Raw genomic sequence first — 56,193 nt, forward strand, 5'->3', positions numbered from 1 at the left:
CCACATCCGACACTGGGCAGACGGCGGCCCCACCGACCTGAACAACCTCGTCCTACTCTGCGGCTTCCACCACCGACTCATCCACCATTCGGACTGGGAAGTGTTCATCGCCGACGACAACCACCCCTGGTTCATCCCACCGGCATCAGTGGACCCGAACCGAGAACCCCGACCCTCCCACGCCCGAGCCGGCCCCCACATCGCCTGAACCCCGCCCACACCTCAACGACCCCCGAAACGCAATCCAGCCCCGCACCGAGAACACGGTGCGGGGCCGGAAGAGATTGTCGTGCAACTACTTCAGCAAGGGATCTGTCACTGCAATGCCGCCAGGTTCGCAACAGACTTCTTGACATCGGTATCGAGAGCTCGTGCCACCACCGAACCCACCGGACCGAACAACACACCGCCACCGAACTTCGCATCGAGCGTCAACTCCGAACCTCCCTCGGCCTCACGCACATGGACGGTCAACGAAATCTTCACCCCGCCCTTACCGCGGCCGGACATCTCGATCAGCTTCGGCTCGTCGTATTCGGTGAAGGTCCAGTGGATCGTGTTCTTGAACCCTTTGACCTTCACCAGTGACTCCACCTCGGTGCCCTTGCCGACCTTCTTCGGCGGTGGACTGCACCACCCACCGTGGATCGTCATCCACTCGTCGAACCGATCGAGCGCGGAAGCCTTGTCCCACGCACCCTGCGGATTCTCCGGCATCTGTACCGAGACACTGATCGTCGCCATAGGAGAAGAGCCTGTCACAAGTCCGCAGCATGTTCAGACGGCGGCCGTTAACCTGAGACGATGGCCACGCTCGAGATCGAAGGTCGAAAGGTCTCCGTCACCAACCTCGACAAAGTGCTGTACCCCCAGACCGGCACCACCAAGGGCAACATCATCGAGTACTACGTTGCCATCGCACCCGCAATGCTTCCGCACCTCGCGGGCCGAGCCGTGACCCGTAAACGCTGGCCGAACGGCATCGATCAGTCCTCGTTCTTCGAAAAGAATCTCGCCGCTTCTGCACCGGACTGGCTCGACCGCCGGTCGATGCAGCATTCCGACCGCATCGTCACCTACCCCCTGTTCTCCGACGCAGCCGATCTCGCCTGGCTCGGGCAACAGGCCGCCATCGAAGCGCACGTTCCGCAGTGGCGGTTCGACGGCACCGAACCCGGACCGGCGACCCGCATGGTCTTCGACCTCGACCCCGGCGATGACGTCGATCTCGCTCGATGCGCCGAAGTAGCGTGCGAGATAAGAGATCTGATCGGCGATATCGGGATGACCGCGTATCCGGTCACCAGTGGCAGCAAAGGAATCCACCTCTACGTGCCGCTCGAGAAGCCGCTGACGACATCGGGTGCCTCCACCGTCGCCAAACGTGTTGCCACACTGCTCGAAGAACGCTCACCGGACCGGGTCACGGCCACGATGGCGAAGGCGAAGCGAACCGGACGGGTGTTCGTCGACTGGAGCCAGAACAACGGCAAGAAGACGACGGTCGCCCCGTACTCGTTGCGTGGGCGAGCGTTGCCCACCGTCGCGGCCCCGCGTACCTGGGACGAGCTGGAATCGGCGGGCCTGCAGCAGCTTCGATTCGAGGAAGTACTGGAACGATTCCAGGACCTCGGCGATCTGCTGGCACAACTGGACCCCCCAGTCGACTCGGTTCCCCACAACAGCCCTGCCACAGACAAACTCGACAAGTACCGCAGTATGCGCAGTGCCGACAAGACGCCCGAGCCGATACCGACCACCGCCGAGCCGAAGGGCAACGACGACACCTTCGTCATCCAGGAACACCATGCCCGACGCCTGCACTACGACTTCCGGCTCGAACACGGCGGAGTGCTGGTCTCGTGGGCCGTCCCCAAGAACATCCCGGTCGATCCGAAGCAGAATCGGCTGGCCGTACACACCGAGGACCACCCGCTCGAATACGCATCGTTCTCCGGTCGAATACCGAAGGGCGAATACGGCGGCGGCGATGTCACGATCTGGGATCGCGGAACCTACGAGCTGGAGAAGTGGCGTGAGGACGAAGTCATCGTCGTCCTGCACGGCTCGAAGGCGCGCGGCAGGTTCGCCCTGATTCGCACCAAAGGCAACCAGTGGCTGATGCATCTGATGAAGGACGCATCCAGCAGCACGACCGAAAGTCCATCACCCCAGAACATCTCGCCGATGCTCGCCACCGCCGGTGAGATCGACGACCTGCCGGACGGGGAATGGTCATTCGAAGGCAAGTGGGACGGTTTCCGCATCGTCGCGGAACTGATGCACGGCGCGATGACTCTGCGCACACGTAGCGGCAACGACTACACCGAGAAATTCGGTGCACTGCAATCCTTGGCCGACGACCTGGTCGAACACGAGGCCGTCATCGACGGGGAAGTCGTCGTGTTCGACGAACATGGCATCAGCAGTTTCGAGATGCTGCAGAACGCAACCCGGGACGAGATCCGGTTCATTGCCTTCGATCTGCTCTACCTCGATGGCACCTCCCTGATCCGGAAGAAGTATTCGGATCGCCGACGCCTCCTCGAGCTACTCACCACCGGGCTCGACTCGGTTCTGGTGCCACCACAGCTGACGGGGTCCGCCGAGGACGCCATCGCCGAGAGCAGGGAACGTGGCTGGGAGGGAGTCGTTGCCAAACGTACCGATTCGATCTACCAACCGGGCAAACGAGCGCACACCTGGATCAAACACAAGAATTGGCGCACGCAGGACATCGTGATCGGTGGATGGCGTCCGGGCCGGGGCCGTCGATCCGGCGGATTCGGCTCCTTGCTGATGGGGATCCCCGATGGGGACCACCTGCGCTACGTCGGCCGCGTCGGAACCGGGTTCGACGACCGCACCCTCGACACTCTCGCGGCGCTCCTCGCTCCGCTCGAGGCCGCAGACAGTCCGTTCTCCTCGATACTGCCGACCGCCGATCGCACCGGCGCGGTATGGGTGGAACCGAGCCTGGTCGGCGAGGTTCGGTACTACGAAGCAACCGAATCGGGTCACCTCAGGCATCCGAGTTGGCGCGGCCTGCGCCCCGACAAAGCACCGAACGACGTCGTTCTCGAGTAACGCTCGATGTGCGGGGCAACATCTCTCCTCCCCTCGAGAAACCGGCACTCGGACCGTTCTTCTGTTGCCATAGAATCTCCGAGTGCGTACCGTTCGTCCTACCGTTTCCAGGGGGAGCACAACGAGTCGCTGTAACTGCTGTATCGATTTGCCGCCGGCTCCACGGGAGCTTGTCGGATCGTCGGAACGCTTGCCGTTTCGATTCAGGCACGGAGGGGATTATCTAGATGCGGGTTCACAAATTGGCAGGCGCTGCCGCAATCACGGCAGTGGCTGTGTTGTGCTCATCGCTCGTCGGCGCAGGTCAGGCTGCGGCTGAGCCGCTCATGCCGACCCCTATCGCAGACGGATTCGGCGCACCGCCCGCAGATCTCGAGGCCCTGCAACCGGGCGATGTCATCTCCAGCCGACCGATGCCACCGCCGCCCGGATTCTTCGATATCGACGTGTGGCAGCTCAAGTTCCGCTCGACCGATTCGGCCGGCGACCCCATCGCAGCGATCAACACCGTGTTGGTTCCGCACAACAAAGCCCCCAATGGCCCGCTGCTGTCTTACCAACACATCATCAACGCACTCGGTCTCGAATGTGCACCTTCACAAGCACTCTGGTCCAACGACCCCAATCTGGCGATCCGGGAGGCTCCCGCCCTCAACGCAGTGCTGCAGCGCGGCTGGACCGTCGTCATCGCAGATCACCTCGGGCCTCGAAGCGCCTACGGTGCCGCCAAGCTCGGCGGGCAGATCGTGCTCGACAGTATTCGCGCCACGCAACGCTTCGACCCCATCCAGGTTCAGCAGAGCCGGGTCGCGCTGGCGGGTTACTCCGGCGGCGGCATGGCAACAGCGTGGGCCGCGGCGTTGCAGAACGACTACGCACCCGAACTCAACATCGTCGGGAGCGCAGCCGGTGGTGCCCCGATGAACCTCGAGCGCATGGCTCGCGATCTCGGTTTCGCTCCGCACCCGATGTTCGGTCTGGCTTTCGCCGCCGCAATCGGTATCGAGCGTGAGTACCCCACTCGCATCCCGATCAGTTCTCAGCTGAACCCGCTCGGCAAGGAGATCGAGCGCAAGATTCAGAACGGATGCACCAACGACATCATCGCCGCGGGCGCAGGCAAGAGCGCCATGGAGGTCGCAGGCAAGCTGGACCTGATGAACAGCCCGGAGATGATTGCGGCCGTCAACGAGAACAGCGTCGAGATGTACCCCGGCGTGCCGAAGGCTCCGTACTTCGAGTGGCACAGCCCCGCCGACGCATTGATCCCGGTCAGCGCCATCGACAACACCATTGCTCGATACTGCCGCGCAGGAGTTCTGGTCACCGAGGTGAAGGTGCCGAGCAACGATCACCTGACCGCGGCGGTACTCGGACTTCCACAGGCATTGGAGTGGATCGACCAGCGATTCGCGGGAGTACCGGCAACGACCAACTGTTGATCTGATCGCCCGGCCGGCGCAGGCACGTCCACCAACACACTGGAGGATCGGTTAGGCTAACCTCGCTTCCCTGAGCGAGGAGATCCCCATGAAGAACCCTGCCCTGCTGGCCGCCGCCGGTGCCTCCGTGTTGGCGCTGGCGGTTGGCTGTTCCACCGACGACAGATCCGCTGCATCCAGCACTTCCGGTAGCGCGGACGGCTTCCCGGTCGCCATCGAGCATCGGTTCGGCGAGACGGTCATCGATGCCGAGCCGACCCGCATCGTGACGATCGGGTTCAACGAGCAGGACTTCGTACTCGCTCTCGGCGTCCAGCCCGTCGCCACTCGGGGCAACCTCGGGTACGACTACCGGCAGCGGCCCTGGGCCCAAGAAGCGCTCGGCGGCACCGAGATTCCCGAGGTCGGGAGCACCGACCTCAACCTGGAGCAGATCGCAGCGCAGGGACCCGATCTGATCCTCGGCCCGTACTCGTTCATCGATCAGAGCCAGTACGACACTCTCTCGAGCATGGCCCCCACGATCGCCGACATCGGCGGCTACGAGGACGTACCAGCCGCGACCTGGCAGCAGGAATTCGCTACGGTCGGCGAGGCCCTCGGCAAGTCTCAGGAAGCGAAGGATCAGACGGCCGAGCTCGAGCAGAAGTTCGCCGACACCGAAGCCGCGAACCCCCAGTTCACCGGCAAGTCACTGTCTCTCGCGTTCGTCATGAACGACGGCAGCTACCTGCTTCTCGGCAAGGACGACATCCGCGCGCTGTTCTTCACCGACCTCGGCTTCGAGATACCCGACGCGTCCGAGACGATCAGCCCCGAGAACCTCGGCCGACTGGACACCGACGTTCTCGTCATCGCCGGCGAGAGCCGCGAGCAACTCCAGGCCGGCCCGCTGATCGCCGCCCTCGACGCCGTGCAGCAGGATCGAACCGTCTACATCGGCTCGTTCGGCACCGATCTGCCCGCAGCCCTCGGCTACTCGAGCCCACTGTCGCTGAACTACGCGATCGACGGGTTCGCTCCCCTGCTGGCGGCGGCCGCCGACAACGACCCTTCCACGGTGGTACCGACACCCTGACGACGCTGCTTCGATCCGCCAGGTGTCAGCCCTGTCCCACTCGCGCGCCGTCCGACTGGGAGAACTGCGTCCGGTGCAGTTCCTCGTAGCGGCCGCCTACCGCGAGGAGTTCGTCGTGGGTGCCGCGCTCGACGATCCGCCCGTCCTCGACCACCAGGATCACATCGGCTGCCCGGATCGTCGAAAGCCGGTGCGCGATAACCACGGACGTCTTTCCGTCCAAGGCCTCGGCCAACGCGGCCTGCACAGCGGCCTCGGACGTCGAGTCGAGCGAGGCGGTCGCTTCGTCGAGGATGACCACACGGGGCTGCGCGATCAGCAACCGCGCGATCGTCAAGCGTTGACGCTCGCCACCGGAGAGCCGATACCCGCGTTCGCCGACGACGGTATCGAGGCCATCGGGTAGGGAACGGACGAGATCGGCCAGCCGCGCCCTCGACAGCGCGTCCCACAGTTCGTCGTCGGTGGCGTCGGGCCGCGGTAGCTGCAGATTCGATCGAATGCTCTCGTGGAACAGGTGACCGTCCTGAGTAACCATTCCCACTGTGCCACGCACTGATTCGGCCGTGAGATCCTTCACGTCGATGCCGCCGAGCCGAACCGCTCCGCTGTCGACGTCGTACAGCCGCGCCACCAGCTGCGCGATGGTGGACTTACCGGCACCCGAGGATCCGACCAGCGCGACCATGTGGCCCGGTTCGGCACGGAACGACACACCGTGCAGAACCTCTTCGCCCCCTCGCGAATCCAGAGTTGCGACCTCCTCGAGCGAAGCCAGCGAGACCTTGTCCGCCGAGGGATAGGCGAATCGAACATCGTCGAATTCGACGGCCACCGGCCCCGGCGGCACCGTCTGCGCGTCGGGCTTGTCAGCGATCAGTGGAACGAGATCGAGAATCTCGAAGACCCGCTCGAAGCTGACCAGCGCGCTCATGACCTCCACCCGAGCACTGGCCAGCGCGGTCAGGGGAGAGTAGAGCCGGGCCAGCAGAAGCGACAGCGCCACAACCGAACCCGGGTCCAGCCGACCACTGAGTGCGTAGAAGCCGCCGAGGCCGTACACCACGGCGAGAGCAAGGGCGGACACCAGCGTCAGCGCCGTCACGAACACCGTCTGCACCATGGCACTGCGCACTCCGATGTCTCGGACCCGCCTGGCTCGGATCGCGAACTCGACCGATTCCTGCTGTGGATGACCGAACAGCTTCACCAGCGTCGCCCCGGGGGCCGAGAAACGCTCGGTCATCTGCGTGCTCATCGCCGAGTTGTGTGCTGCCGCTTCGCGTTGCAACCGTGCGAGGCGTCGACCCATCCGGCGCGCAGGAAGCACGAACACCGGCAGCAGGATCAGTGCGAGAAGCGTGATCTGCCAGGAGATTCCGATCATCACCACGAGGGTCAACGCCAGTGTCACCAGGTTGCTGACGACGCCGGACAGGGTGGTGCTGAAGGCGCGCTGCGCTCCGATGACGTCGTTGTTGAGCCGACTGACCAGCGCACCGGTGCGGGTCCGGGTGAAGAACGCTATCGGCATGCGTTGCACGTGATCGAACACAGCGGTCCGTAGATCCAGGATCAGGCTTTCGCCGATGTTCGCCGAGAGCCACCGATTGATCAGACCGAGCGCAGCATCCACCAGTGCGATCGCGGCGATGGCCAGCGCGAGCAATACCACCACGCGCAGTTCTCGTCCGTCGACGATCGCGTTGACGACCCGACCGGCAAGCACCGGCGTGGCCACCGCAAGCACGGCCAGGGCAACGCTGAGCACCAGGAATCCGCCGAGGGAACGCCGATGTGGGGCCGCGAACGACAGGATCCTGCGGGCGGTCTCCTTGGAGAACGACGATCGAGTATCTGGACTGTGCATCGAGCGATACATCTGGTTCCAGGCGGTCATTTCCATGCTCATGTCATCATCCTCATGTCAACAACGTAGAACCTCGACATAGCTCGAGGTCAAGCGCGGGCCACTCGTGCCCGCGTCGGCCCCACCGAACGGCAGGTCCGAGCCTCGGTAACGCAAGACCGGACCTGCCGCTCCCATGGTCGTCTCACGCTGCAGCGGCGTCCGCCACCGGTTCCAGCGCGAGCGCGAGGATGTCGGCGACGTCGGTCATCGGACGAACGTCCAACCGCTCGAGCACCTCCGCGGGAACCTCGTCCAGATCCGGTTCGTTGCGGGCCGGAATGAACACTGTTGTCAGCCCGGCGCGCTGCGCAGCCAGCAACTTCTGCTTCACTCCGCCGATCGGCAGCACCCGCCCGTTCAACGTGACCTCACCGGTCATGCCGACATCCGAGCGCACCGGCCGCCCGGTGGCCATCGACACCAGAGCGGTCACCATCGTCACGCCGGCCGACGGCCCGTCCTTCGGCACCGCTCCGGCCGGTACGTGCACGTGAATGCGACGATCCAGCGACTCGGGCGTGACGCCGAATTGCGCTGCATGCGACCGCACATAGGACAGCGCGATCTGTGCCGACTCCTTCATCACGTCACCGAGTTGGCCGGTGAGCTCGAGGCCGGGACCTCCGTCGGTGGAGGCTGCTTCGATGAACAACACATCTCCGCCGAGACCTGTGACCGCCAGACCAGTTGCCACCCCGGGCACTTCGGTACGTTCGTGCGCCTCCGGGGTGAAGCGTGGACGACCCAGGTAGGTCACCAGATCCGGCTCGTCGATCTCGAGTGCCTCCGAGCTGCCGACCAGCGTGGTCGCGACCTTGCGTAGAGCCTTGGCCAGTAGTCGTTCGAGTTGCCGGACCCCCGGCTCGCGGGTGTAGTCGGCCGCGATCTTGCGGAGCGCGGCATCGGATACCGTCACCTCCTCGGATGTGACTGCGGCCCTGTCCATCTGACGGGGCAGCAGATAGTTTCGGGCGATGACGACCTTGTCGTCCTCGGTGTATCCGTCGATGGTCACCAGTTCCATGCGGTCGAGCAGCGGCCCGGGAATCTGGTCGATCACGTTGGCCGTGGCGAGGAACACCACGTCGGACAGATCGAGATCCAGATCGAGGTAGTGATCACGGAACGTGTGGTTCTGTGCAGGATCGAGTACCTCGAGCAGTGCTGCGCTGGGGTCGCCGCGGTAGTCCGAGCCGACTTTGTCGATCTCGTCGAGCAGCACGACGGGATTCATCGATCCCGCCTCACCGATGGCGCGAACGATTCGACCCGGCAGCGCACCGACGTAGGTGCGGCGGTGTCCACGAATCTCGGCCTCGTCGCGGACCCCGCCGAGGGCGACGCGCACGAAGGTGCGACCGAGCGCGCGTGCCACCGATTCCCCGAGCGAGGTCTTGCCTACTCCGGGTGGTCCGGCGAGCACCATGACGGCACCGGATCCGCGTCCGCCGACCGACTGCAGGCCGCGCTCGGAGCGTCGCGCACGAACCGCCAGATATTCGACGATCCGATCCTTTACATCGTCCAGTCCGTGGTGATCCGCGTCGAGAACGGCACGAGCAGAGTCGATGTCGGTGTTGTCGACGGTGGTGTTGTTCCACGGAAGGTCGAGCACGGTGTCCAGCCAGGTGCGAATCCAGCCCGATTCCGGGCTCTGGTCGCTGGCTCGCTCCAACTTGCCGACCTCGCGCATCGCTTGTTCGCGCACCGTGTCGGGCAGGTCCGCGGACTCGACACGGCCGCGGTAGTCGTCGGCACCGTCGGGCTCGTCCTCACCGAGTTCCTTGCGAATGGCCGCCAATTGCTGACGGAGCAGGAACTCCTTCTGGGTCTTCTCCATGCCGTCTCGAACGTCGCCGGAGATCTTGTCGTTGACCTCGATTTCGGCGAGATGGGCCTTGGTCCACTCGATCAGCGAGGACAGTCGTGCTGCCACGTCGGGCGTTTCGAGCAGATCACGCTTCTGCACGTCGGTGAGGTACGACGCGTAGCCGGCGGTGTCGGCGATTGCACCCGGGTCGGTGAGCTTGTTCACCGAGTCGATCACCTGCCATGCGTCGCGCCGTGGCAGCATCGCCACGACGAGCTGTTTGTATTCGGCGGCAAGGGCTTTGAGGTCCTCGTCTGCAGTCTCGTCGGGTACCGGCTCCGCCTCGACCCACAGGGCTGCACCGGGACCGCTGACGCCGTGGCCGATGTGCGCGCGGCGGGTGGCTTTGATGACCGCCGCGGGTCGCCCGTCGGCCAGGCGTCCCATCTGGACGATCGTGGCGAGGACGCCGTACGCGGCGTATCGGTCTTCGAGACGGGGTGCCACGAGCAGCGTGCCGTCGTTGCTCGCCTTCGCCGCATCGACGGCGGCACGTGCAGCCTCGTCGAGTTCGACGGGCACCACCATTCCGGGCAGAACGATGGGATCGGTCAGGAACAGTACGGGGACACGAACGGTTTCGGTCACTTCTCCTCCAAAGGATTGAGCTATAGAGGCTCAACTTCGAAAGCAGTAGTGATGTTCCCGGGACGGTCGCCGTTCTCCGTGGGCAGAATCTCTACGCGAGAGCGGCGTGCGCCTCGCGGGCGCGCTCGACTTCGTCCATGTGCTGTTCTGCCCAGGACTTGATCTGAGCCATCAATTCCCGCAAGGACATCCCGAGAGAGGTCAGTTCGTAGTCGACTCGCACCGGGACATCGGCGGTCACCGTCCTGGTCAACAAACCGTCCCGTTCGAGGCTGCGAAGTGACTGAGTGAGCATCTTCTGGCTCGCACTCGGGATACGGCGAGAGAGTTCGGAGTAGCGCAGGGAGCCCTCACCGAGAGCGACGAGGATCAACGCCACCCACTTGTCGCTGATCCGACCCAGCAGCTTCTGACTCGGACACGCCGCCACGAAGGCGTCGTACTCGATTTTCGCCTCGGCTCGTCGCGCCGCTGCAGTCGCCGTTGCCATACCGAACCTCCACCAGGGTTACGCACTTTCAGGTGCCTACTTCCGATTAGAGAGTGGCATGGACAGGATCGGCATGGCAACCGATCAGCCATCATCGAAAGGACACGAACATCATGCGCGCAGTAGTGAGCGACGGTCGCGGCGAACTGCAGTCGACCGAACAGCCGATGCCCGAACCAGATTTCGGCCAGGTACGCATCGCAGTCGCCGCGGCGGCCGTGAACCCGGTGGACATCGCAACCCGAAACGGAATGCTGCACACCGGCGCGGTCCCCGAAGGAACCATTGTGGGAATCGGGTGGGACGTATCCGGCGTCGTCGACGCCGTGGGTGACGGTGTCGATGCACCTGCGGTAGGGACGCGGGTCCTCGGGCTCCACGCCGATGCGACGTCCCCGCTCGGCACCTACGCCGAGTTCGCCGTACTCCCGGCGGACGTCACAGCAGTGATTCCGGACGGCATCGACACAGTGGAAGCGGCATCGATCCCGCTCAACCTACTCACCGCCGACCAAGCGCTCGACCTCGCCGGACCGGTCGGCACGCTTCTGGTGACCGGTGCTGCCGGCGGGGTCGGCGGATTCGCAGTCGCCCTCGCCGCACATCGCGGGTGGACGGTGACAGCGCTCGCGCGCGACACCGACAAAGAATTCGCGGTGCGCGCCGGCGCGACCTCGGTCGTGGGCAGCATCGCCGACGCGGGCTCCGTGGACGCGGTCCTCGATACCGCTGCCCTCGGCGCAGACGCCCTGGCTGCCGTGCGAGACGGCGGTCGCTACGTCGGAGTGCTTCCGCCTGCGGTACCCGACGGCGAACGCGACATCTCGACGACGGCAGTATCGGTTCGGCACAACGGGGCCAGGTTGACCCAGCTCCTCGAACTGGTGGTCAGCGGCGTGATCGAGGTCCGAGTCGCCGGAACGCTCACCCTCGACCACGCACGCCAGGCGCAGGATGCGGCCTCGACCCCTGGAGTGCGGGGCCGATGGTTGCTCACACCCTGACTGCGCTCTAGCTCAGTGCACTGACCAGCTTTTCCGCCAGCGGACGCGTCGAGGCCGGGTTCTGTCCGGTGTACAGATTCCGGTCGACGACGACGTTCGGTCCCCAGGCGTCCATCGAGTCGAACTTCGCGCCGTTCTCGCGCAGCCGAGTCTCGAGCAACCACGGGGCCTTGTCGGCGAGCCCTGCCTGAGTCTCCTCCTCGTCGGTGAATGCGGTGAGCTCGTACCCGTCGAACGCCCAGGTCCCGTCGGCGCGGACGGCAGGTAGTAGCGCGGCGGGCGCGTGGCACACCGCGGAGACGACCTTGTTCGCGTCGAGGAAGTCCACCACCAGCGCGCCGAAGCTCTCGGACACAGCCAGGTCCTCCATCGGTCCGTGACCGCCGGGAACGAACACGACATCGAAATCCGACGCCTTCTGCTCTTCCAACACCGCGGGCGAAGCCAGGATCGACTCGATCGAGGCGAGGTAGTCCTTCTGATCCGCCACCTTCTGCTCGTCACCGCCGTTGGCGTCGACGGCCAGGCTGCCCTCGTCGACAACCGGTGCCTTACCGCCCGGCGTCGCGACCGTGATGTCCCACCCGGCCTCGGAGAATGTGCGATGGGATTCGACGAGTTCCTCGGCCCAGTACCCGGTGGGGTGCTTGCTTCCGTCGTTCAATGTCCAGTGATCGGCAGCGGTCACTGCGAACAGCAATGTAGTCATGGTCGAACAGCCTCTTCCTGAGATCGGGATCCTCTCAGGCATGCCACGAAGACACCGGATCGAAACCGATTCGACCGTCGATCAGGTCGGCGTCGGACCGAATCCGCGATACGGCGACAGCGGAATCAGCGTGAACTCGGACAATCCGGACGACGCCATCGGCAACGCGTCGACAGTGGCCTGCGCCGTGACGGCGTCTTCTGCTTCGACGAGGAAAGCAGCTCCCGCCACGTCTCCGCGCAGCCAAATCTGGCGCACGATTCCATCCGCGTACAGTGCCCGAACGGCCTCGGTCTCCTTCGGCAGCACCGCCGAGAAGTCCTCGGCCGAGTACTGCTCCACCCTGCGCCGACTCATCACCAGAAACTGCATCATGGCTCCTTTGCTGCGACCCCCACGAGCGCTCCAACCCATCGTAGATATGCGGGTCACGACCCACCCGTCGACCCGATCACCACCACCGCGTCGAACATCTCGGATTCGCGGACCTGGCCGGTGAACCCGGCTTCGAGCACTGCGTCGAGCGTCGAATCCGACAGTGCTGCACTGGTTTCGATGAGCAAGTGGCCACCTGAATGCAGCCATTGCCCCGCTCCGGCCGCCACCCGACGATGGATGCCGGCACCGTCCGCGCCGCCGTCGAGCGCGGTGCGGGGCTCATAGTCCCGCGCCTCCCGCGGCATCAGCTCGATATCGCTCGTCGGAACGTAGGGAGCGTTGACGACCACGGCATCGAACCTGCCGCGCAGCTCCGGCGGCAGCGCGTCGAACAGGTCGCCGCGGTGCACGGTCGCTCCCATGGCGTCGAGGTTGCGCCTGGCACAGTCCACCGACGCGTCGTCGATATCGGCGGCATGCAATTCGGTGACGCCACCGACCGACAGACCTACCGCGCCGGAACCACAACACAGGTCCAGTAGAACCGAAGGATGCAGTGCTGCAGCACATTCGACGAGAAACTCGGTTCTGCGGCGCGGGACGAAGACGCCGGGTTCGACGGTGACGCGTCGACCACAGAACAACACCCAGCCGACGATGTACTCGAGCGGTTCACCGGCAATACGTCGCTCCAGCAGTGGCGTCAGCTCGGCGGGCGACGAGGCGGACTCGATCAGGATGTCGGCTTCCTCCTCGGCGAACACGCACCCAGCACCGCGCAGCGCGGACACCACCTCGCCGTAATCGAATTCCGCCATGGCGGTGCCTCCTGCCTCGATGAAATACTGTAAACCCGTGTGCCGCACATGAGGAGTGTCCGATGGATTGGGAATCCGCCGTCCGTGGGATCTGCCTGGCGCTGCCCGAAACACACGAAGAACAGGCGTGGGTCGGCACGCGTTGGCGGGTGCGTTCTCGCACGTTCGCCCATGTACTCGAGATTCTCGACGGTACTCCCCCTGCATTCGCTCGGGCTGCCGGAACTACCGGACCGGCCCACGTCCTGATCTTCCGCTCCAGCGGAATCGAACTCGACGCTCTGTCTGCGCGTTCCGGCTTCTTCGCGCCGGGTTGGGGCCCGCAGATCATCGGGATGCTGCTCGACGAGTCCGTGGACCACGCAGAACTCGGCGAACTGATCACCGACAGTTACTGCACGCGGGCCCCGAAGAAGCTCATCGCCCTCCTCGACCTACCTCGGTGAATCTCGTTTGACGGTGCCGCACACGGAGGGACAGAGTGGACGCATGCGTCCGTCCGAGAATTTGCTGGCCGACTGCGGCAGCTGCTTCGGACTCTGTTGTGTCGCTCTGCCCTTCGCGAAGTCCTCGGATTTCGCGATCGACAAGGCCGCCGGGCGGCCGTGCCCCCACCTCGAGCAGGACTCTCGCTGCGGTATCCACTCCTCGCTCCGGGAGAGGGGCTTTCCCGGATGCACGGTGTACGACTGTTTCGGTGCGGGCCAGAAGGTCTCGCAGTCCACGTTCGGTGGACGAGACTGGCGTCAGCAGCCGTCGAACTCGTCGCAGATGTTCGCCGTGTTCCCGATCATGCGTGATCTGCACGAGCTGCTGTGGTACCTGGCGGATGCACGGGAGCGGACATCGACAGCGCCCCTGCACAATCGGCTCGATCACCAATACGCCGAACTGGAGACCCTCACCTCGGCGACGCCCGAGATTCTGGTGTCGGTGCCTGTTCCGGCCCTGCGCTCTCGGGTGAACGAACTGCTACTGGAGGCAAGCGAACTGGTTCGCGCAGAAGTGAAGGGCAAGAAGAACTACCGCGGTCGCGACATGATCGGAGCGAAGCTCGCCGGTGCCGACCTGCGCGGTGCGAGCCTGCGCGGCGCGTATCTGATCGGAGCCGATCTACGCGGGGCGGACCTGCGTCTGGCCGATATGGTCGGCGCAGACCTGCGCGGGGCCGATGTCCGAGGCGCGGACCTACGCGGCAGCATCTACGCCACCCAGTTCCAGATCAATGCGACGCGGGGTGACCTGGCCACCATGCTGCCTGATTCCCTGATTCGTCCGAGCCACTGGGGTGAGCGCTCAGCCCAATGATCGGCCGGTCCGCTCCAACTCGGCTTGGATGACCGTCAGTGCCTTCGGCCCGACACCGTGCAGCTTCTTCAGCTCCGCCGCCGGCACTCCCACCAAATCGTCCAAGCAGGTGTATCCCGCACCACGCAGACCCCGGGCTGCGGGATTGCTGGTTCCCTTCGGAAAGTCCGCATCTTCGGTTTCTGCTCCGGCCATAGGCAAAGTGTAAAACGGGGCGGTAGCCTGGCGCCGTGCCCGAAACCAAGCAGAAACGCGTTGTCATCACCGGAGCGAACACCGGTATCGGCTACTACACCGCTTTGGACCTGGCCAAGCGCGGCAACCACGTGACGCTGGCATGCCGTAATCAGGACAAGGCCGAGGCCGCAGCGACGAAGATTCGCGCGGAAGCACCGAACGGAGAAGTCGACACGGCCGTGTTGAACCTCGCCGATCTGGCCTCGGTGCGTGAGTACGCCGAGTCGGCACCCGAGTCGATCGATGTGCTGATCAACAATGCCGGCGTGATGATGCCTGCATCGCGAACCGAGACCGTGGACGGATTCGAGCTCCAACTCGGCACCAATCATCTCGGTCACTTCGCACTGACCGGGCTACTGTTCCCCAAGCTCTCCGAGAACGCGAAGATCACCACCATCGCCTCGGTCGCCCACAGGCAGCGCCCCAGACTCGACTTCGACAATCTTCAGCTCGAACGTGGCTACAACCCACAGCGCGGCTACGCGAACTCCAAGCTCGCGAACATCCTGTTCGCGCTCGAGTTGCAACGCAGGATCGACAAGGCCGGATCGAAGGTCACCAGCAACGCCGCGCACCCCGGAATCTCCTCGACCGAGCTCTACTCGAGCCCGGACGGATTGGGTAGCAACAAGATCCTGTCCGCGCTCGCACCCATCGGACTGAAGTTGATCTCCCAATCTGCCAGTGCCGGAGCACTACCCACGCTCTACGCAGTCGACGTAGCGGGCGGCGGTACCTACAGTGGCCCCACCTCGCTGTTCGAGTCGCGTGGCAAGCCGGGCCCGGCGTCCATGACTCGCATGGCTCAAGATCCCGCCCTCGCAGCGAAGCTGTGGGACGTCAGCGAGAAGCTGACCGGAGTGGGCTACCCGCTGTGACGCCCACGCCGTTGTGACGCCCAGGCCGCGCGCTCATCGCGCGGGCTGAGGGAGGGGAAGGCCGCGGTCGCTCATGACGGTGCGCGCGCGGTCGGGATAGTCGGTGATCAGACCGTCGACGCCCAAGTCCATCAACGCATGCATCGTGTCCGGGTCGTCGACGGTCCACGGGATCACTCGGATTCCGCGCTGGTGGGCCGAGTCGACCATCTCTCGGGTGACGAAGAGCTCGAAGTCGGGATCGCCGACCTTGCCGCTCTGCGGATTTCCTTGTACGGGCGAATAGGCCGACGCTCCGAACGAGTCGATAGCGGCGATGGCGTCCCCATCGAAATCGTCGATATCGATTCCGCCGAGCCAGGGTGACGCACCGTCCTGGCCGACCTGCAGGAAATCGCCGTTGGTCAAGGCCACCAACGGCACCTCGGGTTCGGCTTCTCGGACCAGTTTCAATGCGCCCCAGTCGAAACTCTGCACCGTGACCCGGTCCAGCATTCCCGCATCGCGAATGGTTCCCAACACTGTGTCGACGAAGTGCTCGCGCGGGGCGGTCTCGGTGGGGCTGGCCGCCTCGACTTTGGTTTCGACGTTGAGCTTCACCTCGGGGGCATCGACCGATTTCACCAGATCGAGCACCTCGGTGAGCGTCGGCATGCGAGCCCCAGGTACTCGGCGTTGCTCCGGGTAGTCCGCCAGCGGTACCGCACCGCAGTCCAGTGTGCCGACCTGTGCGAGGGTCAGCGTGTTGACGAACTTTCCGACGTACGGATACTCCGGATCTCCGGGCGTGACCGCGCCGGTATCGACGCACTTCTTGTCCGAAACCTTGCGGTCGTGTGTGACGATCGCGATGCCGTCCTCGGTGATCTGCGTATCCAGTTCCAGGGTGCTGACCCCGAGTTGCAGTGCATTGGTGAAGGATTCGATGGTGCTCTCGGTGACCAAGCCGAGGCCGCCGCGATGCGCCTGCAGATCGAACGCACCGAGCGGCGCTGCGTCACTGTCCGACGCCGCCGGGTCTGCGGTCGAGTCGGTACTGCACCCCGCCAGAAGCAGAGCGCCTACGCATGCCACCGACAAGTACCCACCGCATCGCATGATCGGCGAGGCTAGTCGAGACCGGTGTCCGGCGAGTTCCCACGCAGTGAACTTCTGACACCCTCGAGGTAGACGGAAATCGGAACTTTCATCGCTGCAACATCATTCGATCTGCGACGCCCGAACACGACATCCGCTACCAGGCCCTCGCACAGCGAGACCAGGCCGTCCCCGTGCTCGGGATCGTCGAACAATTCGCGAGCGCGTTCGCGGGAGAAGAGCGAACCAGCCAGCGTTGCTCGAACATCCTGTGCAACAGCAGAATCGAGCATCAGTGCATAGCGAGCCTGGAGGTGGACCATGCGATGGGTGAGCGCATCATCTAGGTACTGCGCGACCACCGTGGCCACATCACCGTCGTTGCCCGCGATGTCCACGAACGATGTTCGCGACAGCTCCACCAGGCGTGCGGCCACCGCCGTCAGTAGATCGGACTTGGTACGGAAGTAGTAGGACGTCGACCCGGCCGGGTAACCGAGGGCCGAATCGATCGCACGGTGGGTCAGCGCGCGCAGGCCGTCGCGGGCAACGACCTCGAGGGCTGCGTCGGCGATGGCGGTTCGGCGATCCATGAACGTGAGCCTACACACGGGCTCTACAAATGTAGAGGCAGGCGGCGTACTGTTCGATTCATGCGCCCCACTCCACCCCGACGCGTCTTCGATACCACCTTCACACTCGACGACGCCCAGGCCGCCGCCGCGGACGCACTGTCGACGCCCGGCACGAGGGGCATCTATCTGTGGGGTCCCGTCGGCCGCGGCAAAACCTGGTTGCTGGACACCTTCTTCGCCCATGTCGACGTCCCGGCGAAAAAACGCGTCCACTTCCACAGCTTCTTCCGCGACCTCCACCGGGCGTACTTTCGCCACGGATTCGCGATCGACGCGGCCATCGAGGAGATTCTGACCACGGGCCGCGTTACCGCTTCACTGCTGTGTTTCGACGAATTCCATGTCCACGACATCGGCGATGCCCGCCTCATCACTCGCATGCTCGACGCCTTGTTCGCTCGCGGCGTCGTTCTGGTCCTCACCTCGAACTACGCACCCGACGACCTGCTACCGAATCCGCTGTTCCACCCGGCCTTCGTCCCGACGATCGAGAGGCTGAAAGAGCACCTCGACGTGGTGTGCGTCGACGGCCCTGTCGATTACCGCTCGGTCGGCACCAGTGGGTCGCGCTTTGCGTCGGGAACCTGGAGCCTGCACCCGGCGCGGGACGGCCACACGTTTGCGGAACTGTGCTGCGCGCCCCGTTCGACGGGCGACTACCTGAGGATGGTCGAGGCCACGACGAGCCTGACGGTCACCCAGATTCCGGCGCTTGCCGGTGTCGACGAGTTCGCCGCGCAACGGTTCGCCAACCTCGTCGACGTCCTGTACGACCGTGATGTGCGGACCGAATTCCACGCCGGAGTCTCGCTGCACGAATTCGCCGTCGGCTGCTCGGGCCTCGATACCGATCGATTGATCAGTCGGCTCAGCGAGTTGGACTCGACACGATAAGGACGTCCTCACGCAGGCTCACGTGGGCAAAAAGGGAGACACCCACTACTGACGGCGGTCGGGGGCGACAGCAGCAGCGGGTGTCTCAGATTGGATTCGCTGCACCTCACGGGGTGGATGGGTATCGGATGGGAAATTCTTTCGAATTTTTTTCGGGCATCCGAGGCATAGCCTGTGACCATGCCTTCAACCCCAGCGGAGCTCGACGAAGGCACCGTTTTCACAATTGACACCGACATCTGGGAGCACACGTGATCGAGGTTCTCACTCCGCGCGAGGTTCCACTCGGCGGCCCGCGCGCCATGAAGGTTCGGCGCACCCTGCCGCACAAGGATCGTTCCCTGATCGGTGCATGGTGTTTCGCGGACCATTACGGGCCGGAGCGCTCGCGGATGGATGTCGCTCCGCACCCGCACACCGGTTTGCAGACGGTCAGTTGGCTGTTTTCCGGTGAGATCGAGCACCGCGACAGCATCGGATCGCATGCGATGGTGCGACCGGGGGAGCTGAACCTGATGACCGCAGGGCAGGGCATCAGCCACTCCGAGGTGTCCACCCCCGAGGCCGACATTCTGCACGGAATGCAGTTGTGGGTGGTACTCCCGGCCGTCTCTCGATTCGTGGCACCGGCATTCGAGCACTACGTACCAGAACCTGTCACCGCACCCGGTCTCACCGGCCGGGTCTTCCTCGGCACAGCTCTGGGCGAGACCTCGCCGGTGGCGACGTACACACCCCTGCTCGGAGCAGAGATCGTGCTCGACGCCGGAGCCCGGGTCACGCTCGAGATCGACCGCACCTTCGAGCACGGGATCATCGTCGATCAGGGTGACGTGGCCCTGAAGTCCGGGCCGGACTGGCACGAACTCCACGCTGCCGAGCTGGGCTACCTCGAGCCCGGGCACGGCGAACTGCACCTACACAATTCGACGCAGGATGCGGTTCGGTTTCTGCTGCTCGGCGGCCCGCCGCTCGGCGAGCAGATCGTCATGTGGTGGAACTTCGTCGGCCGCAGCCACGAGGACGTCGCGGAATACCGAGCCGCGTACGAGGCCGAGAACGGCCAGTTCGGAACCGTGGACGGCTATCCCGGCCCGCGTTTGCATGCGCCCGAGCTGCCGAACGCTCGTCTCCGGCCCCGCGGCTGACCGACGGGCCCGCCCCTCAGAACAGTGTCGCGATCTCCGGCTCCGAGGACTGCGGTACGGCACGCGCTGCGTGTTCAGCCGCCGCGGGCTTGGATCCGGCGTTCGCCCCCGCCGCGGCGACCGCCCGGGCTGCTTCGCCTGCCAGGGCGTCGGCCGCTTCATTGAAGTGATTGCCCACGTGGCCGCGGACCCAGCGGAATCGGACCGGCCCTTCACGTTCGGTGATGGCTCGCTCGATGCTCTGCACCAACTCCAGATTGCGTACCGGGGTGCCGCTCGCCGTTTTCCATCCCTTGCGTTTCCAGCCCGCGAGCCACTCGGACGCGCACTTGATGGCGTACTGCGAGTCCGACTCGATCAACAGCGGCTCGGGACCCGAATGAGCCAGGACAGCCTCGAGCAGAGCACGGAGTTCGGCTATCTGGTTGGTGCCCGAGGGCTCGCCGCCGGATTTACTCGGACCCGTGTGGTTGACCCACGCCCACCCGATTGCTCCGCCGGGGTTGCGCAGACACGAGCCGTCCGTACTCACGATGATCACGGACAGGACCCTACTTCGGGCCACCGACAAACCCCGGCTGACTCGCCCCGACGAACGTCGGAGACTTCGTGACGGCTGTGCACCCATGACCGTCGGGAAAGAGAAGTCCTCGGTTACCTCGTACTCGGCAAGCGCAACAGCGATATCGCGGCGGAACGAAGGCCGGAATCCGAGCATCGTCACTCGGTCAGGACGAAGTGGCCCGAGAGTTGCGCACATCGATGGTCAACAGCACGAACGCAACCGCCGCGAGCACCGCTGTCACTGCGGCGAACACCACTCCCGCCGCCACCAGACCCCACGCGGTCGCCACTGCCCCTGCCCCGATCACCGGTAGCGAGAGCGCGATGTACAGCACCACGAAAAAGGTCGAGGTCACCTCCGCCCGACGGTGCGGCGGCAGTTCGGCACCGATCGCGGCCATGCCGTTACTGAATGTCAGGCCCTGTCCGACGCCGCAGACCAGCGCCGCCGCCACCAGAACCGCCAGTGATGTCAGCAACAGTGATCCGGCCAGAAGCATCAGACCGAGCAGCAGTATCGCGCATCCCCACCGCTGCGCCGACGCAGGATCGGCGGCGCGCAGCGATATCTGCGCCGTCGCCGAGGCGGCGAAGACCGCGAACACCACGATCCCCGTGACGGCATGATTGCCGATCCCCAACACACCGCCGACGAAACCCGGTGAGACGGCAGTGAACAAGCCCAGTACCGCGAAGCCGGCGAACCCTCCGATCGAGGCGCGCACGAAGTTGCCGCGCACATTCGGTGGAACGGACAATCGCTGCAGGTGCGGCCGAGCGCCGGATTGCACCCGCACGGTCTCGGGCGCGAGGAACACCGCGATTGCTGCGACGACGAGCAGAACCATGTCGACGAAAAACGTCAGTCTCAGCGGCTGCGGTAGGTACTCCACGAGTACTCCGGCTACCAACGGACCGAGCCCGAGGCCGCCGATGTTCGCTGCGGTGGCGATCGCGGACGCGCGATCTCGCCATTGTTCGGGTACCAGCTCGATCAGTGTCACCGTCGCGGTACCGACGAAGATTCCGGCGGAGATTCCAGAGAGCACGCGGCCGATCAACAATGCCGTCAACGAGCCGGCGGACACGAACACTACGGCGCTGACCATTGCGAACGCTATGGCCGCCAGCAACATCGGGCGTCGACCCATCGAATCGGACCAACGACCGAATGCCAGCAACGCCCCGATCACACCGGCGGCATATGCCGCGAACACGAGGGTGACGACGAAGACGGAGAAGTGGAATTCGACCTCGTAGAGTGCGTAGAGCGGGGTCGGCATCGTCGTGCCCATCATCGCGACGACAAACGCGAATGCGATACCGACGAATGCAGTCGCACTCGACGCCGTTGCGCGGGGCGAGGACCCCTCGGTCGATCGGGTCACGACGACTCCTGTCCCACGCGGGCGGCGGCGTTCGCCGCCGACGAGGAGATCGGAGCAACGACGGTGCGCTCGAACACTCTCGCCGATCTGCGAGCAATCACACCGCATCGTAGCGAAGCAGGTGGACGGTCGATCAGAAGCAGGGTCGGTGCAGCCGACGGACACGTGCGGCCCGGTCTGCAAGGGTGTTGACTATGGCCCTGGCAGGGACTCTCGAACCCATCGGCCACGACTGCGACGGAGGTGACCCGACCACATGCCCGAGAACGCCTCGTCCCTTGGTACCGATCCGGACGGCCTCACCCGCCTGATCACCTTCGAACAGCGAATCGACGTCCGGATGTCCCTGTCGCCACTGCGCCGGGGCCGCGGCGACCCCACCTACGAGTCGACAACGGACGGTGCCGTCTGGCGCACGTCGAGGATGAGCTCGGGCCCGGTGACGTACCGCTTGCTGCAGTCCTCGCCCACCAGCGTGCAGGCCCGAGCGTGGGGGCCAGGCGCACCGGAATTGCTGGACGCGGCACCGGCGCTGCTGGGCCGCGACGACGACGCGGCCACCTTCGAGCCGGAGCATCCGATTCTGCGAGAAGCACACCGGCAGTTGCCGCACCTGCGCCTCGGCCGCACCGGACTGGTCCTCGAGGCCCTGATTCCGGCGATCATCGAGCAACGCGTACACGGCCTTTCGGCGTTCGGCTCGTGGCGGTATCTGGTGAGCAAGTTCGGCGAGACGGCACCGGGGCCGACCCCGAAGCCGATGTTCGTCTTCCCCACGCCCGACGTGTGGCGGCGCATTCCGTCCTGGGACTACCACCGCGCCAACGTCGACCCGGCTCGGTCCAAGACCATCGTCCGCGCCGCGCAGGCGGCCGGGCGCCTGGAGGAAGCATCGGAGATGAAGCCCGAGGACGCTGCGCGCAGGCTCCGAGCGATCCCCGGCGTCGGGATCTGGACCGCAGCCGAGACCGCACAACGCGCCCTCGGAGATCCCGATGCACTCTCGGTGGGCGACTATCACCTCGCTGCGGTGGTCGGCTGGTCACTGTTGGGCAGGCCGATCGACGACGCAGAAATGGTTGAGTATCTGCAGCCCCTGGCCCCGCATCGGCATCGCGCGATTCGCCTGCTGTACCTCAGCGGGAAGGCCACCAAGCCGAAGTTCGGCCCGCGCACCGCTCTGGTGGATCACACGTGGCACTGAGCCCGCACTCCCTCGTACAGTCGAGTTGTTCGCCGACGTAAGGAGTACTTCGTGGTTGCCATCGGACATTCCGATCTGGATATCTTTCCGCTCACCCTCGGCGGGAACACCTTCGGCTGGACGAGCGACGAGGCCGCGTCCTTCGAGATACTCGACGCCTTCACCGCAGGCGGCGGCAACTTCGTCGACACCGCAGATTCCTACTCCGCGTTCGCCGACGGCAACTCCGGCGGCGAATCCGAAACGATCATCGGCAACTGGACCAGAGCGCGCCGCAACCGCGACGAGGTCGTCATCGCCACCAAGGTCAGCCGACATCCCGAGTTCCGCGGACTCGCCCCGGACAACATCCGTGCCGCGGCAGACGCGTCGCTGGCGCGGCTACAGACCGATCACATCGACGTCTACTACGCGCACTACGACGACGACGAGACCCCGCTGGTCGAGTCCCTCGCCGCGTTCGACGAACTGATCGAGGCCGGCAAGATCCGCTACGTCGCCATCTCGAACTACTCTCCCGCGCGTGTGCGAGAGTGGCTCGAGCTGGCGAAAGAGCACGGCTTCGCGCGTCCGGTCGCGCTGCAACCGCACTACAACCTGGTCGCGCGCCACGACTACGAGGGTGTGTTGCAGACCCTCGCCGTCGAGAACGAGTTGGCGGTGTTCCCGTACTTCGCTCTCGCGGCCGGGTTCCTGACGGGTAAGTACCGCACCCGAGAAGACCTCGCAGGCAAGCAGCGTGAACGACTGACCAGCGGCTACTTCTCCGATGCCGGTCTCGATGTGGTGCAGGGTCTGCGGGAGATCGCCGAGTCTCGCTCGGCCGAGATATCGACCGTCGCCCTCGCCTGGCTGCTGGCGCGCCCGGGCATCACCGCGCCGATCGCCAGCGCCAGCAGGATTTCTCAGTTGCCTGCCCTGCTCGATGCGCCGGCCCTGGCTCTGACCAGCCAGGAGGTCGAGAAGCTGACGGTCCTGTCCGACGCGGTGGCATAGAACACGAAAGTTGTAGTCAGCAACGGGAACAGAACCGGCCGCCCGATTGCTGAACTTCTGGTGGCCCCAGCACCGAATACATCAGCACCTGAGAACTCGGCACCAGACACGTCCGTGACGGGCATGTCGGCTCCCGCTACCGAACCGACATCTCGAGAACGACTGCGTGTAATCCTCGTCCTCGGCGCACTCATCGCCCTCGGTCCCCTGACGATCGACATGTACCTGCCGTCGCTGCCTGCCATCGCCGAGGATCTGAACACCCCGTCCTCGGCCGTGCAGCTCACCCTCGCTGGTACGTTGATCGGTCTCGCCCTCGGGCAGCTGGTCATCGGGCCGCTGTCGGACATCGTCGGTCGACGCCTGCCGCTCATCGTCGGCACCGGCGTGCACATCCTCGCCTCCGTTCTCTGCATCGTGGCTCCCAACATCGCCGTTCTCGGTGGCTTGCGCGTCGTACAGGGACTCGGTGCTGCGGCCGCAGCGGTTGTCGCGATGGCCATCGTGCGGGATCTGTTCACCGGTCGGGCCGCCGCGACCGTGCTCTCTCGCCTGATGCTCGTCATGGGAGTCGCCCCGGTGCTGGCACCCTCGCTCGGCGGGGCCGTGTTGTTGGTCGGATCGTGGCGCCTCGTCTTCGCCGCGCTGGCCGTCATCGGTGTCGCACTGATGACCTTGGCGATAGTGTCCCTGCGCGAAACCCTGCCGCCCGAGCGTCGCCGCGCCAGCGGCGTCATGCCGGTGCTGCGGACCTACCGCTCACTGCTGCGCGACGCCGAGTTCGTCGTACTCGTCCTCGTCGCCGCACTGGCGATGTCGTCGCTGTTCGCCTACATCGCCGGGTCCTCGTTCGTCCTGCAGGAGGAGTTCGGCCTCGACGAGCAGCAGTTCGCCATCGTCTTCGCCGCCGGTGCGATCTCCCTCATCGGGGCCTCCCAGGTCAACGTCCTTCTGCTCGGACGCTTCGCCCCGGTGCAGATCGTGTTGTCCGCACTGTCCTTCGCGGTGGTCGCCGGTGCTGTCATGGCTGTGCTCGCGGTCGCGGGGATCGGCGGCATGGCCGGATTCGTCATTCCGCTGTGGTTCGTACTCGGTGCCGTCGGTTTCGTGATGCCCAACGCGCCTGCGCTCGCGCTGTCTCGGCACGGCGAGGCGGCAGGTGGTGCAGCCGCATTGCTCGGGGCTGCTCAGTTCGGTCTCGGTGCGATCGTCGCACCGATCGTCGGTGCACTCGGCAACGACGCGATCGCTGTGTCCACGACGATGGTCGCGACCTCGGCTGCGGCGCTCGCTGCCCTCGGGTTCGTCACCGTGCGCTCGTCGTCACGACGGTGAACCGGAGGTAGCACCACCACGGGAGGTGCTCGCCCACTAGGGTGTCCGCCATGGCCGAACGCGAGCGCGATGCGCGCGGTAAACCGCTCAATGCACGGCCTCGCGACGGTCTCGGGCGCCCCCTCGCCCGCGGCGGATCGGGAACACCTCGGGTACCCGAGGATCTTCGGCTACCGCCCGGAGCTGCCATCGTCGAGGCTCAGCGCTTTCTCGATGCGAACATGCCGTTCCACGCGCACGAGGTGCTCGAAGCGACGTGGAAGAGCTGCCCCGACGAGGAGCGTGAGTTGTGGCAGGGCCTTGCCCAACTCGCCGTGGGATTGACCCATTTGCTTCGAGGCAACCGCGTCGGTGCCGGTTCGTTGCTCCGGCAGGGGCACGACCGCCTCGTCGGCTTCGCATCGAACCCTCCGCACCGTCTCGACGTCGCCGGTCTGCTGACCTGGTCAGAGGGCCTGCTCGCCGATCTCGAGACCGGGACGCTGCCGATCGCGCCCGGCATTCCTGTGCTGCGCGCGGCCGACTGACCCGATTCAGTCGGGGTGTTCTGGCAACCGATTCCGACTCGAGCTAGCCTGTCTGAATTAGGTAAGGCTAGGACAATTCGTATCGGAAGGGGTTCCTCGGCGTGACCGTGTGTGCACCGCTCAAACTCGGGCAGCGCGAGACGATCAGCCCGGCCGAGCTCGGCCGCACCCTCTGCACAGAGGTTGCCGAACAGGTTCCGTACTGGGTTGCGGTGCTGACGCCCGCGGAAAGGCCACTGCTCGGTCGCCACGCTGCGCTACCCGAGTGGAACTCGACGACTCTCGCATTACCCCACGGTCCGCGCCGAGTCCTGCTGCTGGCGGCCCTGGGATCGGCAGTGTGCACGTGGCAGCGGAACAGTCACCGCGGCTCCTCGGCAGGCGTGCTCGTCGATCTCGATCTCTACGGCACGGGTGCCGTTCACCCGATCCGCCTCCCCGCCGTCGGTACCGACGCTCTCGCGATGTCTTCTCACCCCCAGCGCCTCGTCGACGAGGTCGCACGGCGATTGGACTCGGTACCGAACGCCGGACGTGACTATGCGCTGGCCCGCAACTATCCGATGCTGGCCGCGCGCGGCGGCGCGCAGATCCTCGTGCGAGACGGCGCGCCTCGCGAGCCCAGCGGCGAACACACCATCGAGATCGACCTCGTCGCGACGGACGCAGGTACCGCTGCGGCGCGGGTGAGCTGGGCCGGCGGCCTGCAGGGAGTCGACGAACTGCTCAGGCTGTGGTCGACAGCCATACACCACCTGGCGGCCACGCCGGCCGACGTCAGAGGCTCTTCAGCAGCCTGACGTCGTCTTCGATCCCTTCGGCAGGCGTCTCGAGAATCACCGGAGCGTCGGCCGCCATCGCGACGGCAGTCAGGATCTCGGCATCGATGGTTCCGGTGCCCAGGTTCGCATGCCGGTCCCTGGCCGAGTCGAAGTCGTCGCGCGAGTTGTTCAAGTGCACCAGATCGATCCGTCCCGTGATGGCCATGATGCGGTCGACCGCGTCCACCAGGTCCTCGCCCCCGGCCCAGGCATGGCAGGTGTCCAAGCAGAAACCGGCACCGAATTCGCCGATTGCATCCCAGAGTCGGGCGATATCGTCGAAGTGCCGCGCCATGGCAGAGTCCCCTCCCGCGGTGTTCTCGACGAAGATCGGCACCGCGAAGCCGCCCTGCTCGGCTTGCCGCTCGAAGAGCTTGCGCCAGTTGTCGATTCCCTTGGCGGTGTCCTCGCCCTCGCGTACATGACCGCCGTGGACGACCAGACCGATGGCCCCGATATCGGCCGCGGCAGCAGCCTGCTCGACGACGGCCTTGCGGGACGGAATGCGAATTCGATTGTTCAAGCTCGCGACATTGAGGACGTACGACGAGTGCACCACCACATCGACGTCGCCGGTCCTGAGCGCCTCGCCTTGCGGGTGCGGGGCGAGCTTGTTCCACTTCTGCGGATCGGTGAGAAACATCTGGACGAGGTCCACTCCGAGCGCCTCGGCCGTACCGAGAGGGTCGCTGCTGTCGCGGACGTGTGCTCCGATGCGCATGACGCCCATCATAGGGACGTGTTCAGGGTCTCCCCTGATAGCGACCGACACAGAACACTGAAACACTGGACCCTATGAGCGACATTGCCGCACGCGCGGTCGACGTATCGAAGGTCTACGGCTCCGGGGACACCCAGGTACACGCATTGTCCGGGGTGAGCGTCGAGTTCGCGCGCGGAGAATTCACCGCCATCATGGGCCCGTCGGGTTCGGGAAAGTCCACACTGATGCACTGTCTGGCCGGCCTGGACACCGCGACCTCGGGGACGGTGACGATCGGCGACACCGAACTGACCGCGTTGTCCGACAAGGAGATGACCGGATTACGCAGAGATCGAATCGGATTCGTGTTCCAGGCATTCAATCTGGTGCCCACCCTCACCGCGCTCGAGAACATCACACTCCCACTCGATATCGCCGGCCGCACCCCCGATCAAGGATGGCTGGACACCGTTGTCGACCGCCTCGGCCTGCGCGATCGCCTCGATCACCGCCCCAGCGAACTGTCGGGTGGGCAGCAGCAGCGAGTGGCGTGCGCCCGCGCGCTGGCCGGTCGACCCGACATCGTCTTCGGCGATGAGCCCACCGGTAACCTCGATTCTCGCTCCTCAGGCGAGGTACTCTCGATTCTGCGCACTGCCGCAGACGAATTCGAACAGACCGTCGTCATCGTCACACACGATCCGCGCGCGGCCAGCTATGCCGACCGGGTGGTGTTCCTCGCCGACGGTTCCGTGATCGACCAGCTGAACTCGCCCACCGCCGACGCCGTGCTCGAGCGGATGAAGAAGCTCGAGACGGTCCGATAATGGCGCACTCCGTTTCCAGGAAATCTGCCTCCAAGAAGGTTCCGAGCACGACCTCGGGCAATCCCATGCGCAAGGTGTCGCTGAGAAATCTTGCTGCGCACAAGGTTCGACTGGCACTGACCGTGCTCTCCGTCGTCCTGGGCACTGCGTTCGTCACCGGTTCGTTCGTCTTCACCGACACCCTTCAGCGCACGTTCTCGTCACTGTTCGCCGATACCGCCCAAGGCGCAGACGTTCGAGTCAGCCCCGAGGACCCGCGTTCGAGTGGCGTCCCCGACGAGGACATCGCCGTGATCGCGGCCCTGCCGAACGTGCGCGCGGTGTCGCCGTACGTCGGGGGCCAGCTCGTACTTCTCGGCTCCGACGGTGCCGCTGTTCAGTCCGGTGGCGCACCGACCATCGGCGAGTCGTACCTCCCGGACGACCAACGGCTCGGGGATCCGGAGACCTTCGTCGACGGTTCGGCTCCCACTGCACCCGGGCAGGTGGCGATCAATTCCGGCGGGGCCGACCGAGCCGGCCTGAAGGTGGGTGACGCCGCCCGGGTGCTGGTGCCGTCCAAGGGCATCATCGATATCACGATTGCCGGAATCTATTCCACGGCAACTGAAACCGGCGGCTTCATCGGGGTCCAGTTCGTACAGAGCCAGGCGAACGAATTGTTCACCGACGGTAGCCATGTGCAGTACATCGACGTCGCAGGCAACAACCTTTCCGCTCAGGGTCTGACCCAGAGTGATCTGCGGGACGAGATCGCCGCGGCACTACCGAACCTGAAAGTCCAGACGGCCGCGGACGTGCAGGCCGAGACTCAGGCGCAGGTCCAGACAGCGCTCTCGTTCATCAACTATTTCCTGCTGGCATTCGGCGGCATCGCACTGCTGGTCGGCACGTTCATCATCTACAACACGTTCTCGATGATCGTCGCCCAGCGAGTACGCGAGCTCGCGTTGCTTCGCGCCATCGGGGCCAGCCGTGGCCAGGTCAGCCGATCGGTGGTCCTCGAAGCTCTCGTCGTCGGCGTCATCGGAAGCATGTTCGGCTTCGTGGGCGGAGTGGGTCTCGCCTACGGTCTGCGCGCACTGCTCAACGCCTTCGATCTGGGTCTGCCGTCGGGATCATTGGTACTCGAGCCCCGCACCGTCGTCGTCGCGTTCGCGGTCGGCGTCATCGTCACCGTCCTGAGCGCGTACGCACCCGCACGGCGGGCGGCCAAGATTCCGCCGGTCGCGGCGATGCGCGAAGAGTTCGCCTCCGCGGGCGACAGCTTGCGCACCCGCACGTTCGTGGGGATCGGACTGGGAGTCGCAGGCGCGGCCGCACTGGTGATCGGTGCGCAGTCCACGGGCGGAGTGGCAGCGGCAACCGTCGGCGCAGGCGCGGTTGCCCTCATCGTCGCGACTGCACTGGCCGCACCATCGCTGTCACGGCCCATCGTCGGGGCGCTCGGTGCCGTCATCACCGGCCCGTTCGGAGCGATCGGACGACTCGCCAGAACCAACTCGGTCCGCAACCCGCGTCGCACCGCGGCCACCGCCTTCGCTCTGATGCTCGGCCTCATGCTCGTCACCGTGATCGGCGTGCTCGGATCCACCGCGAAAGCCAGTGTCGATTCGCTCGTCGATACCGGCGTCAAGGCGGACTACATCCTCTCGGGACCGCAGTCGATCGGTGTTCCGACCGGTGCCACCGCAGCCGCCCAACAGGTGCCGGGTGTGGAACGCACAGCCGTCCTTCACCCGGTGTTCGTCTCGATCGCAGGCCAGGAAGAATTCGGAGCCGCCATCGACGGCTCCCCCGACGGTCTACTGGATCTGTCGATGGTCCAGGGCACCGCGGACCTCGACAGCAACGGCTTCTCGGTATCGCAGTCCGAGGCCGCCGACCGCGGATGGACCATCGGAACCCAGGTCACGTTGGACACGGTGGACGGAGCCTCGGTTCCGGTCACCGTCACCGGAATCTTCACCGACAATCCGCTGATCGGAAGTTGGATCGTGTCGGGTGACATCTACCAGAAGGTCACGCCGTCCATCACCCGATCCGACCTCCTGGTTCTGGTCAAGGCTGCGCCTGGAACAGACCTGAGTACGCTCCGCACCGAGCTCGAGGCCGCGACCAAGCCGTTCGTCGTCGTCCAGGTTCAGGACGTCGACGAGTTCAAGGGCAGCCAGGGGCAGCAGATCGACACCCTGCTCGCCGTTCTGTACGGATTGCTGGCGCTGGCTGTCGTCATCGCCGTGCTCGGCATCGTCAACACCCTTGCCCTGTCCGTCGTGGAGCGTCGCCGGGAGATCGGCATGCTGCGGGCGATAGGGATGCAGCGACCTCAGGTTCGGCGCATCATCTATCTCGAATCACTGCTCATCGCCCTGTTCGGCGCGATTGTCGGCGTCGTCCTCGGTATCGCATTCGGGTGGGGATTCGTGCAGACGCTACGCGACGAAGGCCTCGGATCGATGTCCGTGCCCTGGGGTCAAGTGGTGTCGATGCTGTTCGGATCCGCCGTGGTCGGAGTGCTGGCCGCACTGTGGCCCGCAGTACGAGCAGCGCGCACCCGGCCGTTGGAGGCCATCGCAGATCTCTGACCTGCCGCTCTGAGCAGACCGGGCATTACGCAACGATGCCGAATTGTTGCGGAATGTCCGGTTTTCGGGTTGCACGAAAAGGTGAACGCCGTCTACATTTGAAGAGTAAAAAAGTCTTCAAGTAGGTTTGAGACGGCTCAAACCAACTCTGGCAACGCGGGTCGGGCTCGTGCAAGGAGAATCATGTCGATTCAAGACATCGATGAGCCAACCCGTCTGACGCTGGCCCCACTGTGTCGTCCCGAGCGCCGCGACACGCTGATGGATCGTTACCGCGAAGTGGCGCACGCACTCCCGAACGCCGTTGCGCTGTCCTCGGACGACACGTCGCTCACCTTCGACGAGCTCCTCCACCGCGCATACTCGCAGGCGCGAAAACTCGCCACACTGTTTCCCACCGACTCGCGTCCGCTCGCAGTCGAAACCGACGAAACCGCGAGTTCGATCGTGCTGATGCTGGCGATCGTCGCCGCGGGCCACCCGCTCGTGCCACTCGACCCGATGCTTCCCGCGGAACGCCGCGCCGCGATCATCGACCAGGCAGGCGCAACCCCGATCGACGCCACTACCGTCGCCGCGGCCATGGACTCGTGCGTCCCACTGCCGACCCTGTCGGGTGACCACACTGCAGTGATCAACTACACGTCCGGGTCGACCGGAACCGCCAAGGGCGTGATCATCAGTCATCGCATGTGCCTGACCAAGGCCTACGAGGTTGCGACCGCGTTGTCACTGAGCCCGCTCGACCGCGTCGGGAACTGTCTACCGGTCAGTTTCGGTGCCGGGTTGAACACGCTGTTCGCCGGGCTGCTCAGCGGGGCCCGCGTCTCCTGCCGCGACCCGCGGTCGGGCATCCCGACCAGCACCATCGAGTGGATCACCGACGGCGACCTGACCACCCTGCACTGTTCGACATCACTGCTGCGGGCACTCGCCGCCGCCGAACCCGTCTCCGGGCGCGTGAGCGCACCCAGCCTGCGGATGGTGACCACCTACGGGGAGCCGCTGCATTCCGACGACGTCGAGAACTTTCGCCGACGAATCGAAACCCCAGCGACACTGGTCAATTGGTATGCGACCACCGAGGCCGGCGGTGTCGCCTACAGTGCCTTCCCGCCCGAGCGAGCACCCGCGTCCGGTTTCCTGCCTGCAGGAAAACCTGTCCCCGGCAAGCTCGTCGAAGTTCTCGCCGCGGACGGCTCGCTGTGCGGGCCCCACGCGATCGGCGAAGTCCAGGTCACCGCGACGTGCCTGGCCGACGGTTACCTCGGCGACGCGGGGCTCGACTCCGAAAGATTCACTGCACTCGGCGACGGCCAGTTCCGGTACCGCACCGGCGATCTCGGACGACTCGACGAACACGGCATACTGCACCTGGCCGGGCGCATCGACGACGCCGTCAAGGTCCGCGGGTATCTGGTCGAACCAGCCGAGATCGAAGCAGCTCTCCGGGCACTACCGGAGATCGGCGACGCTGCAGTGATCAGCAGGCGCGTCGGCACCGACATCGATCTGGTGGCCTACGTGTGCTCGGCCCAGTCCGGCAAGCGTCCCTCCGTCGGCCAGATCAGAACATCGCTGCGCCGGACCCTGCCGGAATGGATGGTGCCCACGCACATCATCGCGATCGACTCGTTGCCCCGCAACGAACGCGGCAAGCTCGATCGCGGCGTGCTGCCCGAGCCGGCGGACCGACGCGTCGAACGCACCGCGGTCGGCCCCACCGAATACATCGTGGCCGAGGCCGCCAGAGCCGCCATCGGGCTGGATTCCATCGGCCGGGACGAGGATTTCCTCGCCCTGGGTGGCAACTCGTTGACCACCACGGCGATGCTGGCCCGACTACGTGAGGGATTGAAGGTCGACCTCACAGCGGAAGACATGTTCGCGGCGACCACTGTCCGGACTCTCGCCGAGACGGTCGATACTCGACTGCGCGAGGCGGCCACCGCTCGTCGGCGCACAACCGGACAACACGATGTACTGGTGCCTCTGCGCACCGAGGGCAGCAAGGCTCCGATCTTCTTGATCGGCGGAGCTGGTGTGGGCGCGTTGGCATTCCTCAATCTCGTCAAGCACATCGACCAGGACCACCCGGTGTACGCGCTGCAGGCACACGGCAGGGGCAAGCGTGGACTACCGGACCGAACGGTGCGAAAAACTGCGAAGCGATACGTCGACGCGATTCGGACCGTTGCACCCGAAGGGCCGTTCCATCTCGTCGGCCACTCGCTCGGCGGCTGGATCGCCATCGCGATGGCGGAGAGAATCCGCGACTGCGGCCTCGGCTCGCCGCATCTGCTCCTGCTCGACACTCGACTGTTCCGGCACTTGCTGGACAAGTTGCCCGGAGGCACCGAGGTTCCTGCCGCCCCACCGGCACAGACACGTGAAGAGGCGGGTTTCCATCTCGGCCGCATCGGCACCGCTGCCCTGTGGCTTCGGATGCAGTTCGCCGGGTTGCTGCGGTACCCCACGACCATGGAATGGTTGGTCTTCGCAAGCATCGGGTACGTTGCGCTGAACAAGCACGTGCCGACGCCATGGTCAGGCTCCATGACCGTGGTTCGCACAGCAGACAACGTCAGGGACGCTCGGTCGTGGCGGACGGTCGCTCACGGAGAGTTGACTTTCGTGGACATCTCCGGCGATCACGTCGACATGCTGGGCGAACCGATGGCCGAGGAACTGGCCAAGATCATCGACGACACCGTCGACAGCGGGCGCTGAAGCACAGACGGCACCCGCGTGGTCTGTCACAGCGGCGGTACGGCTTGTACGTTCGAACCCGCGGGCAGGCCGAACCACACGACACGCCACCTTGCGACACGCCCGAACCACCCCGACAGGCAGGTCGACAATGAGTTCATCGTACGAATTGCAGTCCGTGGAACTACACAAGGACGTCCTGCGGTACGTCGACATCGGCGACGGTCCGCCCGTGATTCTGGTGCACGGATTGCTCGGATCACACAAATCCTGGGGCGAACAGCTCGAGCGCCTGTCGCACGAGTACCGGGTCATCGCACCCGATCTGTTCGGGCACGGCGACTCCGACAAGCCCTCCGGTGACTACTCGTTGAGCTCGCATTCGGCCACCGTTCGCGATCTGATGGATCACCTGGATATCGACTCGGCCCCGATGGTCGGCCACTCGCTCGGCGGCGGAATCATCATGCAGCTGACATATCTGTTCCCTGAGCGGGTGGATCGCCTCGCGCTGGTCAGCAGCGGCGGTCTGGGGCGGGAAGTGAGCCTGCTCCTCAAAGCCGCAACGCTGCCGGGCAGCGAGCTGGTACTGCCGCTGCTCGCGTCCGATTGGTTCCGCAACAACACCGAGGGCGTCCTGACCCAGCTGGGCAGGTGGGGCGTGCCGGTGAAGCCAGGGCCCAGCATGGCCGAGACCTGGCGCTCGTTCCGGTCGGTCGCAGACCGCTCCACCCGCGACGCGTTCCTGGCGTCGACGCGAGCGGTGGTTGGCCCGCGTGGTCAGACCGTCAGCGCCAAGCAGCACTTCGACAAGTTCGAGTCGATTCCATCGCTGCTCGTCTGGGGCGGTAAGGATCGAATGATTCCGGCCAAGCATGCGGACAACATCCGACGTGAGGTTCCCAACAGTCGCGTCGAGATATTTCCCGATGCCGGTCACTTTCCTCAGCTCGACGAGCCGGATTTCTTCTTCCGCCTGCTGAGCGAGTTCTTGGACGCCAATCGAACCGAGAACAACGCCCCGGCGGAGATCACCCCCGCAGTCATGCCCTCGCAGCGCCCGTGAGCGTCATTCCGATGTTCCCGCTCGGAAGCGTGCTGCTTCCGGGCGAACACCTGCCGCTGCACATCTTCGAGCCGCGGTACCAAGCGCTGGTGCACGAATGCTTGAAGCAGGACGACCCGAGCTTCGGAGTGGTACTCATCGCGCGGGGCCACGAGGCCGGCGGCGGCGACGTTCGTCACGATGTGGCGACGACCGCCCACATCATCGGGCACGAGGCGATCGGCTCGGGACGATATCTACTCGAATGCGTCGGCGGCGAACGGATCAGGATCGACGCCTGGCTGCCGGACGATCCCTACCCCCTGGCCGACGTGCGACCGTGGCACGACGAGGACTCCGAGTCGATGATCGACGATACGGAATTCGACACCACCTGGGCACGAGTCGAGGACCTGTACGAGCTGATCGGCCAGCTCGAAGCCACGGAAAACATTGCCAGCCCGGGCTTTCCGGACTTTCTCGGCCTACCGATCTCGGCCGCCGAGAAGATCTGGTCACTCGCCGCACTGATTCCTATGGGTCAGTCCGATCGACTCGACATCCTGTCTGCGCCGAACGTCCGCGCGCGCAAGACTGCACTCGACGACGCGATCGAGAACGTCACGGCCGTGGTGCAATTCAGACTGCAACCCTGAGGCAGAAACAGGTCAGGCCCGACATCGGTGATGTCGGGCCTGACCTGCGTAGTAGCGGGGACAGGATTTGAACCTGCGACCTCTGGGTTATGAGCCCAGCGAGCTACCGAGCTGCTCCACCCCGCGTCGGGTATCCACCACGCTACATGCCATCCCGGCAGTCTCCCAATCGCCTGGTCAACGCTCTACGGTGTGGTGTATGCCCGCAGAGCCCTCCCCCGTCCTGTCCTTTCCGCACGACGCCGTCGCGCAGATCACGCTCCGAAATCCTCCTGTCAATGCACTGACCCGTCCGGCGACGCGGAGATTGCGCGGCATGCTGGAAGAACTGGCCGAGAACACCGCGGTTCGGGCGGTCGTTCTCACCGGTGAGCGGGCGTTCAGTGCCGGTTCGGACATTTCCGAAATGCCCGGGATGCAGCACGACGGTGATGTGCTCGCAAGCAAGAGCAATCTGGAGAACGCCACCCTCGAATTGCTGGCCGATCTGCCGCTTGCAACGGTCGCCGCGATCAACGGCTTCGCGTTGGGCGGCGGGCTGGAGCTCGCGCTGTGCTGCGACTTCGTCGTCGCCGACGCAGGCGCTCGGCTCGGGCTTCCGGAAATCGACCTGGGCCTGATCCCCAGCAGCGGCGGATCCATGCGAGCACTGCGGCGGGTGGGTCAGGCCCGCGCCGCCGAACTCGTACTGCTCGGCGAGCCCATCTCGGCCGAGACTGCACTGGAGTGGGGTCTGATCAACCGGGTGGCACCTCGTGGGGCGTCGTTGTCGGTGGCGCTGGACCTCGCGCGGGTGCTGGCCGGCAAATCCCGCTCGGCAGTGCACGCGAACAAGCTGGCTCTTGCCCTCACCTTCGGTGAGTCGACCCACGAACCCGCGCGACGGGCGCTACCGGTGTTCGAGGATGCATTCGGCTCCCCCGACGGCAGGGAGGGCGTGCGCGCCTTTCTCGCGAAGGAGTCACCGCGCTTTCGATAGGCGGCGCTCGATGAGAATCAGTGCGCCGGTGACGATTTCCCAGCCGATGATGGTGTACACCGAGATCCGTTCGAACGTTCCGCCGCCCAGGATGCCGGTGTCGGCGAGAAACAGGGCCAGACCGGCCAGGCCCACAACCCCGGCCGTGGCACTGCCCACCGTGTACCAGCGCGGAGCCCCGGCGCGGCCGCCGTACCGGCCGGCAGCGAGTAGCACCAGATTGCCGCCGATGATGGCCATGCCCGCTCCAGCGGCGTGCGGAGTCGACGCTCCGTCGACCGAGGCGTGCGCGAGACCCACGACGATGCTGCCCACGCCGTGCACCACAGAGGTCACCGACACGACCCACCGCGCCCGGCCCTCGAACAGCATCGACAATCCCAGGCCCGCCAAGACGAACAATGCGCCGTCGACCACGAACCCGGTGTTCATCACCGCGTGCAACCGTGAGATGTCCGGGATGCCGAGGTCACTGATGTTGTTGCGTGCGTAGCTGTACGACCGGCCCGACCACCCCAGCGCGGCGATCGTTTCGGCGGCCAGGTAGGTGACCCCGCCGAGGAGAAATCCACCGGCGGCCAGGACAGTAGTTCTCTTCACGACAGCAGTGTGCTCTCTCTCCGCACCCGGATACACCGGGCGTGTACCGATTGGTACAGTACCGCCTCATGAGCGATCGCCACGACGTGGTGCCGATACTCGCAGGAGTGTTCCGCGACCACGGGTTCGACGGTTCGTCCCTCGCCGTCATCAGCAGGCAGACCGGCCTGGGGAAAGGCAGTCTCTACCACTACTTTCCGCGCGGAAAGCAGGAGATGGCCGAGGCCGTCCTCGACGATGTCGAGCAGTGGTTTCAGCACAACGTGTTCGAGCCGCTCCGCCGCGGTACCGATGCCGCATCCACCACGCACGAAATGTTCGTACAGACGTCCCGGTACTTCCGCTCCAACCGCTTGGTGTGCGTATTCGGGGCCTTCACGCTGGGACTGGAGCGCGCTGCGTTCTCGGGCCGCGTCGCAGCACATTTCGCACACTGGATCGAAGCACTCACCCCGGTCCTTCGTCGCCTCGGACACGGCGAGTCCGCCCCCGAACTCGCCGAGGAAATCGTGGCCGGCATCCAGGGTGCGCTGGTCCTCGCACGCGCATCGGGTGACGACAGAAGGTTCGAACGTCTGTTGTCGCGGTTGGAAGCCTCGGCCGTACGAGTGCCCGCCGGAGCGCACGCATGACCCCCGACGACGCGACACCGAAACCGGCACCCGAGCTGAAGACCTTCGGAATCCGAGAGCTACTGCGCCTCGTCGTCATCGGGGCGGTGCTGACACTGTTCCAGTTCATCGCGATCGGACGCTGGATACGCGCACCTCGGCGCGGCTGGCCGGTGCACGCCTCGCAGGCCGTGGTCGACGCATTCTTCGTACTCGGTCCCACCTTCGTCAAAGTCGGGCAGCTGATGGGGTCCTCACCGGGGCTGTTTCCCAAGGTTCTCGCCGACACCTGCCTGCGCTGCCTCGACGAGGTTCCGCCCTTCCCCGGGGCGCAGGCACGGGCGGTGATCGAGGCGGACCTGGGCCGCACGATCGACCAACTGTTCTCCTCCTTCGACGACGTTCCGCTGTCGTCCGCGTCGGTCGCTCAGGTGCATCTGTGCGTGCGCCGCGACAACGGACGCGAAGTGGTCATGAAAGTGCAGCGACGCGGCATCTACCACCGCATGAAGATCGACCTGCGCATCGCGTATCTCATCGCCCGTGGACTCGAGAAGTTCATTCCGTTCTTCACCACGGCCAACGCGTCGGCCATCATCGTCGACCTGCACGCCGCCACCTTCGCCGAACTCGACAGCGCCGTGGAAGCGAAGCGGCAGGACAGCTTTCGCGCAGCGATCGGGGCATTCGGGGACAACCGATACGTCACCGCCCCCGAAGTGTTCCTCGACTACTGCGGCGGACGCGTGATCTGTATGGAACGCATGCACGGCTCGCCGCTGGATCGCTGTGAACCCGGACAGGCCAACGATTCCGAGCTCATCGTCCGGCGCGCCGCCAAGGTCTGGATGGAAGCGCTCGTGCTGCACGGCCTGTTCCACGGCGACGTGCACGCAGGCAATGTATGGGTGCTCGACGACGGCCGTGTGGCGTTCCTCGACTTCGGCGTCATGGGAGAGGTGGACGAGCAGTGGCGAGCGCTGCTGCTCGACCTGTTTCACGCCACCGTGATCGACGGCGACTTCAGCAGACTCGCAGGCACGGTCAAACGCCTGGGAATCGTTGCACCACAAATGGGTTCGGATGCAGAGGTCGGTGCCATCCTGCAGTCGGTGTTCGCCCCGATGCTCTCGACGACCCTCGCGCACTTCAGCCTGGCGGACTTCATCCGCGCGCTGGTCAGCATGGGCAAGCAATACAAGACGTCGAGCCCCGAGGAATTGATCCTGGTGGCCAAACAACTCGGCTACTTCGAGAGATACGCCATCGAACTCGCCCCGAACTGGGCTCTGGGCACCGACCCCTTCGTGTTCAAGAATGTCTTTCCCACCGAGATCGCGACCCTGGCCGAGGCGAAAGGCATCGAACTACCCGACTGACGCCACACGGCTCGACGCGATCACCGAGTGAAGTCGAGAACCACTTTTCCTGCCGCAGTGCGATTTTCCAGTGACGCGATGGCAGCAGCAGCATCTGCAGCCGGGAACACCGACGGCTCGGGAGCGACGAGGGAACCGTCGGCGAGCAGCGGTTCGATCTCGGCCCATTGGGTCGCGAGATAGCCGGGCCGCGTCATCCACCACGCACCCCAGCCGACGCCGACCACATCGACGTTGTTGAGCAACAACCGGTTGACCTTGACCGTGGGTATCTCGCCACCGGTGAAGCCCAACACCAGGATTCGACCCGACGGCGCAAGCGAGCGAATACTGTCGGTGAACCTGTCACCGCCCACCGGGTCGACCACGACGTCGACGCCCCGTCCGCCGGTCAGTTCTTTGACCGCGTCCTTCCACCCGTCCAGCAGCACGACATCGGTAGCTCCGGCAGCTCGGGCGATGTCCGCCTTGGCCTCCGAACTCACAACAGCAATCACCCGGGACGCGCCGAGTACCGGAGCCATCCGAAGCGCAGAGGTGCCGATGCCGCCTGCCGCGCCGTGCACCAGCACCGTCTCGCCCGCCGCCAGCCGACCGCGCTCACGAAGCGCGAAATGCACCGTCAGGTCGTTGAACAGCAAACCCGCCCCCGCGGTGAGCGACACCGCGTCCGGCAACGCGAACACAGTATTCGGCGCGACCACCGCCACCTCGGCCATACCGTCACTCAATCCCGTCAGCGCCGCGACACGATCGCCCGCCGAGAAACCGGACTGCGCCGGGGCCGAGCGGACGATACCGGCGATCTCGCTGCCCGGAACGAACGGCAACTCCGGCTTGTACTGGTACAGACCCCGGGTGAGCAGTGCATCGGGAAAAGCGACGCCCGCCGCATGGACCTCGATGACCACCGACCCGTCATCGACCGCAGGCTCGGCGATGTCCACCACCGTCACCGACTCCGGGCCGTCGAGACTGGAGATCTGTACCGCGCGCATGATGGTCCTCTCGGTCGGGATCGTTCCCTGCCCGCCACCGTACAAAACCGCAGCACTCGAGCCCCTACTGGCCTCACCCAGGGGCCTGACACCGGGTCGTTCCGCAGGCTCCACTCCTGCTTGTGCTCCAATCGAAGGATGAACTCCACTCCTCTCACCGTCGTCCAGCCCGACGGACCCGCACGCGGCGGCGTGATAGTCGTTCAGGAGGCCTTCGGCGTCAACGACCACATCATCGACGTCTGCGGTCGTCTCGCGGCGGCCGGTTGGGCTGCTGTCGCACCGCATCTGTTTCATCGGCAGGCCACAACCGTGGTGCCGTATTCGGACATGGATTCGGCCATGTCGGCCATCGGGCAACTGAAAGCGGACGAGGTCGACGCCGATGTGGACGCGGCAGCGAGCACACTCGCCGAACTCGGCTTCGAGCCCACGTCGATCGCCGTGGTCGGCTTCTGCATGGGCGGCAGCGTCGCGTTCCAGACCGCGGTACGACGGCGACTCGGTGCGGCAGCGACGTTCTACGGCGGCGGGATCACGCAGGGCCGCTTCGGTTATCCCGCCATGGCGTCGGTGGGCGAGGCGCTCCAGACACCCTGGCACGGGTTCTACGGAGACCTGGACGAGGGCATTGCGCCCGAGGACGTCGAGACCCTGCGCGAGGTCACCGCCACGGCACCGGTCGCTTCCGAGATCACCCGCTACGCACACGGCAAACACGGATTCCACTGCGACGCGCGGCCTGCCGTGTTCGACGCCGAGGCCGCTGCCGACGCCTGGACCACAACGCTGCAGTGGTTCGACGCCCATGTCGCACGGTGAGCAACCGCGCTCCGACGCAGAACTCGCGGAGGAGACCGAAGGTATCGTCGCCTTCTGGAACGAGCTGTCGTTGCCCGGACTGTTCGACGTCCACACCCACTTCATGCCCAAGAAGGTGATGGACAAGGTCTGGAGCTACTTCGACAGTGCAGGCCCGCTCACCGGAAGCGTCTGGCCCATCTCGTACCGCTTCGCCGAAGACGAACGACTGCAGGTCATTCGAGGATTCGGGGTGCGGAAGTTCACCTCGATGATCTACCCGCACAAGCCGTCGATGGCGGCCTGGCTCAATTCCTGGGGTGCCGATTTCGCGGCGCGCACCCCCGACTGCCTGCACACCGCCACCTTCTACCCCGAGGAAGGAGCCACCGAATACGTCGAGCGCGCGCTCGCTGACGGAGCGCGAATCTTCAAGTCCCACATCCAGGTCGGGAACTACTCGCCCAACGACCCACTACTCGACGGCGTCTGGGGCGCAGTCTCGGACGCTGCCGTTCCCGTCGTCATCCACTGCGGTTCCGGTCCTGCACCGGGCTCCCACACCGGGCCGGATCCGATTGCCGAGCTGTTGCAACGGTTTCCGAAGCTTCCGCTGATCATCGCGCACATGGGAATGCCCGAGTACGTCGATTTCCTCGACCTGGCCGATCGCTACGAGAACGTTCGGCTGGACACCACGATGGCGTTCACCGACTTCGCGGAGGCAGCGGCACCGCTTCCCAGGTCCGAGCTGCCGCGCCTGCTCGATCTGCAGGATCGCATTCTGTTCGGCAGCGACTATCCGAATATCCCGTACCCGTATCTCCATGCGCTCGAGGCGGTGCGCAGACTCGATCTGGGCGACGACTGGGTTCGTGCCGTGTGCTGGGGCAACGGGTCCGCGCTGTTCGGCTGACGGCCCGTTCAGTCGGCCCAGAACTCGGCGATGCGCTCGGCGACGGCGTTGCCCTGCGCGCGCCCGGCCACCGCTGCAGCCGACCGCACGGCGATATCAGTGGCGTCGGGCCCGATTGCCGACGTCGAATCGGCGTCGGGGGCTATCACTTCCACCTTCGATCCGCCCTTGACCAATCGCCCGCGTTCGACCTCGAAGGGGTCGTCCTCGAGGTCGAGCGCACCGACCTTGAGTACCAGCACCTTCTCGAAACCGACTGCCAGATCGGCATTCTCGCTCGCGCGGATTCCGCCGTCGACGTAGCGGTGATCACCGATGGTCACCGGCGGCCACATCCCCGGAATGGCGCAGCTCGCGGCCACCGCATCGACCAGTTGGACGCCCGAGCCACGATCGAGCACTCGATGCCGCCCGGTCACGGCGTCGACCGTCACGATCCGCAGATCGCGGTCGGGCCACGAATGCGAGGGCAATCGTCGTTCGATGATCGCCCGTCGCTCACGTTCGGTGATCGTCGAGGCCGCCAACGCCTCGGCACCGATGCGTCGGCGAGTGTCGATGGCGCTACCGTCCGAATTCTGGGCGGCTCGAGCCAGCATGGCGACCAATTCGTCGATGGTCGCCTCGGCATGGGGCTCGTCGTCCTGCTTCGTTTCGTCAGCTTGACGTTCGAACAACTCGGTGAGCGAGGCTCCACTGGAGAGCTGGGCTGCAACCGAGGATCCGGCCGAGGTGCCCAGCAGCATCTCGGCGTCGGTGATGTCGGCTCCGGACTCCGCCAATCCCAGTAGGACACCCGTCTGCCACGCAATACCTGCGACTCCGCCGCCGCCCAATACGAGTGCTCGCCTGGCCATAGCCGTACCCCTTCGTCGAAAGATCCGTCAGGAACTTACTGCGTCGGCCTGCACACGCGGCCGCAGCCAGTCGACCAGGTCGCCGAGAACACGGTCCTTCTCCGGTTCGTTGAACACTTCGTGGAACAGCCCGTCGTATGTCTTCAAGGTCAGGTCCTCGGATCCGGCGAGCTCGGCGATGAGTTCACTGCCGGACACGTCGGCCAATCGGTCCGCGGTGCCGTGCTGAAGCAGAATCGGAATCGTCAGCGACGGTAGCCGCGCCGGGAAGCTGTCCCCGGCGCCGAGCAGCGCCGCAGCCAGGCCCGCCGAGACACTGCCGTGATAGCCCAATGGATCGGCGACATAGGCCTCGACGACGTCCCTGTCGCGTGAGACGAGGTTGGGGTCGAGTTTCAGGACGGGGGCAGACGGCACGAAGCGTCCGAGGATCTTGCCCACCGCCACCAGCGCTTTCGGTTGCCCGATGCTGGGAACCACCGCGGGGCCGGACAGCATCAGCCCGTCGAGGTCGACCTGGTGATCGAGGGCGTAGGACAGCGCGATGGCACCGCCCATGCTGTGGCCCAGCAGAAAAGTGCGACTGTTCGGATGCTCGCGTGCCGCGATACCGAACAGCGTGTGCAGATCGTCGGTGAAGTCGGACCACTTCTTCACTGCGACTCGCTTGCCGCTGGAGCGTCCGTGGCCGCGATGATCGGGCGCGTAGACGACCAGTCCGAGCGAACCGAGCTTGTCCACGACGTGCCGATATCGCCCGGCGTGCTCGGCCAAGCCGTGTGCCAGCACGACAACCCCGGTCAGCGTGCCCTCGGGCGTCCAGACGTCGTACACGATGCGGGTTCCGTCGACTCCGGTGAACGACGACTCGACATGCTCCATTCGGTCACCGTACAAGGGCGACGGGACCAGCGACGTCCCATCGGCGAACCCACGGAGATTTGCTCGAGTAACTATCATCGGACGGCAGGCGATGAACTTGTGAGACACCACTATCGTCGCGCCTCGGTCTAGAGGCGCAGCACAAGCCGGGAGTTGCACATCAAGAATGCATGATCAGTCCGCCACGAGCGTCTCGCCGCGGTGGCGCGACCCCAAGCGATACCTGTGGCCGCTGGGGTTGACCATTCCTCTGAGCCCATTCCTGGCGTGGGGGTTGGTGTCGGTCCTCGGCCCAGGAGCGTTCTGGACCCTCGGCTTGATGATCATGGGTGTCGTCCTGCCCATCGTGGACAAGTTCGCAGGCGTCGACAGAAGCAATCCCCCGGACGAGGCCATCTCGGCTCTGGAGAAAGACAAGTACTACCGCTGGTGCGTGTACCTGTTCCTGCCACTGCAGTACGCGGGACTTGTTGCCGCCTGCTATCTCTGGGCGCACGGCCCACTGGGAGTTCCCGAGCGAATCGGTCTGGCCATCACGGTCGGCATCGTGGGCGGAGTGGGCATCAACGCCGCACACGAACTCGGCCACAAGCGTGAACTCCTCGAACGCTGGCTCTCGAAGGTGACGCTGGCGCAGTCGCTCTACGGCCACTTCTACGTCGAACACAATCACGGCCACCACCTGCGGGTGGCCACCCCGGAGGATCCGGCGTCGGCGAAATTCGGTGAGTCCTTCTGGAAGTTTCTGCCGCGCACGATCGTCCACGGTCTGCGCTCGGCATGGGGACTCGAGTCCCGCCGGCTGGCCCGATCCGGCTCCTCGCCCTGGACCCTTCGCAACAATCTCTTCAACGCCGCCGCGATGAGCGTCGCCCTGTTCGGGGTGTTGATCGCAGTGTTCGGCACGGTGATCGTGCCGTATCTCCTACTGCAGGCCGCCATCGCGATCGTCCTGTACGAGGCAGCGAACTACCTCGAGCACTACGGGCTGCTGCGACAGAAACGGCCGAGCGGTAAATACCGCAAACCGAGCCACCGCGACAGCTGGAACAGCGATCACCTGTGGAGCAACCTGTTTCTGTACCACCTGCAACGTCACAGCGATCACCACGCGCATCCGGTGCGCCGGTACCAGGCCCTGCGCACCGTCGACGAGTCCCCACAGCTACCGGCGGGCTACGCGGTGATGATCTTCTGCTCGCTTGTTCCGCCGCTGTGGCGCAAGGTGATGGATCAGCGTCTGATCGACTTCTACGACGGGGACCCCAGCCTGGTCAACGTCGAGCACTCCGACTCCACGGCGATGGCCAGGCTCCATCAGTTGTGCGGCGAGCGAGAGCAGGCGCGCCGGTAGCCGTCACACCGCCGCAGGTTCGTCGGTCTGTGCGCGCAGGTATCTGCCGAAGTGCGGGACCGTGAAGGCGATGGTGCCGCGCTCGGCCGAATAGATCAGTCCCTTCTTGATGAGTCCGTCCCTGGCGGGAGACAGCGACGCCGGCTTGCGCTCGAGCTCGGTCGCCACCGCCGAGGTCGGTACCGAGCCGTCGTCCACCGACAGTTCGGCCATCGCACGCATGTATTCGCGCTCGGCAGGGGTCGCGCGTTCGTAGCGAGAGCCGAAGAACCCGACGGCCAGTTCCTCCTCTGCCGTCGGTGCCGCAACGCGTACGTCCTCGGCGGAGATCGGGCTGTCGGCCGCGAGATCCCAGGTCGCTTTGCCGTACGCCTGGACGAAGTACGGGTACCCGTCGGCTGCCGCGTACAGCGCATCGAGAGCATCGTCGGTGAACTCGACGTCCTCACGGTCGGCCGGGGCGATCAGGGCCAGGTCGGCGGCAGCTCGTTCGAGTCGGCCGATCCGGTGGTAGCTGAACAGTCGCTCGGAGTAGCTCTTGGACGCCGACAGCACGGCGGGCAGATGCGGCAACCCGGCCCCGACGATGATCAGCGGCGCGGTGTCCTGACTGAGTTCGTGGCAGGCCGCACACAGCGCGGAGATGTCCGCCGCACCCAGATCCTGCATCTCGTCGATGAAGATGGCGATGCCCACGCCCACATCCCCGGCCAGCGCGGAGGCATCGAGCAGCAGTTCGACGAGATCGATCTCGATGTCCCCGGAGTCGGCGCGGCCGGTCTTGGCCGGGACGTCGATGCCGGGTTGCCACCGCTCGCGCATGCCCTTGTCGGCAGTGGAGCGCAGGGCGAAGGCCTTGAGGACGCCGAGAAACTCGTCGACGCGTTCGGGATCGCGATGCGAGGCCGCAATCCCACGGACCGCCATGTGCAGCGCCGACGAGAGCGGTCGACGCAGTTCCTGGTCTGGCCGGGCTTCGATCTTGCCGGTGCCCCATCCGCGGGCGATCGCCGCAGATCGGAGCTGGTTGAGCAGCACGGTCTTCCCGACGCCGCGCAGCCCGGTCAGTACGACGCTGCGTTCGGGCCTGCCGCGAGTGATGCGCTCCAGCACGACGTCGAAGGCGTCGAGCTGCTTCTTTCGGCCTGCGAGCTCGGGTGGGCGCTGGCCGGCGCCGGGAGCGTATGGGTTACGCACGGGGTCCATGGGGCCAAAGTAACAACCGATCGAGTGATCTATGCGGACATCTAGCACGTGTCCTAGACATCTGTATGCGATCGATACTTGCGCCGTGCCCCAGGTCGGGGTTTACTGGGCCCCGTGAAGCGCATCCTCGTAGTACGCCGCCGTAGCGGGGTCTGATTCGGACCGACCCCTCGCTGCGGGTCGTCGTGCTATCTCGGTCCTCCCTTCACATTCGGAAGACCACCTTCATGAATTCTCTTGCTTCCTCTTTCGCCGCAGATTCGTTCCATGCCCGTTTCGCGTGCGCCCTGCCGCGCACGATGCGCGAGGAGATCACCCGCCAACACCTGTCGTGGGCGAACTTCACCGACCGCTTCTCGCCCACCACCGGGCCCGTTCGACTGGGGTCGTGGACCGGGACGAAAACCACCGGCGGAAAGATCGAATTCGATGCGACCTTCGGCATCGGCGACACGATCATTGCTTGTGCTGCAACGACATACGGACCTATCGAGGCGTTGACATCGATGCTTCACGACGCCGGATTCCGCTTCGAGATCCTCTCGTTCCACCAGCAGGCCATCGGCGACGAGACCGCCACGTTCGTTCTGGCCGAGCACGACGGCCGCCGCGAATGGTCGATGGGCATCGATGGCGACCCCAACCTGTCGTCCATCCGGGCCGTCCTCGCCGGGGCGAACATCCTGCATCGGTAGCCCCCACCGACGCCGCGCGGTCGCGGGTAGGGCTTTCTTCACCTTTCTAGCACTGGCGCAAGACAGGTGAAGACTCCACTAGGGCATCTCGATCGTCTCGGCGCGGCGGACTTCGGCCAGTGCGCGGCGCAGGTAGGTCTCGGCATGGCTTTTGCGAACCGCGAGCAGATCCGCCACCACCAGCAGGGCGTGCGCCGGCCGCGGCCTCGTACGTGACTGTTCGTCGACATCCGACACACCCAGCGCCCCGGTGAGCACCTCGACGAACCCCGCGATGTCCAGATTCGGCAGCCAGTCCGCGCCTCGCACGGTTCGCCCCAGCACCTCCTGGACGTTCTCGCCCGTCAACCCATCGCTATATACCTCTTCGAGCAACGTGCGTACCATTTCGGCATGCACGCGACCGGCTTGCGCCGAGTCCGAGCGGCCCAGTAGTTCGACGGCGTCGTCGAACGCGATCGGGTCCCGCGCCGCCACAGCAGCGAGGGCATCGTTCGTGGCATCGGCGATCTTGCGCACCTCGGCGGGCCATTCGGCAGGCCAGGTCGCGCAGACACGACTCGGGGGAGTCGACACGGGGGAGGAGTCGGTCATCTCAGCAGTCTCTCACTCGACTCCGACACGGTTCCTTTTACATGTAACTGATGTTTATACTTAAGCGCGCACTGTGGTATCGGCCACACATGCGGAAGTGGAGGAGGTGGGCTCGATGAACGAACAGAACACCGTCGCGTCGGATCCCGGTGAAGTGATGCTGCAGGCCAGGAACGTGAAGTTCGACTGGAGCGATCTACCGATGCACTGGGTGCCGGGCGACCCGTACACCACGCACGTCCTCAATGTGCTCCACTTGATCCTTCCTGCGGGCGAGCACTGGTTCGTCGATACCTTCAAAGAAGCCCTTCCCTACATCGACGACGAGAAGCTACGCGACGACGTCATCGGCTTCATCGGCCAGGAGGCCGTCCACGCCGAGGCCCACACCGGCGTCCTCGTGCACCTCCAGCAGAACGGACTCGACCCCACTCCGTTCACCGACCAGATGGAATGGGCCTTCGGCAAGGTTCTCGGATCGGATTCGGTGACCAGTCTGCGATCGAAGAACAACCTGGTCGAGCGACTGGCCCTCATCGCTGCGATTGAGCACGTGACGGCATTTCTCGGCGATTGGGTGCTCAACGCCGACGGCCTGGACCGAGCCGGCATTCATCCGACAATGCTCGATCTGTTGCGGTGGCACGGTGCCGAGGAAGTCGAACACCGCTCGGTCGCATACGACACACTGCGGTACTTCGACAAGCGCGAGGTGCGTCGCCTGCGCACGTTCGCGGTGGTCGTGCCGTTGATGGCGTACATCTGGATGCGCGGAATCCTCTTCCTGATGAAGAACGACCCGGAACTGGCGACCGCGCCCAAGTCGGTACGCAAGCCGCGGTCGGCTCTGTGGCGGAAGTCGGTCAGGCGGGGCACTCTCCCCGCGCTGACGCTGGTCGCTCGCAGTATGTCCCGGTATCTGAAGAAGTCGTATCACCCGAGCCAGGAAGGCTCCACGGCGCAGGCAGTCCGGTACCTCGCGTCCTCACCTGCCGCGCAGGCTGCGGCTCGGTGAAGCTCAACTCACGACGCGTCCCGCGGCTGCTCCCCAAGGATGCGCCGCCGGATCTACGCGGACGGGCACGTCCCGATCGCTCGATGCAGCTCCTCGGCACCTTCCTCAACGGGTACATGCACGCGGCTGCCGGAACGGAGTACGACGACGCCGTCGCCGGCCACAATCCCGATTCCGCGCTGAAGCTGGTCGTCACCGGGCGTGAGATCGTCGCCGAGGACAACGATGTCGCCGCGCTCACCCTCGCATCGCCGACGGGAGATCAACTGCCGATCTGGCATCCCGGCTGTCATCTCGATCTACACCTGCCCTCGGGCCGCCGACGGCAGTACTCACTGTGCGGCGACCCGGCCGATCGCAGCTCCTACCGAATCGCGGTTCGCCGAATTCCTACCGGTGCAGGCGGATCCATCGAGATGCACGGGCTGGCGCCGGGCACCGAGGTCACCGTCCGCGGCCCGCGCAACGGGTTTCCGTTCGTCGGCGAAGGCAGTGCCCTGTTCATCGCGGGTGGAATCGGCATCACTCCCATCATCGCGATGGTCAGAGCTGCACGGATCCTCGGCATGGACTGGCAGTTCGTGTACTGCGGTCGATCTCGCGACACGATGCCCTTCCTCGACGAGATCGAGAGCTGGGAATCCGACCGCGTGTTCATCCGCACCGACGATGTGCACGGATACCCCGGCGAGGGCGAGTTGCTCGAGCGCGCACCGGCGGGCGGTGCCGTCTACTGCTGCGGCCCCACACCGATGCTCGATGCCGTCCGCCGCGACTTTCGCCAATGCCCTTCCACTGCACTGCATTTCGAGCGCTTCGGTCCACCACCGATTCTGGACGGCACACCTTTCGAGGTGCAGCTGATCAGCACCGGCGCTGTGCTCGATGTCGCCGCCGATACGTCGGTACTGACTGCAGTCAAGGAACAGAAGCCGAACATCGCCTATTCCTGTCAACAAGGATTTTGCGGCACCTGCAAGGTCCGGGTGCTGTCCGGTGAGCCCGAGCATCTGGAATCACGACTGACGCCCGAGGAGCAGCGTGACCACATGCTCATCTGCGTCTCCCGCGCTCGCAGCGGGCGCCTCGTACTCGATCTATAGAACGGAAAACCTGTTGAGCAACAACGCGGTTCGTACAACGGTCGTCAACGAAGGAATCCGCCTCGCGGTATTCGAGAGTGGCAACCCCGACGGCGACCCCATCGTGCTGGTGCACGGGTGGCCCGATACCCACGAGCTGTGGAGCCACATCGTGCCACAGCTCGAGGACCGCTTCCGGGTGATCAGCTACGACTCCCGCGGAGCGGGCGACAGTTCGGTCCCCACCGAGCAGTCGGCGTACAAGCTGGCACGTCTGGCCTCGGATTTCTATGCTGTCGCCGATGCGGTGAGCCCGGATGCCCCCGTCCATGTGCTCGCTCACGACTGGGGTGCCGTGGAGGTGTGGGAGGCCGCTGCCCAACCGCGCGCGAAGGACCGCATTCGTTCCTACACATCGATTTCGGGACCGAATCTCGATCACCTGGGCAAGTGGTCGCAGTCGCGTTTACGCAAACCCACCCTCACGGGCATCAAGCAGGTGCTCGCCCAGGTACGCGCGTCGTGGTACACCGTCACCTTCCACATCCCCGGGCTGTCCACGCTGCGGATCAAACGGCAATTCGCCAAGGGCTGGCCGGCATTCCTCCAAGAGTTCTCGGGAGTCGACCCGGCGCTCGTCACCCAGAACCCCACGCTGTGGTCTGACGCGACCAACGGCACCAACCTGTATCGAGCCAACATCATTCCGCGCCTGGGTAATCCACGGGATCGCTACATCGACGTCCCGGTGCACCTCATCGTCAACACCGAGGATGTCGCCGTGCGTCCGTATCACTACGACGACACCGGCAGGTGGGTGAAGAACCTCACGCGCAACGACATTCCGGCGGGGCACTGGTCGCCGATCTCGCATGCCGACGACATCGCGCGGTTGACGCGGGAGTTCATCGACTCACTGGACTGAGTCCACATCCGCTCAGTGAGCCAGGTGACCGCGAAGCGTCGATGAAGTGTAATCCCTACGAAAGAGATTGCGCTGCTGCAGAATCGGTACCACATGCTCGACGAAGTCGGCAAGTGAATCCGGGTAGCGCGGGCACATCAGATTGAATCCGTCGGCACCACGGCCGATCCACGACTGCATCTCGTCGGCTATGGACTCCGGTGTGCCGATCATCGTGGCGTGCCCACCGCCCGCGGCGAGAGTACCGAGCAATTCCCGCACGGTGGGGGCGTCCTTCTCGATGATCCGCAGAATCGTCTCGTACCGGCCCTGAGGTCCGGTGAACTCGGAGGCCGGCGGCAACGCCGGAACCGGAGCATCGAGTTCCCAAGCGGCGCAGTCCTGCCCGGTGAAGGTCGACAACATCGCCAGTGACTGCTCGGTGGGGAGCAGCCGATCCAGTTCGGCTTTATTCCGTCGGGCCTCGTCCATGGTCGAGCCGATGTACGTCACCAGACCCGGCATGATTCCCACTGTCGCACTGTCGCGGCCCGCATGGCGGATTCGTGTCTTCACGTCCTGGTAATAGCTCTGCGCTGCAACGAGATCGTAGGCGACGGCGTAGATCGCCTCGGCATACTTGGCTGCGAGATCGCGGCCCGGCCCCGACGCCCCCGCTTGGAACAGCACCGGCCGACCCTGCGGCGACCGGGGTACCGTCAACGGGCCGTCGACCCGAAAGTGCTTGCCGTCGTGGTCGATGGAGTGCACCTTGGCCGGATCTGCGTACGCACCGGCGCGATCGAGCGTCAACGCATCGGCATCCCACGAATCCCACAGCGCCAGAGCGACGTCGACGAACTCTTCGGCTCGCGCGTAACGCTCCTCACGTGCCGGGATGGCGTCCATTCCGTGGTTTCGTGCCTCGGCGTCGAACATGGAGGTGACGACGTTCCACCCCGCTCGGCCGCCGCTGATGTGATCGAGCGACGCGAGCATGCGCGCAGCATGGAAGGGGGTGTAGAACGTCGACGACACCGTGGTGACGAGGCCGATATGCGTGGTGGCCCTGGCCATGGCCGACAGCGCGGTGATCGGCTCGAGAAACCACGTCCCCGCTCCTGCCGGGTCGCGCACCGAATGTCCGTCGGCGAAGAACACCGCGTCGAACTTGCCCCGTTCGGCGAGCTGCGCGAGTTCCTCGTAGTACTCGATGTCGCCGAGATCCTCGACCCGCGAATCGGGATGACGCCACGCGGCGCTGTGGTGACCGCAACCGTAGAGAAAAGCGTTGAGATGCATATCAGTTCTTGACCAGACCGCCGTCGACCACCAGATTCTGGCCGGTCACCGACCGCGCCCACGGCGAGGCGAAGAACAGCAGGGCATCGGCGAACTCCTCGGGTGTGGTGACGCGTTGCAGCGGGGTCGAGGCAGCGATGAAGTCGAATACCTCGGCCGGGGTGGCGGCACTGGCGTCGGTGGTGCGCAGCAGCCCACCCGAGACCATGTTGACGGTGATGTTGTCTGCGCCGAGATCCGCGGACAGAGTGCGGGTCAGCGAGAGCAGCGCAGCCTTGGAAGCGGTGTAGTCGTGGTACGGCACCACCGGATTCTGGAACAAATTGGTGCCCACGTTGATGATTCGTCCGAACCCCGCCTCACGCATGCCCGGAAGTGCGGCCTGGGTGGTGAGCAACGCTGCGCGGACGCTCCCGCGTAACTGGGCGTCGAAGCGCTCCCAGGTGATGGTCTCGGCTTTGGGGCGCGCATCGCCGTCGAACGAGAAGTCGGCAAGGGCGTTGTTGACGACGGTGGTGATCGGCGTTCCGAAGTGTTCACGTGCAGCGCCGAACAGCGCGGCGACGGCCGACTCGTCGGTGACGTCACCCTGCACTGCGATCGCGTTCTCGCCGAGCCGGTCTGCCAGCGCCTCGGCAGCATCTCTGCTGTTGCGGTAATCGATCACCACACGTGCACCCTGACCGGCGAAGGCAGCGGCGATCGACGCTCCCAGTCCGCGCCCGCCGCCGGTGATCAATACTGTCTGCTCGTCGAGTCTCATGCGCTTCGCCTCTCGTTCGAGGTCAAGACCGATGCGAGAAGACAGGAAATACCGAATCGCCACGACATTCCCTTCGCTGGTCCTAACCAGATCAGGTTCGACGGGTGTGTTCTCAGCCCATGTGGGCACCCCGTGTCGCGTTCGACTGTACCTGTAGCGATCTCTAGCGAAATCTTGCAGAAAACTTAGAGGAAAGAATAGAACTCGATCATGCGATCAGCCGATGACGGCCCAGCCGTGCGGCGGCACGCTCACCCGCCCGTCGTTCAGGTGCGCGTCACCGGCCAGTACTTCGCTGCCCCGAGCCGGGTAGTCGATCGGCTCGTCACCCAGGTTGAGCGCCACCGTCAACGAGTCACCGTCCGCATGAACGCGATAGAGCAAGGCAGTGTTGGTGAGCTCGAGCGTCTCGGTGCGCGCGGAGTGCAACCACGGATTCCGACGTCGTACACCGATGAGCTCCTGATGAATCCGGAAGACAGGCCAGCCGTACGGAGCCAGGTCATCGGAGGTCTCCGGGTACTCGGGGCGCACCTCGTCGTCACCGCCGACCCGATCTTCCTTGATCCCACGGAAAGCCTGCTCGTCGCCGTAGTAGATCATCGGCATACCGCCCACGGTGAACAGAACCACCAACGCATGCACCAGGTGCCGCTCGTCCTCGATGACGCTGGCGATGCGGCTGACGTCGTGATTTCCGACGAACGTTGCCGGCACGAAGGCATCGAGCCAGCCGTTGTGGCGCTCGAGGGCATGCGAGAGCTCGAAGAAGTTCTTCTCGCTCAGTCCACTCCAGATCGCCTTCCACAGCTCGTACTGCGTGACCGAATCCAGCGTGGAGGCCGAGACGATTCGGTCGTAGTCGCCGTGGATGACCTCCCCGAGAAAGTAGCCCTCCGAATGCTTCTCGCGCACCTTCGGCAGCACCGCAGCCCAGAAACGGGGCGAGACCGCGTAGGCCGCATCGAGCCGCCAGGCGTCGACGCCGCGCCCCAGCCAGTGCGAGAGCACATCGACGACGAACTGCTGCACGTGCGGGCTCTCGTGATTGAGGGCGACCAGTTCGTCGTGGCCCTCGAAGTTGCGATGCGTCGGCTCGCTTCCGGACCAGTCGAGGTGGAACCACTCTGCGGCCTCGGAATCGGGACCTTCTTCCAGCGCCTGCCGGAACTTCGGAAAGCTCTGCGCCACATGGTTGAAGACGCCGTCGAACATGACTTTGAGGCCGCGAGAGTGTGCTGCGGCGATCAGCGAATCGATATCCTCGTCGCTGCCGAGCCTACCGTCGACTCGGTAGTAGTCGACGGTGTCGTACCCGTGCTTCTCGGACTCGAAGATCGGGCCGAGGGCGATCCCCGAGGCCCCGAGTTCGAGTGCGTAGTCGAGCCAGTTCTCGATTCTGCCGAGCCGGTGTAGATCCGACTGAGATTCGCCGTCCCACCCGTGCACCGGTGCGCCGGTGAAGCCGAGTGGATACAGATGCCACCAGATAGCGTGCTCGGTCCACTCCATCAGGACTCCATGATCGAGTCGCGGCCGAGCTCGCCTGCACCGGCATGACCGGACAGACTGGTCACCAGATCGAATTCAGCCAGCAGGCAACGTAATACGTGCGCGACGCCCTCTTGTCCGCCGAGCGCGAGGCCGTAGAGGAATGGCCGCCCCAGTAGCACCGCGTCGGCCCCGAGGGCCAGGGCCTTGGCCATGTCGGCCCCGGTCCGCACACCGGAGTCGAACAGCACTGTCATCTCGTCCCCCACCGCGTCGACGATGGACGGTAATGCGTCGAGCGATGCTCTGGCCCCGTCGATCTGACGTCCACCGTGATTGGAGACCACGATGCCGTCGACTCCGTGCGCCGCAGCCTCCCTGGCGTCGCCGACGGTACAGATGCCCTTGAGCACGATCGGGCCGCTCCAGTGCTCCCGCAGGAACGCCAGGTTCTTCCACGACAGACCGGGATTGGGGAACATCTGCGCCCAATGCATCGCGGCAGCAACAGGATTGTCCTCGGCAGTCTGGGCAAGTCCGGCCTGGAATGCCGGATCGGTCAGGTAGTTCTCGATACCGAGGTTGGCCAGGAACGGTAGGTAGCCGCGGTCGAGGTCGGCGGGCCGCCAGCCCAGCAGAGTGGTGTCGAGGGTCAACACCAGAGCGCTGAAGCCGGAGTCCTTCGCTCGTTGTAGAAAGCTCAGCAACACCGACTCGTCCGTCGGCCAGTACAGCTGATACCAGCGTGGGGCATCACCGCCGGCCTCGGCGATCTGCTCGAACGAGTGCGAGGCCTGCGTCGAATGTATGTACGGCACACCGAGTTCCGCTGCGGCCCGGACCGTCGCGAGCTCACCGTCCGGGTGGGCAAGAGTCTGAATTCCCACGGGCGCGATCATCAGCGGAGCGGGCATATCGGTGCCGAGAACCGTGCACGCGTGATCGCGAGCGGCCGAGCTGCGCAGCATGCGAGGGGCGATGGCCCAGGTGTCGAATGCCGCCCGATTCGCGCGTGCGGTCGATCCACTACCGGCGCTGGCGACGATGTAACCCAACGCCTCGGGCGAGAGCGATTCTGCCGCCTGATCTTCCAGTCTCGCCAAATTGGTGGTGATCGACGGCGTCTGCTGGGCGAACATTCCGGCGGCGTAGATGCCGAGTTGGTGATCGCTGAAGTTGCTGGGCCTGGCCTCGGTCATTGTTCGACCCTACCGGGGCAGCGCCGAGGATCGGGCCAGAAAGGCGTCCAGCAGAGTCGAGCACCGCGCACGAGCTGCTGCTTCGGCGTCGGCGACGGCGACGCGTATCCGGTCCACGTCCACCTTGTGTTCGACGCCGTCGCGGGCCCAGGCCGCAGCCCACGCATCGTAGGTATCGAGGTCGATTTCGGGGTGGAACTGCAGCCCGAGGTGTGGTCCGAGGACGAACGCCTGCTGTGCTGCCGCGTTGTGTGCGATGACCATGGCCTGCGCGGGAGCGACGAACGTGTCGCCGTGGAACTCCATCCACGGCCCCGGGGCGACGAGCTCGGGATCGGAGGTCTCGACCTCGACGAATCCGTACTCGGGGTGCTCGGATTTGCGCACGCTTCCGCCGAGCACTCGCGCGAGCAGCTGCCCGCCGAAGCAGACACCGAGGACCGGCACCTGCGCGTCGATCGCGTCCTGCAGATAGGCGATTTCGGGCTCGAGCCAGCTCAGCGTGTCGTCGTAGGCAGCGTCGGGCGAGCCCATCACCACCAGCAGCTGCGCATCGGACAGCTGCGGGGGCGCAGTGTCGGGGCTGTGATCGAAGGAGTGCACGTCCAACTGGAAACCTCTGGTGCGCAATTCGGCGTCGAGGGTGCCGATGTCGCGTCGCGCGAGCGCAGGATCCCGGTCGTGGACGAGCACCACGGCGCGCGGGTCGTTCGGGTATGTCACAGGGCTCCTTTACGGTGTTCGTGCACACCGTACGACAGACTGGATCCGATGCCACCTCGTAGACGCACATCCCGATCCACCACCGCCCGCACCGTCAAGGCCGGGCAGAGCAGTGCTGCGCGAAAGTTCGCGGCCGCAAAGAACGGCGAGGCCGCACCGAAGAAAGCCGCTCCCAAGAAGACGCAGGCGAAGAAAGCGGCACCACGTAAGCGGGCATCTCCGCGCAAAACCGCCGCTCCGGATCTGCGGGTTCCCGATCCCGGCGAGCGCGTCTGGGTACTGGACGTACCGTTCGAGGATCGGTCGGCGGCGGGAGCTGCAGGTGCGCGTTGGTACCCCGGTCCGCGGGTGTTCGCGTACTACGGCACGGAGCTGCCCGAGTATCTGCAGCCGTACGAGTCGATGCCGTACAGCCTGCAGCGATGGCTCGAGGACGACGCCAACGACAGCTGGCGCGAGGAAACGACACGGGAGCGGGCGATGGTGCCCCGCGAAACCCAACTCGAATCCGTGCGACGCCATCTCGCCGCTCTCGAAGCCGACTTTCCGTACTTCGCACAGATGGATTCGACGGGGCTGGGCAAGACGCTGGCGGTGTGCGAGGCCGTTCGCCAGATGTCTGCGGCCGAGATCGGGACGGTTCTGGTGGTCGCGCCGAAGGGCGCTCTACCGGGTTGGCGTCGCACCATCGCCGACAGTGAGGCAGACATCGAGCCGTCCGACCGGAAGCGCTGGCTGTTGATCACCTACCAGTCGACGAAGAAGTTGTTGTCGGTCCCTCCCGAGACCGATCTGGGCAAACGTAAACGGACGCAGAACAAGCGGACCATCTCGCTCGGTGAACTTCGGTTCGAGATGGATGTCGTGATCGCGGACGAGTCGCATGCGCTGATGAACATCGAATCGCAGCAATCGCAGATCCT

General features: G+C 65.1%; 55 protein-coding genes, 1 tRNA gene and 1 riboswitch (1 of these 57 only partly in view). Of the genes, 31 read left to right on the forward strand and 25 right to left on the reverse strand.

The window, feature by feature from the left end; all coding sequences use genetic code 11:
• Positions 1-208, forward strand: a 208-nt coding sequence (locus tag ACOQFP_RS17785) for an HNH endonuclease signature motif containing protein (RefSeq protein WP_421585052.1), incomplete at its 5' end; no start/stop codon positions are given.
• Positions 209-315: 107 nt separating this feature from the next.
• Here the strand turns inward: ACOQFP_RS17785 and ACOQFP_RS17790 are convergent.
• The gene (locus ACOQFP_RS17790) at positions 316-744 is read right to left on the reverse strand and encodes a type II toxin-antitoxin system Rv0910 family toxin (protein ID WP_206487311.1); all 429 of its coding nucleotides are present in this window, start codon (positions 742-744) and stop codon (positions 316-318) included.
• A gap of 60 nt (positions 745-804) precedes the next feature.
• Between ACOQFP_RS17790 and ACOQFP_RS17795 the strand changes: the two genes are divergently transcribed.
• The 3 genes from ACOQFP_RS17795 (at position 805) to ACOQFP_RS17805 (ending at position 5,607) form a co-directional block, all read left to right on the forward strand.
• Complete coding sequence (locus ACOQFP_RS17795; protein WP_421585053.1) at positions 805-3,087, forward strand: ATP-dependent DNA ligase; 2,283 nt, start codon at positions 805-807, stop codon at positions 3,085-3,087.
• Positions 3,088-3,314: 227 nt separating this feature from the next.
• A complete protein-coding gene (locus ACOQFP_RS17800) occupies positions 3,315-4,529 on the forward strand; it encodes a lipase family protein (RefSeq protein ID WP_206487315.1) in 1,215 nt (404 codons plus the stop codon).
• A gap of 88 nt (positions 4,530-4,617) precedes the next feature.
• A complete protein-coding gene (locus ACOQFP_RS17805; RefSeq protein ID WP_421585054.1) occupies positions 4,618-5,607 on the forward strand; it encodes an iron-siderophore ABC transporter substrate-binding protein in 990 nt (329 codons plus the stop codon).
• A gap of 25 nt (positions 5,608-5,632) precedes the next feature.
• Here ACOQFP_RS17805 and ACOQFP_RS17810 read toward each other — a convergent pair whose 3' ends face one another.
• From ACOQFP_RS17810 to ACOQFP_RS17820, 3 genes are all read right to left on the reverse strand, one after another.
• On the reverse strand, positions 5,633-7,519 hold the full coding sequence (locus ACOQFP_RS17810; RefSeq protein WP_206487319.1) for an ABC transporter ATP-binding protein: 1,887 nt from the start codon (positions 7,517-7,519) through the stop codon (positions 5,633-5,635).
• Between the two features lie 142 nt (positions 7,520-7,661).
• Positions 7,662-9,977: an endopeptidase La gene (gene lon / locus ACOQFP_RS17815; protein ID WP_421585055.1), complete on the reverse strand. Its 2,316-nt coding sequence runs from the start codon at positions 9,975-9,977 to the stop codon at positions 7,662-7,664.
• A 91-nt stretch (positions 9,978-10,068) separates the two neighbouring features.
• On the reverse strand, positions 10,069-10,467 hold the full coding sequence (locus ACOQFP_RS17820) for a winged helix-turn-helix transcriptional regulator (RefSeq protein WP_206487323.1): 399 nt from the start codon (positions 10,465-10,467) through the stop codon (positions 10,069-10,071).
• Positions 10,468-10,580: 113 nt separating this feature from the next.
• Between ACOQFP_RS17820 and ACOQFP_RS17825 the strand changes: the two genes are divergently transcribed.
• Positions 10,581-11,471 (forward strand): alcohol dehydrogenase catalytic domain-containing protein, encoded by an 891-nt coding sequence (locus ACOQFP_RS17825; RefSeq protein ID WP_421585056.1) that lies wholly within the window; start codon positions 10,581-10,583, stop codon positions 11,469-11,471.
• A gap of 7 nt (positions 11,472-11,478) precedes the next feature.
• On the opposite strand, the gene ACOQFP_RS17830 is transcribed toward ACOQFP_RS17825, so the two are convergent.
• From ACOQFP_RS17830 to ACOQFP_RS17840, 3 genes are all read right to left on the reverse strand, one after another.
• The gene (locus tag ACOQFP_RS17830) at positions 11,479-12,180 is read right to left on the reverse strand and encodes a type 1 glutamine amidotransferase domain-containing protein (protein WP_421585057.1); all 702 of its coding nucleotides are present in this window, start codon (positions 12,178-12,180) and stop codon (positions 11,479-11,481) included.
• An 81-nt stretch (positions 12,181-12,261) separates the two neighbouring features.
• A complete protein-coding gene (locus ACOQFP_RS17835; RefSeq protein ID WP_341243737.1) occupies positions 12,262-12,555 on the reverse strand; it encodes a hypothetical protein in 294 nt (97 codons plus the stop codon).
• A 53-nt stretch (positions 12,556-12,608) separates the two neighbouring features.
• Entirely contained in the window at positions 12,609-13,376 is a 768-nt protein-coding gene (locus ACOQFP_RS17840) for a putative protein N(5)-glutamine methyltransferase (protein ID WP_421585058.1), read from the reverse strand.
• A 62-nt stretch (positions 13,377-13,438) separates the two neighbouring features.
• On the opposite strand from ACOQFP_RS17840, the gene ACOQFP_RS17845 reads away from it, so the two are divergent.
• Together ACOQFP_RS17845 and ACOQFP_RS17850 are read left to right on the forward strand one after the other, a co-directional pair.
• A complete protein-coding gene (locus tag ACOQFP_RS17845) occupies positions 13,439-13,822 on the forward strand; it encodes an MmcQ/YjbR family DNA-binding protein (protein ID WP_206487338.1) in 384 nt (127 codons plus the stop codon).
• 43 nt (positions 13,823-13,865) lie between these two features.
• Positions 13,866-14,684, forward strand: coding sequence for a pentapeptide repeat-containing protein (locus tag ACOQFP_RS17850; protein WP_421585059.1), 819 nt, complete (start codon positions 13,866-13,868; stop codon positions 14,682-14,684).
• On the opposite strand, the gene ACOQFP_RS17855 is transcribed toward ACOQFP_RS17850, so the two are convergent.
• On the reverse strand, positions 14,673-14,879 hold the full coding sequence (locus ACOQFP_RS17855; RefSeq protein ID WP_341243735.1) for a DNA-binding protein: 207 nt from the start codon (positions 14,877-14,879) through the stop codon (positions 14,673-14,675). The genes ACOQFP_RS17850 and ACOQFP_RS17855 overlap by 12 nt on opposite strands.
• A 35-nt stretch (positions 14,880-14,914) precedes the next feature.
• On the opposite strand from ACOQFP_RS17855, the gene ACOQFP_RS17860 reads away from it, so the two are divergent.
• Positions 14,915-15,802 carry an oxidoreductase gene (locus tag ACOQFP_RS17860; RefSeq protein ID WP_206487351.1) on the forward strand — a complete coding sequence of 296 codons (888 nt, stop codon included), beginning with the start codon at positions 14,915-14,917 and terminating at the stop codon, positions 15,800-15,802.
• A 33-nt stretch (positions 15,803-15,835) separates the two neighbouring features.
• Here ACOQFP_RS17860 and ACOQFP_RS17865 read toward each other — a convergent pair whose 3' ends face one another.
• Entirely contained in the window at positions 15,836-16,900 is a 1,065-nt protein-coding gene (locus ACOQFP_RS17865) for a glycerophosphodiester phosphodiesterase family protein (RefSeq protein WP_421585060.1), read from the reverse strand.
• Positions 16,901-16,911: 11 nt separating this feature from the next.
• Positions 16,912-17,472: a TetR/AcrR family transcriptional regulator gene (locus tag ACOQFP_RS17870; RefSeq protein WP_421585061.1), complete on the reverse strand. Its 561-nt coding sequence runs from the start codon at positions 17,470-17,472 to the stop codon at positions 16,912-16,914.
• Between the two features lie 60 nt (positions 17,473-17,532).
• Here ACOQFP_RS17870 and zapE point away from each other — a divergent pair, with 60 nt between their 5' ends.
• Entirely contained in the window at positions 17,533-18,408 is an 876-nt protein-coding gene (zapE, locus tag ACOQFP_RS17875) for a cell division protein ZapE (RefSeq protein WP_421585062.1), read from the forward strand.
• A 302-nt stretch (positions 18,409-18,710) separates the two neighbouring features.
• A complete protein-coding gene (locus ACOQFP_RS17880; RefSeq protein WP_341243743.1) occupies positions 18,711-19,556 on the forward strand; it encodes a pirin family protein in 846 nt (281 codons plus the stop codon).
• Positions 19,557-19,572: 16 nt separating this feature from the next.
• On the opposite strand, the gene ACOQFP_RS17885 is transcribed toward ACOQFP_RS17880, so the two are convergent.
• Together ACOQFP_RS17885 and ACOQFP_RS17890 are read right to left on the reverse strand one after the other, a co-directional pair.
• On the reverse strand, positions 19,573-20,097 hold the full coding sequence (locus ACOQFP_RS17885; RefSeq protein WP_421585063.1) for a ribonuclease H family protein: 525 nt from the start codon (positions 20,095-20,097) through the stop codon (positions 19,573-19,575).
• A 187-nt stretch (positions 20,098-20,284) separates the two neighbouring features.
• Entirely contained in the window at positions 20,285-21,508 is a 1,224-nt protein-coding gene (locus ACOQFP_RS17890) for an MFS transporter (protein WP_421585064.1), read from the reverse strand.
• 256 nt (positions 21,509-21,764) lie between these two features.
• Here ACOQFP_RS17890 and ACOQFP_RS17895 point away from each other — a divergent pair, with 256 nt between their 5' ends.
• From ACOQFP_RS17895 to ACOQFP_RS17915, 5 genes are all read left to right on the forward strand, one after another.
• Positions 21,765-22,712 (forward strand): DNA-3-methyladenine glycosylase family protein, encoded by a 948-nt coding sequence (locus ACOQFP_RS17895; protein WP_421585065.1) that lies wholly within the window; start codon positions 21,765-21,767, stop codon positions 22,710-22,712.
• A gap of 51 nt (positions 22,713-22,763) precedes the next feature.
• The gene (locus ACOQFP_RS17900) at positions 22,764-23,708 is read left to right on the forward strand and encodes an aldo/keto reductase (protein WP_421585066.1); all 945 of its coding nucleotides are present in this window, start codon (positions 22,764-22,766) and stop codon (positions 23,706-23,708) included.
• 123 nt (positions 23,709-23,831) lie between these two features.
• Positions 23,832-25,043 carry a multidrug effflux MFS transporter gene (locus tag ACOQFP_RS17905; RefSeq protein ID WP_206487371.1) on the forward strand — a complete coding sequence of 404 codons (1,212 nt, stop codon included), beginning with the start codon at positions 23,832-23,834 and terminating at the stop codon, positions 25,041-25,043.
• Positions 25,044-25,093: 50 nt separating this feature from the next.
• A complete protein-coding gene (locus tag ACOQFP_RS17910; protein ID WP_421585067.1) occupies positions 25,094-25,570 on the forward strand; it encodes a DUF309 domain-containing protein in 477 nt (158 codons plus the stop codon).
• Between the two features lie 101 nt (positions 25,571-25,671).
• Positions 25,672-26,370: a hypothetical protein gene (locus tag ACOQFP_RS17915; RefSeq protein WP_421585068.1), complete on the forward strand. Its 699-nt coding sequence runs from the start codon at positions 25,672-25,674 to the stop codon at positions 26,368-26,370.
• Here ACOQFP_RS17915 and ACOQFP_RS17920 read toward each other — a convergent pair.
• Positions 26,348-27,112: a deoxyribonuclease IV gene (locus ACOQFP_RS17920; RefSeq protein ID WP_206487378.1), complete on the reverse strand. Its 765-nt coding sequence runs from the start codon at positions 27,110-27,112 to the stop codon at positions 26,348-26,350. The two genes, ACOQFP_RS17915 and ACOQFP_RS17920, sit on opposite strands and share 23 nt — an antisense overlap.
• A 74-nt stretch (positions 27,113-27,186) precedes the next feature.
• On the opposite strand from ACOQFP_RS17920, the gene ACOQFP_RS17925 reads away from it, so the two are divergent.
• The 5 genes from ACOQFP_RS17925 (at position 27,187) to ACOQFP_RS17945 (ending at position 34,919) form a co-directional block, all read left to right on the forward strand.
• Positions 27,187-27,921: an ABC transporter ATP-binding protein gene (locus tag ACOQFP_RS17925; RefSeq protein WP_206487379.1), complete on the forward strand. Its 735-nt coding sequence runs from the start codon at positions 27,187-27,189 to the stop codon at positions 27,919-27,921.
• Between the two features lie 65 nt (positions 27,922-27,986).
• Positions 27,987-30,509: an ABC transporter permease gene (locus ACOQFP_RS17930; RefSeq protein ID WP_421585306.1), complete on the forward strand. Its 2,523-nt coding sequence runs from the start codon at positions 27,987-27,989 to the stop codon at positions 30,507-30,509.
• 183 nt (positions 30,510-30,692) lie between these two features.
• Complete coding sequence (locus ACOQFP_RS17935) at positions 30,693-33,239, forward strand: alpha/beta fold hydrolase (protein WP_421585069.1); 2,547 nt, start codon at positions 30,693-30,695, stop codon at positions 33,237-33,239.
• A gap of 130 nt (positions 33,240-33,369) precedes the next feature.
• Entirely contained in the window at positions 33,370-34,284 is a 915-nt protein-coding gene (locus ACOQFP_RS17940) for an alpha/beta fold hydrolase (protein ID WP_421585070.1), read from the forward strand.
• Positions 34,281-34,919 carry an LON peptidase substrate-binding domain-containing protein gene (locus ACOQFP_RS17945; protein WP_421585071.1) on the forward strand — a complete coding sequence of 213 codons (639 nt, stop codon included), beginning with the start codon at positions 34,281-34,283 and terminating at the stop codon, positions 34,917-34,919. Before ACOQFP_RS17940 ends, ACOQFP_RS17945 begins: the two co-directional genes overlap by 4 nt.
• Before the next feature lie 52 nt (positions 34,920-34,971).
• Here the strand turns inward: ACOQFP_RS17945 and ACOQFP_RS17950 are convergent.
• Positions 34,972-35,045 (reverse strand) — tRNA-Met (locus ACOQFP_RS17950).
• Positions 35,046-35,118: 73 nt separating this feature from the next.
• Here ACOQFP_RS17950 and ACOQFP_RS17955 point away from each other — a divergent pair.
• Positions 35,119-35,898 carry an enoyl-CoA hydratase/isomerase family protein gene (locus ACOQFP_RS17955; protein WP_421585072.1) on the forward strand — a complete coding sequence of 260 codons (780 nt, stop codon included), beginning with the start codon at positions 35,119-35,121 and terminating at the stop codon, positions 35,896-35,898.
• Here the strand turns inward: ACOQFP_RS17955 and ACOQFP_RS17960 are convergent.
• Positions 35,881-36,498, reverse strand: coding sequence for a DUF998 domain-containing protein (locus tag ACOQFP_RS17960; protein WP_206487393.1), 618 nt, complete (start codon positions 36,496-36,498; stop codon positions 35,881-35,883). The two genes, ACOQFP_RS17955 and ACOQFP_RS17960, sit on opposite strands and share 18 nt — an antisense overlap.
• A 68-nt stretch (positions 36,499-36,566) precedes the next feature.
• Between ACOQFP_RS17960 and ACOQFP_RS17965 the strand changes: the two genes are divergently transcribed.
• Complete coding sequence (locus ACOQFP_RS17965) at positions 36,567-37,130, forward strand: TetR/AcrR family transcriptional regulator (protein WP_206487395.1); 564 nt, start codon at positions 36,567-36,569, stop codon at positions 37,128-37,130.
• Positions 37,127-38,488 carry an AarF/UbiB family protein gene (locus ACOQFP_RS17970; protein ID WP_341243727.1) on the forward strand — a complete coding sequence of 454 codons (1,362 nt, stop codon included), beginning with the start codon at positions 37,127-37,129 and terminating at the stop codon, positions 38,486-38,488. The genes ACOQFP_RS17965 and ACOQFP_RS17970 overlap by 4 nt, the downstream gene beginning before the upstream one ends.
• 20 nt (positions 38,489-38,508) lie before the next feature.
• Here ACOQFP_RS17970 and ACOQFP_RS17975 read toward each other — a convergent pair whose 3' ends face one another.
• On the reverse strand, positions 38,509-39,486 hold the full coding sequence (locus ACOQFP_RS17975) for an NADPH:quinone oxidoreductase family protein (protein WP_341243726.1): 978 nt from the start codon (positions 39,484-39,486) through the stop codon (positions 38,509-38,511).
• Between the two features lie 138 nt (positions 39,487-39,624).
• Here ACOQFP_RS17975 and ACOQFP_RS17980 point away from each other — a divergent pair, with 138 nt between their 5' ends.
• Together ACOQFP_RS17980 and ACOQFP_RS17985 are read left to right on the forward strand one after the other, a co-directional pair.
• Positions 39,625-40,308: a dienelactone hydrolase family protein gene (locus ACOQFP_RS17980; protein ID WP_421585073.1), complete on the forward strand. Its 684-nt coding sequence runs from the start codon at positions 39,625-39,627 to the stop codon at positions 40,306-40,308.
• The gene (locus ACOQFP_RS17985) at positions 40,295-41,203 is read left to right on the forward strand and encodes an amidohydrolase family protein (RefSeq protein ID WP_421585074.1); all 909 of its coding nucleotides are present in this window, start codon (positions 40,295-40,297) and stop codon (positions 41,201-41,203) included. The genes ACOQFP_RS17980 and ACOQFP_RS17985 overlap by 14 nt, the downstream gene beginning before the upstream one ends.
• Positions 41,204-41,211: 8 nt before the next feature.
• Here ACOQFP_RS17985 and ACOQFP_RS17990 read toward each other — a convergent pair whose 3' ends face one another.
• A complete protein-coding gene (locus ACOQFP_RS17990; RefSeq protein WP_206487306.1) occupies positions 41,212-42,060 on the reverse strand; it encodes a patatin-like phospholipase family protein in 849 nt (282 codons plus the stop codon).
• A 27-nt stretch (positions 42,061-42,087) separates the two neighbouring features.
• The gene (locus tag ACOQFP_RS17995) at positions 42,088-42,942 is read right to left on the reverse strand and encodes an alpha/beta hydrolase (RefSeq protein WP_206487304.1); all 855 of its coding nucleotides are present in this window, start codon (positions 42,940-42,942) and stop codon (positions 42,088-42,090) included.
• Between the two features lie 166 nt (positions 42,943-43,108).
• Between ACOQFP_RS17995 and ACOQFP_RS18000 the strand changes: the two genes are divergently transcribed.
• Positions 43,109-44,296, forward strand: a complete 1,188-nt coding sequence (locus tag ACOQFP_RS18000; RefSeq protein ID WP_206487302.1) for an alkane 1-monooxygenase — start codon at positions 43,109-43,111, stop codon at positions 44,294-44,296.
• Positions 44,297-44,299: 3 nt separating this feature from the next.
• Here ACOQFP_RS18000 and ACOQFP_RS18005 read toward each other — a convergent pair whose 3' ends face one another.
• Entirely contained in the window at positions 44,300-45,502 is a 1,203-nt protein-coding gene (locus ACOQFP_RS18005; protein ID WP_206487300.1) for an ATP-binding protein, read from the reverse strand.
• A 227-nt stretch (positions 45,503-45,729) separates the two neighbouring features.
• Between ACOQFP_RS18005 and ACOQFP_RS18010 the strand changes: the two genes are divergently transcribed.
• The gene (locus tag ACOQFP_RS18010) at positions 45,730-46,197 is read left to right on the forward strand and encodes a 2-isopropylmalate synthase (RefSeq protein WP_421585075.1); all 468 of its coding nucleotides are present in this window, start codon (positions 45,730-45,732) and stop codon (positions 46,195-46,197) included.
• Positions 46,198-46,275: 78 nt separating this feature from the next.
• Here the strand turns inward: ACOQFP_RS18010 and ACOQFP_RS18015 are convergent, their stop codons facing one another.
• Positions 46,276-46,791 (reverse strand): hypothetical protein, encoded by a 516-nt coding sequence (locus ACOQFP_RS18015; RefSeq protein ID WP_341245504.1) that lies wholly within the window; start codon positions 46,789-46,791, stop codon positions 46,276-46,278.
• Between the two features lie 115 nt (positions 46,792-46,906).
• On the opposite strand from ACOQFP_RS18015, the gene ACOQFP_RS18020 reads away from it, so the two are divergent.
• The 3 genes from ACOQFP_RS18020 (at position 46,907) to ACOQFP_RS18030 (ending at position 49,813) form a co-directional block, all read left to right on the forward strand.
• Entirely contained in the window at positions 46,907-47,806 is a 900-nt protein-coding gene (locus tag ACOQFP_RS18020; RefSeq protein ID WP_421585076.1) for a metal-dependent hydrolase, read from the forward strand.
• 83 nt (positions 47,807-47,889) lie between these two features.
• Positions 47,890-48,909: a PDR/VanB family oxidoreductase gene (locus tag ACOQFP_RS18025; protein ID WP_421585307.1), complete on the forward strand. Its 1,020-nt coding sequence runs from the start codon at positions 47,890-47,892 to the stop codon at positions 48,907-48,909.
• Positions 48,910-48,922: 13 nt separating this feature from the next.
• On the forward strand, positions 48,923-49,813 hold the full coding sequence (locus tag ACOQFP_RS18030; protein ID WP_421585077.1) for an alpha/beta fold hydrolase: 891 nt from the start codon (positions 48,923-48,925) through the stop codon (positions 49,811-49,813).
• Positions 49,814-49,825: 12 nt separating this feature from the next.
• Here the strand turns inward: ACOQFP_RS18030 and ACOQFP_RS18035 are convergent, their stop codons facing one another.
• The 5 genes from ACOQFP_RS18035 to ACOQFP_RS18055 form a co-directional block, all read right to left on the reverse strand.
• Positions 49,826-51,094 (reverse strand): LLM class flavin-dependent oxidoreductase, encoded by a 1,269-nt coding sequence (locus ACOQFP_RS18035; protein WP_421585078.1) that lies wholly within the window; start codon positions 51,092-51,094, stop codon positions 49,826-49,828.
• A 1-nt stretch (position 51,095) separates the two neighbouring features.
• The gene (locus ACOQFP_RS18040) at positions 51,096-51,857 is read right to left on the reverse strand and encodes a 3-oxoacyl-ACP reductase (RefSeq protein ID WP_206487285.1); all 762 of its coding nucleotides are present in this window, start codon (positions 51,855-51,857) and stop codon (positions 51,096-51,098) included.
• Positions 51,858-51,907: 50 nt separating this feature from the next.
• A riboswitch (TPP riboswitch) is annotated at positions 51,908-52,000 on the reverse strand.
• A gap of 73 nt (positions 52,001-52,073) precedes the next feature.
• A complete protein-coding gene (locus ACOQFP_RS18045; RefSeq protein WP_421585079.1) occupies positions 52,074-53,369 on the reverse strand; it encodes an alpha-amylase family glycosyl hydrolase in 1,296 nt (431 codons plus the stop codon).
• Entirely contained in the window at positions 53,369-54,547 is a 1,179-nt protein-coding gene (locus tag ACOQFP_RS18050) for an alpha-hydroxy-acid oxidizing protein (protein ID WP_421585080.1), read from the reverse strand. Before ACOQFP_RS18050 ends, ACOQFP_RS18045 begins: the two co-directional genes overlap by 1 nt.
• 9 nt (positions 54,548-54,556) lie before the next feature.
• Complete coding sequence (locus ACOQFP_RS18055) at positions 54,557-55,270, reverse strand: type 1 glutamine amidotransferase (protein ID WP_421585081.1); 714 nt, start codon at positions 55,268-55,270, stop codon at positions 54,557-54,559.
• Positions 55,271-55,318: 48 nt separating this feature from the next.
• Between ACOQFP_RS18055 and ACOQFP_RS18060 the strand changes: the two genes are divergently transcribed.
• Positions 55,319-56,193, forward strand: the start of a protein-coding gene (locus ACOQFP_RS18060; protein WP_421585082.1) for a helicase-related protein. It continues 1,066 nt past the right edge of the window; 875 of the gene's 1,941 nt are visible here — the first part of the coding sequence; the start codon lies at positions 55,319-55,321; the stop codon falls past the right edge of the window.

The sequence above is a fragment of the Rhodococcus sp. MALMAid1271 genome (genome assembly GCF_049195265.1).
Taxonomy (GTDB): domain Bacteria; phylum Actinomycetota; class Actinomycetes; order Mycobacteriales; family Mycobacteriaceae; genus Rhodococcoides.

Excerpts from the sequence above, each read along its gene's own strand:
- ACOQFP_RS17790 (WP_206487311.1), bottom strand. The coding sequence starts at position 744 with ATGGCGACGATCAGTGTCTCGGTACAGATGCCGGAGAATCCGCAGGGT.
- ACOQFP_RS17795 (WP_421585053.1), top strand. The coding sequence starts at position 805 with ATGGCCACGCTCGAGATCGAAGGTCGAAAGGTCTCCGTCACCAACCTC.
- ACOQFP_RS17800 (WP_206487315.1), top strand. The coding sequence starts at position 3,315 with ATGCGGGTTCACAAATTGGCAGGCGCTGCCGCAATCACGGCAGTGGCT.
- ACOQFP_RS17805 (WP_421585054.1), top strand. The coding sequence starts at position 4,618 with ATGAAGAACCCTGCCCTGCTGGCCGCCGCCGGTGCCTCCGTGTTGGCG.
- ACOQFP_RS17810 (WP_206487319.1), bottom strand. The coding sequence starts at position 7,519 with ATGAGCATGGAAATGACCGCCTGGAACCAGATGTATCGCTCGATGCAC.
- ACOQFP_RS17820 (WP_206487323.1), bottom strand. The coding sequence starts at position 10,467 with ATGGCAACGGCGACTGCAGCGGCGCGACGAGCCGAGGCGAAAATCGAG.
- ACOQFP_RS17825 (WP_421585056.1), top strand. The coding sequence starts at position 10,581 with ATGCGCGCAGTAGTGAGCGACGGTCGCGGCGAACTGCAGTCGACCGAA.
- ACOQFP_RS17830 (WP_421585057.1), bottom strand. The coding sequence starts at position 12,180 with ATGACTACATTGCTGTTCGCAGTGACCGCTGCCGATCACTGGACATTG.
- ACOQFP_RS17835 (WP_341243737.1), bottom strand. The coding sequence starts at position 12,555 with ATGATGCAGTTTCTGGTGATGAGTCGGCGCAGGGTGGAGCAGTACTCG.
- ACOQFP_RS17840 (WP_421585058.1), bottom strand. The coding sequence starts at position 13,376 with ATGGCGGAATTCGATTACGGCGAGGTGGTGTCCGCGCTGCGCGGTGCT.
- ACOQFP_RS17845 (WP_206487338.1), top strand. The coding sequence starts at position 13,439 with ATGGATTGGGAATCCGCCGTCCGTGGGATCTGCCTGGCGCTGCCCGAA.
- ACOQFP_RS17850 (WP_421585059.1), top strand. The coding sequence starts at position 13,866 with ATGCGTCCGTCCGAGAATTTGCTGGCCGACTGCGGCAGCTGCTTCGGA.
- ACOQFP_RS17855 (WP_341243735.1), bottom strand. The coding sequence starts at position 14,879 with ATGGCCGGAGCAGAAACCGAAGATGCGGACTTTCCGAAGGGAACCAGC.
- ACOQFP_RS17865 (WP_421585060.1), bottom strand. The coding sequence starts at position 16,900 with ATGCGATGCGGTGGGTACTTGTCGGTGGCATGCGTAGGCGCTCTGCTT.
- ACOQFP_RS17870 (WP_421585061.1), bottom strand. The coding sequence starts at position 17,472 with ATGGATCGCCGAACCGCCATCGCCGACGCAGCCCTCGAGGTCGTTGCC.
- zapE (WP_421585062.1), top strand. The coding sequence starts at position 17,533 with ATGCGCCCCACTCCACCCCGACGCGTCTTCGATACCACCTTCACACTC.
- ACOQFP_RS17880 (WP_341243743.1), top strand. The coding sequence starts at position 18,711 with ATGAAGGTTCGGCGCACCCTGCCGCACAAGGATCGTTCCCTGATCGGT.
- ACOQFP_RS17895 (WP_421585065.1), top strand. The coding sequence starts at position 21,765 with ATGCCCGAGAACGCCTCGTCCCTTGGTACCGATCCGGACGGCCTCACC.
- ACOQFP_RS17905 (WP_206487371.1), top strand. The coding sequence starts at position 23,832 with ATGTCGGCTCCCGCTACCGAACCGACATCTCGAGAACGACTGCGTGTA.
- ACOQFP_RS17910 (WP_421585067.1), top strand. The coding sequence starts at position 25,094 with ATGGCCGAACGCGAGCGCGATGCGCGCGGTAAACCGCTCAATGCACGG.
- ACOQFP_RS17920 (WP_206487378.1), bottom strand. The coding sequence starts at position 27,112 with ATGCGCATCGGAGCACACGTCCGCGACAGCAGCGACCCTCTCGGTACG.
- ACOQFP_RS17925 (WP_206487379.1), top strand. The coding sequence starts at position 27,187 with ATGAGCGACATTGCCGCACGCGCGGTCGACGTATCGAAGGTCTACGGC.
- ACOQFP_RS17930 (WP_421585306.1), top strand. The coding sequence starts at position 27,987 with ATGCGCAAGGTGTCGCTGAGAAATCTTGCTGCGCACAAGGTTCGACTG.
- ACOQFP_RS17935 (WP_421585069.1), top strand. The coding sequence starts at position 30,693 with ATGTCGATTCAAGACATCGATGAGCCAACCCGTCTGACGCTGGCCCCA.
- ACOQFP_RS17940 (WP_421585070.1), top strand. The coding sequence starts at position 33,370 with ATGAGTTCATCGTACGAATTGCAGTCCGTGGAACTACACAAGGACGTC.
- ACOQFP_RS17955 (WP_421585072.1), top strand. The coding sequence starts at position 35,119 with ATGCCCGCAGAGCCCTCCCCCGTCCTGTCCTTTCCGCACGACGCCGTC.
- ACOQFP_RS17965 (WP_206487395.1), top strand. The coding sequence starts at position 36,567 with ATGAGCGATCGCCACGACGTGGTGCCGATACTCGCAGGAGTGTTCCGC.
- ACOQFP_RS17970 (WP_341243727.1), top strand. The coding sequence starts at position 37,127 with ATGACCCCCGACGACGCGACACCGAAACCGGCACCCGAGCTGAAGACC.
- ACOQFP_RS17975 (WP_341243726.1), bottom strand. The coding sequence starts at position 39,486 with ATGCGCGCGGTACAGATCTCCAGTCTCGACGGCCCGGAGTCGGTGACG.
- ACOQFP_RS17980 (WP_421585073.1), top strand. The coding sequence starts at position 39,625 with ATGAACTCCACTCCTCTCACCGTCGTCCAGCCCGACGGACCCGCACGC.
- ACOQFP_RS17985 (WP_421585074.1), top strand. The coding sequence starts at position 40,295 with ATGTCGCACGGTGAGCAACCGCGCTCCGACGCAGAACTCGCGGAGGAG.
- ACOQFP_RS17990 (WP_206487306.1), bottom strand. The coding sequence starts at position 42,060 with ATGGCCAGGCGAGCACTCGTATTGGGCGGCGGCGGAGTCGCAGGTATT.
- ACOQFP_RS17995 (WP_206487304.1), bottom strand. The coding sequence starts at position 42,942 with ATGGAGCATGTCGAGTCGTCGTTCACCGGAGTCGACGGAACCCGCATC.
- ACOQFP_RS18000 (WP_206487302.1), top strand. The coding sequence starts at position 43,109 with ATGCATGATCAGTCCGCCACGAGCGTCTCGCCGCGGTGGCGCGACCCC.
- ACOQFP_RS18005 (WP_206487300.1), bottom strand. The coding sequence starts at position 45,502 with ATGGACCCCGTGCGTAACCCATACGCTCCCGGCGCCGGCCAGCGCCCA.
- ACOQFP_RS18010 (WP_421585075.1), top strand. The coding sequence starts at position 45,730 with ATGAATTCTCTTGCTTCCTCTTTCGCCGCAGATTCGTTCCATGCCCGT.
- ACOQFP_RS18015 (WP_341245504.1), bottom strand. The coding sequence starts at position 46,791 with ATGACCGACTCCTCCCCCGTGTCGACTCCCCCGAGTCGTGTCTGCGCG.
- ACOQFP_RS18020 (WP_421585076.1), top strand. The coding sequence starts at position 46,907 with ATGAACGAACAGAACACCGTCGCGTCGGATCCCGGTGAAGTGATGCTG.
- ACOQFP_RS18025 (WP_421585307.1), top strand. The coding sequence starts at position 47,890 with ATGCAGCTCCTCGGCACCTTCCTCAACGGGTACATGCACGCGGCTGCC.
- ACOQFP_RS18035 (WP_421585078.1), bottom strand. The coding sequence starts at position 51,094 with ATGCATCTCAACGCTTTTCTCTACGGTTGCGGTCACCACAGCGCCGCG.
- ACOQFP_RS18040 (WP_206487285.1), bottom strand. The coding sequence starts at position 51,857 with ATGAGACTCGACGAGCAGACAGTATTGATCACCGGCGGCGGGCGCGGA.
- ACOQFP_RS18045 (WP_421585079.1), bottom strand. The coding sequence starts at position 53,369 with ATGGAGTGGACCGAGCACGCTATCTGGTGGCATCTGTATCCACTCGGC.
- ACOQFP_RS18050 (WP_421585080.1), bottom strand. The coding sequence starts at position 54,547 with ATGACCGAGGCCAGGCCCAGCAACTTCAGCGATCACCAACTCGGCATC.